Source organism: Ochrobactrum sp. CGA5 (assembly GCF_006345815.1).
Lineage (GTDB): Bacteria > Pseudomonadota > Alphaproteobacteria > Rhizobiales > Rhizobiaceae > Brucella.
Window position 1 is genome coordinate 1 of sequence record NZ_VCIG01000001.1, and the last position, 56,393, is coordinate 56,393.

Consider the following 56,393-nt stretch of genomic DNA (forward strand, 5'->3'; position numbering starts at 1 on the left):
TTACCCAATGCCTACTTCACCAAGCTCGGGCTGATCTCGTTCCTGAAGGAACATCGACGCCTACACTACGCTTCATGAACCGCCGTATACGGAACCGTACGTACGGTGGTGTGGGGGGAGGGCCTAAAATGCCCTCCTACCCGATCACTCCTCCGAAAAGCTATCCGGCTTTTCGGAAGGTGCTGTATCAAACGTCTAGATTGGCAACGCTCAGCGCGTTCTCCTGAATGAACTCGCGGCGGGGTTCCACCTCGTCGCCCATAAGGCGAGTGAAGAGTGAATCGGCGTCGGTTGCATCCGTCACTCTGACTTGCAGCAGAGAACGCACGTTCGGATCAAGCGTGGTTTCCCAAAGCTGCTCGGCGTTCATCTCGCCCAAGCCTTTGTAGCGTTGCAAGGTCAGACCCTTGCGGCCTGTAGCGAAGATCGCATCAAGCAGCGCCATCGGACCGGACAGGGTTTCAATCTTGTCCTTGCGGCGTAGCAAGGGCGGTTCGGAAAAGACTTCCGACAGGCGCGAAGCAACGCGGTCGATCTGGCGGGCATCCGCGGAACCGAGCAATGCCATGTCGAGGATGGCGGCGTCTTTTACGCCGCGCACCATGCGCTCGAAACGATAGCCACCGTCTTCCGTCACATGGGCTTCCCAGCCGCGCTCGGTTTCTTCCGAGATCATGTCGAGTCGCTTTGCAACAATATCGGCAGAACGCTGCGCGGTTGCATTGTCTTTTGAGGCATCCGGGTTGAGCAGCCCGGCAATAGCCGCCTGTTCCACCACGCGCCGGTCATAGCGTGTGTGAAGACCGGCCAGAAGCTGGCGCATGGTGCGCGCGTCTTCCACCACGGAGCGAAGATCGGGCCCGGCGCGAACTTCGCCACTTGCCATTTCCAGCGTGGCTTCCTCAAGGCCAGTTTCAATAAGGAAGTCCTCGAAAGCGGCTTCATTCTTGATGTATTGCGAGGACTTGCCACGCGACACCTTATAGAGCGGCGGCTGCGCGATATAGATATGGCCGCGCTCAATTAGTTCCGGCATCTGGCGGAAGAAGAAGGTCAACAGCAATGTGCGGATATGCGCGCCGTCGACGTCAGCATCGGTCATGATGATGATCTTGTGATAGCGCAGCTTGTCAGGGTTGAAACCGTGCGTTTCATCCTTGCCGATCGATGTGCCTAGGGCCGTGATCAATGTGCCGACCTGATCGGACGAGATCATGCGATCGAAGCGGACGCGTTCCACATTCAAAATCTTGCCGCGCAGCGGCAGGATAGCCTGGTTCTGGCGCGAACGTCCGCTCTTGGCGGAGCCACCTGCCGAGTCACCCTCGACAATGAAGATTTCGGACTTTGCCGGATCGCGCTCCTGACAGTCGGCAAGCTTGCCGGGCAGGGACGTCACGCTCAGATTGCTCTTGCGGGTGATGTCGCGGGCCTTGCGGGCAGCTTCACGGGCAGCGGCGGCTTGAATGACCTTTTCAACCACGACCTTGCCGCCAGCCGGATGTTCTTCAAGCCACGTCGAAAGCGCTTCGTTGACGAGACTTTCCACAACCGGGCGAACTTCCGAGGAAACCAGCTTATCCTTGGTTTGCGACGAGAACTTCGGGTCGGGAACCTTGACCGAAAGAACGGCGGTCAGGCCTTCGCGGCAATCATCGCCGGTCAGGGTTACCTTTTCCTTCTTGGTCATGCCTGACGCGTCAGCATAACCCGTAACCTGACGGGTCAGCGCACCGCGGAAACCGGCCAGGTGCGTGCCGCCATCACGCTGCGGGATGTTGTTGGTGAAGCACAGCACCTTCTCGTGGTAGGAATCGTTCCACCACATGGCGACTTCAACTGTCATGCCGTCCTTTTCACTGCGGATATAGATCGGCTCATCCAGAAGCGATTTCTTGCTCTGGTCGATGTATTTCACAAATTCAACAAGCCCGCCGTCATAGTGCAGTTCATGCTCAACCACATCCGCATGGCGACGGTCTGAAAGCTTGATGCGCACGCCGGAATTAAGGAAGGCGAGTTCGCGAAGGCGGCGTTCCAATGTGTCGAAATCGAATTCAACCATGGAGAAGGTTTCAGGCGAAGGGAGGAAGCTGACTTCCGTTCCGGTTTCGCTGCCCGCATCGCCCGTCACCACAAGTGGAGCATCGGCAACGCCGTGAGTGAAGCTCATCTCGTGGATCTTACCGGCGCGGCGAATCTTCAGTTTCAGCCAGATCGACAGAGCATTCACAACCGACACGCCGACGCCGTGCAGACCGCCCGAGACCTTGTAGGAATTCTGGTCGAACTTACCACCGGCGTGGAGCTGGGTCATGATGACCTCGGCTGCCGAAACGCCTTCTTCCTTATGGATATCGGTCGGGATGCCGCGACCGTTGTCGGTCACGGTGCAGGACCCATCCGGGTTTAGAGTGACGGTCACAAGCGTGGCATGTCCTGCCAGCGCTTCGTCGATTGCATTGTCCACGACCTCGTAGACCATATGATGTAGGCCAGAGCCATCATCCGTGTCACCGATATACATGCCGGGACGCTTGCGAACAGCATCCAGACCTTTCAGAACACGAATGGAATCCGCGCCATATTCGGCGGGGGCTTCGGAATTCATCTCGGGCATCTCGCTCATGAAAATCTTTCGAAAAAGGCGCTGCGAATGCAGCTTCAAAGATATGTCGAATCACGCGACAAACATGGCTTTAATATAGGTGCTAAAGGCTTTTTTTCCAAATTCTGGCCGTAAATTTGCCGGGGATTCCGCCATTCGGTCCTCACAAACACGGTCGCTGCGGCAAGTGACTTCTGGAACGGCCACAATTACCCCCTATATCCAGTTTGACGGGGGCGTTCTTGACCTGTTTTATGACGAAAGGAACGCTTGATGGAATTTGCGAACGTCATGAGCGAAAGACCGGCCCTATTCGTGCCTCCTGCCCCGCGACCGCGCGAAAAGCCGGTAGGCCGTTTCGAGATGATGCGTGTCGTCTATAAGAACCCCCTCGAGCTTTGGGGTGAGCCTTCTTATAACGAGCGGTGGATTTCCGTAAGCTGGTTCGGCATGAAAACCATCATTGCCAACGATCCGGGGCTGATCCGTCATGTGCTGGTCGACAATGCAGCCAATTATCCGATGTCCGCCATTCGCCAGCGTGTCCTGCGCCCCCTGTTGCGCGATGGTCTGCTGACGGCTGAAGGACAAGTTTGGAAGCGATCGCGAAAAGCCATGGCGCCAGTGTTCACGCCGCGCCATATCGGCGGCTTTGCCGAGGCCATGCGTGACCGGTCGCTTCGGTTCGCCGAGCGGTACAAGATCTCCGGGATGATCACCGATGTCGCCCATGACATGACGCTCCTGACCTACGATATTCTCGCCGAAACCTTGTTTTCGGGCGAGATCGCAGGCGACCCCAATGATTTCGCCCACCAGATCGACAGGCTGTTCGAAACCATGGGCCGAGTCGATCCCTTCGATCTCCTGGGGTTGCCCGACTGGCTGCCGCGCTTCACGCGCCTGCGCGGACAGCAATCGCTGGGCTTTTTCCGTGAGCTGGTCTCAAACACTATCGCGTTGCGGAAGATGCGCATGGAAAAGGGCGAAGATGTGCCGAGCGACTTCCTCACCTTACTGTTGCGGGCTGAAGGACCAGATGGACTGAGCCGCTCCGAGATTGAGGACAACATCATCACCTTCATTGGTGCTGGTCACGAGACGACCGCCCGCGCGCTTGGCTGGACGCTCTATCTGCTCGCCAAGGCTCCAGGCGAGCGCGAACGTATCGAAACGGAAATTGACGGTTTTTTCGAAAAAGGCGGACGTAATCAGCCGCCGCAGGAATGGTTGGCCTCGCTGCCTTTTACGCGCGCAGCCTTCGAAGAAGCAATGCGGCTATATCCGCCAGCGCCGTCGATCAACCGCGAGGCGGCGTCCGATGACCAGTACGACGATCTAACGATTCCCAAGGGCGCGACCGTGCTGGTCATGCCATGGGTTATTCATCGCCACAGGCTCTACTGGGACCAGCCGGACGCCTTCATGCCGGAACGTTTCTGGCCCGAAAACCGCGACAGGCTCGACCGCTTTCAGTATCTGCCCTTCGGTGCAGGCCCGCGCGTCTGCATCGGCGCGAGCTTTGCCTTGCAGGAGGCGGTGATTGCACTTGCCATCCTGCTCGACGGCCGTCGTTTCGACGTGCTCGAAACGACAAGGCCGTGGCCGGTGCAAAAGCTCACCACCCAGCCGCAAGGCGGCCTGCCGATGAAGGTAATGAGGCGCTGACTAGCTCTTGAGGCGTTCAGCGTGCCATTTCAAATGGTCATCCATGAAGGTCGAGATGAAAAAATAGGAGTGGTCATAGCCTTCACGCATATTGAGCGTGAGGGGAATGTCTGCCTTCTTGCATGCCTCTTCCAGAAGCCATGGACGCAAGCCTTCATCGAGAAAGCCATCTGCGTCGCCTTGGTCGACCAGAAATTCCGGGAACCGGTAACCGTCCTCGATCAAAAGCGTGGCGTCATAGGCGCGCCATGCCCGTTCTTCTGGTCCGAGATATTTTTCTAGCGCGGGTCTGGACCAGCCTGCTGTCGAAGGCTGGACGATGGGTGCGAAGGCCGAGGCTGACTTGAATCGATCTGGATTTTTGAGCGCAATGGTCAGGGCACCATGTCCGCCCATGGAATGGCCGGTGATTGCCTGTCGTGACATATCGAGCGGAAATTCGCGCGCTGCCAGCTCAGTAAGCTCCTGCGTGATGTAGCTGTACATTCGGTAGTTTTGGGCGAAAGGCTCTTGTGTTGCATCAACGTAAAAACCGGCACCTTTGCCGAATTGCCAGTTGTCCGGCTCATCTGGAATGTCATCTCCGCGAGGACTCGTATCAGGGCAAATAACGGCAATTCCCAAATTTGCTGCCATTTGCCGATATTCGCCTTTGTCCATCACATTTTGATGTGTGCAGGTGAGGCCTGACAGATACCATAATACGGGCACCGGACCTTTGTTGGACTGGGGTGGCAGGAATACAGCAAAGGTCATGTCACACTGGTTCGTCTCGCTTTTGTGGCGATAGACACCTTGCGTGCCATCAAAGCACTTTGCCATTGATATGGTTTCCATGGAAAAATTCCCAGTTTTGTTCAGCTTCCGAGCGCCACCGCAACATTGACGGAAGCGGCGACCAGCACGGTATTGAAGAAGAAGGAGACGATGCTGTGCAGCAGCGTAATCTTGCGCATGGCAGGCGTCGTCACACTCGCGTCGGAGGTTTGCGCGGTCATGCCGATGACATAGGCAAAATAGGCAAAATCCCAACCGGAAGGTTCAGGAGTGCCGGGAAACTCAAAGCCACCGCGATGGCGGCTGGTATGGCTGCTGTCGGCGCCTGCGGGTTCTTCGGGTTGCCAGTAGACATGCGCATAGTGCAGCGCGGTCATCATATGAATGGTGAACCAACCAAGCGGCACCGATGCCAGCGTCATCACCAGTGACAAGGCATCGGCCTGTGGTTGTCGGTTGATGATGATGAACAGTGACGCCACCGCCACCAGAACAGTCGCGAAAGTCACAAGGAAGATAATCCAAACCGGCTCGTCGGCACTGGCAGCATGCTTCTTCAAATGCGCAGCCTTGAGCTTAGGCAGAGCAAAAAGTGTCAGCACGAGATAGAGGACAAAGAAGCAATTTGCCCCGATGACGGAGGCAAGGTCCCTGTCAACAAACCAAGCGGTGATGAAACCGATCGCGCCGCCGATCGCTGCCAGATAGAAAGACATGTTGCGGTGCAGCAGAAACATCAGGCAATTGTTTCCCTTGGTTCCAGCCGCATATCGATATGCGGAATACCATCTTCGAGATACTCGTCAGAAATCGCCACGAAGCCGAACGAGCCATAGAATTTCTCTAAATGGCTCTGTCCGCCAAGTTCGATCGCAATGCCCGGAAAGCGGGCATGAGCAAAGTCGATCGCCTCTTTCATCAGGCGCTGGCCAAGTTTGTAGCCACGATAATCCGATGCCACGACCACGCGTCCGATCTTTACGGGCTTCCCGCCCTGTTCGGGCGGTAAAACTCGCAGACTGGCCGCGAGTTCCGCGCCATCGAGAATGCGCAGGTGAAATGCGTCCAGGTCTTTGCCGTCGATTTCCGGGTAAGGGCATTTCTGCTCAACGACAAAGACATCCACGCGCAGCTTCAGCATCGAATAAAGCGCGCGCGGGGCCAGATTGTCGATTTGGTCCCATTGGGAAACGAAACGCTTTTCAGTCATCAGTAGACAATCACCGAACGTATCGACTTGCCTTCATGCATGAGGTCGAAGGCAGTGTTGATTTCCTCAAGCGGCATGGTGTGGGTGATAAGATCGTCGATGTTGATCTTGCCTTCCATGTACCAGTCAACGATCTTCGGCACGTCCGTGCGGCCGCGCGCGCCGCCGAAGGCTGTTCCTTTCCAGACACGTCCCGTGACAAGCTGGAATGGGCGCGTGGCGATTTCCTTGCCTGCTTCCGCCACGCCGATGATGATCGATTCACCCCAGCCGCGATGGCAGCATTCCAGCGCCTGGCGCATGACATCGGTGTTGCCGGTGGCATCGAACGAATAGTCCGCGCCGCCGTCGGTCAGGTCCTGAATGGCCTGTACCACTTTGTCATTTCCAACCTCGCGTGGATTGATGAAGTCAGTCATGCCGAACTTCTTCGCCATCTCGACCTTGGCCGGGTTGATATCCACGCCGATGATCTTGTCGGCGCCGACCATACGCGCACCCTGAATGACATTGAGGCCGATGCCGCCGAGCCCGAACACAACAACATTGGAACCTGGACGAACCTTTGCCGTGTAGATCACTGCACCGATGCCGGTCGTTACACCGCAGCCGATATAGCAGATCTTGTCGAAAGGCGCATCTTCACGCACCTTGGCGACGGCGATTTCAGGCAGAACGGTAAAGTTCGAGAAAGTCGAGCAGCCCATATAGTGGAACACTTCGCCACCATCGCAGGAGAAGCGCGTGGTCTTGTCCGGCATGAGACCCTGGCCCTGTGTGGCGCGGATCGAAGTGCAGAGGTTCGAGCGTTGGGACAAGCAGGTTTTGCACTGGCGGCATTCCGGCGTGTAGAGCGGAATGACATGGTCGCCGGGCTTGACCGAGGTCACGCCTGCGCCCACTTCGCGCACGATGCCCGCGCCTTCATGGCCGAGGATTGCCGGGAACTTGCCCTCGGAATCGAGACCCGAAAGGGTGTAGGCATCGGTATGACAAACGCCGGTCGCCATGATTTCGACCAGCACTTCGCCAGCTCGTGGACCGCCAATCTCGACTGTTTCGATGGTGAGCGGCTTTTTCGCCTCCCACGCAACGGCTGCGCGTGACTTCATGACGATGTCTCTCCCTTTCAGTTTATCTTAGAGCAACTCACTCATTTGAGGTAGGTGCGTAGAATTCGCATGATTTCGTCGATTTCCGCATCGGACTCAGCTTTGGCTTCCTGCCCGAATGTCTCGCGGAAATGACTTTCCAGTACTTCCGCCATCAATCCGTTCGCCGCACCGCGTAGTGCCGCGATCTGCTGCAACAATGCCGCGCACTCCGTGCCAGCTTCCACCGCACGTTCCAAGGCTTCCGCCTGCCCACGAATGCGGCGCAGGCGCGTCAAGGCACGCTTTTTGTCTTCCGGTGAATGCGGCATGGGAACTCCCTATTTCGGCGAAACCTATATACCCCTAGGGAGTATGTCAATTGTCGTGCGCCAGCCGAAGATGCAGAAGCGGATAGGGGCGTCCCTGGTCGTCGGTTTCGGATCGTCCGGTTTCGACAAATCCCATATGCCGGTAAAAGCCGACGCCCTGCAGGTTCTGTTCATTCACGTCGACTGTCAGTGGACTGCCGAGTGTCCTTGCATGCGCTATCATCTGCTTGCCGACGCCTTTGCCGCGCTGGTCGGGTGCAACGAACAGGCTATCGATATGACGCTCGCTCATTCCCATGAAGCCGAGTGGTTTGCCAGCGCCTTCAATAAGCCAGACTTCGACGTTCGGCAGATATTGCTCGGCCACCAGCTTTTCGATTTCCAGAAAATCATCTCGGCTTAGGAAATCATGTGTGGCGAGAACGCTGGCGCGCCAGATTTCGGTCAAAGCGGGCGCATCGGCCTTGTTGGATTTTCGAATATGGATCATGTGCGTTTCCTGTGTGATAAGCACGAAAGCGAAAGCCTTATCTGACGGACATTATTTTGACGAGCCTGCCCGATCTTCCTGTGACACAGATTCTGCCTCAGTTGGATGAGGCTTTGGCACGCCATGCGAGTGCGGTTCTTGTTGCGCCGCCTGGTGCAGGCAAGACGACACTGGTGCCTGTTCACATGCTGAACGCCACGTGGCGCAAGGACGGCATGATCGTGCTGCTTGAGCCGCGTCGTCTGGCAGCACGCGCTGCCGCCCGCCGTATGGCACAGCTTCTGGGCGAGGAACCCGGAGATACGGTTGGCTATCGTATGCGTCTTGAGAGCAAGGTGACCGGTAAAACCAAAATCCTCGTCGTCACCGAGGGTGTCTTTGCGCGCATGATCCTCGACGATCCTGACCTGAAGGGCGTCGCCGCCGTTTTGTTCGATGAGTTCCACGAACGCAGCCTCGATGCGGATTTCGGATTGGCGCTGGCGCTGGATGTGCAGGCAGCATTTCGCGATGACCTGAAAATCCTCGTGATGTCGGCAACGCTTGATGGCGCTCGTGTGGCGTCGCTTCTTGGCGATGCACCTGTGATCGAGAGCGAGGGGCGCGCTTTTCCCGTTGATATCCGTTATCGCGACCGCAAGGCGGATGAACGAATCGAAGACGTGATGGTGCGGGCGATCCGTGATGCGCTGGTGGATGAAACAGACAGTATTCTGGCTTTTCTGCCGGGACAGGGCGAAATCGAGCGCACGGCAGGTCTTCTGGAAAAATTTCTGCCTGCCAATATCATTCTGGCTCCGCTTTTTGGCGCAATGGAAGGCCGCGATCAGGATGCCGCAATCAAACCTGCACCGGCAGGCTACCGCAAGGTCGTTCTGGCGACATCGATTGCCGAAACCTCCATTACGATTGATGGCGTACGCGTGGTGATCGATAGCGGGCTTGCACGTCAGCCGAAATATGAACCGGCCACCGGGCTGACCCGTCTTGAAACCGTGCGCACTTCCCGCGCAAGCGCCGATCAGCGTGCAGGTCGTGCCGGACGAACCGAGCCCGGTGTCGCGATCCGTCTCTGGCATCAGGGGCAGACGGCGTCGCTTCCTGCTTTCTCGCCACCGGAAATTCTGGAGGCCGACCTGTCCGGACTTGTGCTCGATGCGGCTGCGTGGGGTGTGACTGATCCGGCAACGCTCAGTTTTCTCGATGTTCCGCCCAAGCCTGCGCTGAAGGAAGCAAAAGCCCTTCTGCTACGGCTTGGCGCACTGGATGAAGCGGGACGATTGACGCCCGACGGCGAAGCCATGCGCTCTTTAGCTCTGCCAGCACGTCTGGCGCATATGGTGGCAGAAGCGGGTAGACGCGGTGAGGCGCAAAAGGCAGCTGAACTCGCTGTTCTGCTGACCGAACGTGGCCTTGGCGGCAATGAAACCGACCTTGATACCCGCATGTCGCGGTTCCGCAATGACCGATCGGATCGTGCACAGCGTGCAAAAGGGCTGGCACGGCGGCTTGCAGCAAATGTCCCGAACAAGGGCGAAGCGGCTGGCTCAAGCGTAGGTCGTATGCTCATTGATGCTTATCCTGATCGCATAGCCAGGGCGCGCGGGCAGACAGGACAATTTCTGCTCGCCAATGGTCGCGGCGGCGAAGTCGATCCCGCCATAAGCCTTAGTCGGGCGGCTTGGCTGGTGGTTGCAGATATGTCGGGCAAAGCAGGGCGAGCGCGTGTTCTTTCCGCTGCCGAAGTTTCAGAAGCCGAAATCCGCACCGCCCTTGGCGACCGTATCGAAAGCGGCAGACAGGTTGTCTATGATCTGGAAAAGAACGCCTTGCGGGCTCGTGAGGCTGTGCGCATTGGCACAATAGTCCTTTCTGAAAAGCCGCTCACCGCTCCTTCGGGAACGGTCGCCGACGAAGGTGTGATTGCCGCTGTGCGCGAACATGGCCTCAATATCCTGCCTTGGGGCAAGGAGGCCGATATTCTGCGCCGCCGCCTTGGTTGGCTGCATCGCGGCCTCGGCGATCCGTGGCCTGCAATGGATGATGACCATCTCGTCGAAAAACTGGGCGACTGGCTGCTGCCTTTCCTGACGGGCGAAGCGCAACTTGACCGCATTCCGGCACACGTATTGAAGAACGGCCTGATGAGTCTCGTCCCCTTTGATCTCCAGCGCAGTGTCGACCAGCTCGCGCCGACGCATTTCGAAGTGCCGACCGGATCGAATATTCCAATCCGCTATGATTCCGAGGAGCCGGTGATAGCAGTCCGTGTGCAAGAACTGTTTGGTCTTGGTGTGCATCCGGCCATTGCCAACGGCAAGGTGCCGCTCTTGCTGGAGCTTCTTTCCCCAGCGCATCGCCCGATTCAGATCACCCGCGATCTCCCGGGCTTCTGGAAGGGGTCGTGGGTCGACGTGCGTTCCGACATGCGCGGGCGTTATCCGAAACATGTCTGGCCGGAAGATCCGGCCAATGCCGTTCCCACACGCCGCGCCAAACCACGCGGAACCTGAGATGGTCGGTTCTGGCAGCCTGCGACCGGATAACGCAGTTTCGCTTGCTTTGTGGTCCGGGCTTGCCTCATAAGAGGTCCTGATGAGGGACCACATGCACGCAGAATTCGAGAATCGGGCTTCCAATCTTTCACGCCGGCCGCGCCTGACCACATTGATACGGGTGCGCTGGCTGGCCATTGCAGGGCAGACGGCCGCAGTCATGTTTGTGGCACTTTATCTGCAATTTCCTTTTGCCGTGGGCATTTGCTTTGCACTGATTGCCTGTTCCGCCTGGCTCAATCTTTATCTGGCCTTTCACTTCCCGACCAACCACCGCCTGAACCCGATGGCTGCAAGCCTTGTCCTGGCGTTTGATGTACTGCAACTGGCCGGGCTTCTCTACCTCACAGGCGGGCTGCAAAATCCCTTCATTGTTTTGATGATCGTGCCGGTTATCATCTCGGCCACCTCGCTTTCTGCGCGTCATACGCTGGTGCTCGCCCTGCTGGTGGTTGCCTGTACTTCGGTGCTGACTATCAGGCACGAGCCGTTACCTTGGTATCCGGGGGAAACCCTCAACCTGCCGTTCCTGTTTGTGATAGGCATCTGGTGCGCCATTATTTCGGCGCTCGGTTTTACCGGCGTTTACGCATACCGTATCGCCGAGGAAGCGCGCCAATTAGGCGATGCACTGAGCGCTGCCGAGCTTATTCTCCAGCGCGAACAACATCTGTCGGCGCTGGATGGACTGGCGGCCGCAGCAGCACATGAACTGGGTACGCCTTTGGCAACGATTGCGCTGGTGGTAAAGGAAATGCAGCGCGCCCGCACCACTGATCCGGGCCTTGCCGAAGACATCGCCTTACTGCATTCCCAGACCCAGCGTTGCCGGGAAATTCTCCAGCGGCTGACCAGCCTTTCCTCGGAAGGCGAGGAGCATATGTCGCGCCTACCGCTCTCTTCGCTCATAGAAGAGGTGATAGCGCCGCACCGCAATTTTGGTATCGCTATAGATGTGCAAAAAAAGGAAGGTCCGAAGCCGGAACCTGTCACTCGACGCAATCCGGGCCTGCTGTACGGCCTTGGTAACCTAGTGGAGAACGCAGTCGATTTTGCGCGCGGTACAGTCCATGTGATCTGGGGCTGGACTGACGTCAATGTTAGCGTAACCATTCAGGATGACGGCGAAGGGTTCAAGCCGGAAGTTCTCGACCGTATCGGTGAGCCTTATATGACGAGCCGTGACAGTACACGGAATGGCGGCGGCCTCGGGCTTGGGCTGTTTATCGCCAAAACCCTGCTGGAACGCTCGGGTGCGCAAATCACATTTCGCAACCGCAACAATCCAGGGCAGGGTGCAGAGGTAAAAGTCGTTTGGCCGCGGTCCGCATTTATATCCGGCTGAGGAAGGATGCCGCATGACTATCCCGCTTGAAATTCAGAGGGCGACGGAGGAGTTCGACAAGTTTCTCCACATGGCTCGGGACGAGGCGGGGCTCGCCACACGCAATCAGGCATATACGATGGTGGAGGCTGTGCTGCTGACCTTCCGTCGCCGATTGGACGTAGATCAAGCGATTCGTTTCGCCGCGATATTGCCGCCAGTTCTTCGCGCGATTTTTGTAGCCAACTGGGATATTCACGAAGCGAAACGGCCATTCCAGAACCGACAGGTTTTGACTCGCGAAGTGCAGTCTTTACGCAAGGATCATAATTTTGCACCGGATTCAGCCATTCACGACGTTGCAAAGGCGCTGCGCGCGCATATCGCTCAAATGGAGCTGGATGATTTTCTGACTGGGCTTTCCGACGAGGCACGGGAATATTGGTCCATCTGAAGCAGACGTGAGGGCAAACCCACGATTTCCTATCAATTCCTTTTGGTTGCAACTCAAAATACTCTGAAAATACAATAGTTTGCATTGTTCCAGCGCAAGAGTGAATGCTGAAATTGCTTCAATAATTCAATGGCTATTTGACTTTTTGACGCAGGGATATCAATAAGGAAAGAAAAATACAGGCAGGAAGCACCCGATGGACGACTTGAAGCAGGAAGACACCGAAGCCATAGGCAACGATCCGACCCTCCTTCTGGTTGATGACGACAAGCCCTTCTTGCAGCGCCTTGCCCGCGCGATGGAGAGCCGGGGGTTTCAGGTGACGACTGCGGAATCGGTTGAAGAAGGTATCGCCGCTGCCAAGGCCGCTGCACCGGCATATGCGGTCGTGGACATGCGGCTCGGCGACGGCAACGGCCTTGATATTATTGAGGCTATTCGTTCCCGCCGTGCCGACACGCGCGCCATTGTCCTCACCGGATACGGTAATATCGCAACTGCTGTGAACGCTGTTAAGCTTGGCGCTATCGATTATCTGTCGAAGCCTGCTGATGCGGACGAAGTTTTCGCAGCGTTGACTCGCCGCCCAGGCGAGAAGGTTGCACCGCCGGAGAATCCGATGTCTGCCGACAGGGTTCGCTGGGAACATATCCAACGCGTCTACGAAATGTGTGAGCGCAACGTATCGGAGACCGCACGTCGTCTCAACATGCATCGCCGTACATTGCAGCGCATACTGGCGAAGCGCGCTCCGCGTTAAGGCGATTTGTCAGATCAGTCTATGTCGGCTTCGGGCACATCGAAACCGGCAAGTTCGGCGATTGTCAGTCGGGCTGCGCCTGCCCGTGCAAAGCGCAACATAAGCGCTTTTCGTGTTGCACCAGACAACTTGTGTTCCGGCGCATCTCGCAGAATCTCCGCTCCATATCCATCAGAGAGAATGAAGCCGCATTCTTGAGGAAATATATCGCGCGGTACCGCCGGATGGGTAGCGAAGAACAGCCGGTCGCAATAAGAGCGGTATTCGGGCCATTTGTGGTCGGCCTTCCAGTCCTCAATCGATGATTTTATCTCCACAATCCAGATATCACCCTTGCGGCTGACCGCGATCAAGTCGGCGCGCCTGCCTGATGCCAGCGGCAATTCGGGCAATGTGGCAAGCCCCATTTCCAGAAAAAGACGCTGCACACCACGCCGCACCAGCATAGCATTCTCGGACTGTCGACCATCGGAGAGAGGGTGGGTCTGGTTGGGAATCACGATTGGCATGGGTGTAGTTTGTGCACGGATTCAGATCGACACAATCGAAAACCAGGGCACCTGGCACGAAAGCTGTGGCAGCAGGGCGAAACATGGCCACAAAATGTCTTATTTAAGGAATTTTCAATTTACGGTTAACGCCTGGTTAACAATACTACCGCATCTTCGACAAGAATGAGCGATTCGCTTCACTCTCCGGCCTATTGTGGTCCTATTGACGGAATGAACCAATCTGGGGGAATGCATGAATTCTCGCGTCCTAAAGTTGACGACGGCTCTTTTTCTGGCAGGTGCATTGGCAGGCTGCTCGACCGTAGGCGGCACCTTTTACACCGCCTCTTATTCTTCGGTTACTGACGCTGGTTATGTCGTCCCGGCCATACCAAGCGAAAAGATACCGGCTCAATATCGCCGCCAGATCGTCAAATACTCGACGGATCAAAAGCCCGGCACCATCGTTGTCGATACACGGGAAAAGTTCCTTTATCTCGTCATGCCGGAAGGCAAAGCTATGCGATATGGCATTGGTGTCGGTCGCGAAGGATTTGAATGGTCCGGCACGGCGCGTGTCGCAATGAAACGGGAATGGCCGACCTGGACACCGCCTTCCGCTATGATCAAGCGCCAGCCGGAACTGGCAAAATACCGCAATGGTATGGACCCCGGCCTGCGCAATCCGCTCGGTGCGCGCGCGCTCTATCTCTATAACAAGAGTGGCGACACCGGCTATCGTCTGCATGGTACACCGGAATGGTGGTCCATCGGCAAGGCAATGTCTTCCGGTTGCATCCGCCTTATGAACCAGGACATTATGGATCTTTATGATCGCACCGAACAGGGCGCCAAGGTCATCGTGAAGCAATAAGACGTGATGACAACAGCTATGAAAAAGGCCGCTTCAAGCGGCCTTTTCCTTAATCTCAACCAGATCAGATCTGTTCGACCTGCTGCACTTCCGGCACAAAATGACGCAGAAGGTTCTGAATGCCATGCTTCAGCGTTGCCGTCGATGACGGGCAGCCGGAGCAAGCGCCTTTCATGTTCAGGAATACGGTGCCGTTTTCGAAACCACGGAATGTGATATCACCGCCATCCTGCGCAACTGCCGGGCGCACGCGGGTTTCAATTAGTTCCTTAATCATCTCCACCGTTTCAGCATCGGCTTCATCGAAGAATTCTTCTTCGCCATGTGCGGCAGCGGCGTCAACATTGCTGTTGCCAGCCATGGCAGGGGCACCCGACATGAAATGTTCCATGATCGTGCCAAGAATAGCTGGCTTCAAATGTTGCCACTCGCCATCGTCTTTGGTGACGGTGATGAAATCGTAGCCGAAGAAAACACCCGTCACGCCCGGAACCGAAAAGAGCTTGGCGGCAAGCTGCGACGTATCGCCAGCGGTGGACGGGTCGCGGAAATCGGCGGTACCTTCCGGCATAACGACCTTGCCGGGAAGAAACTTCAGGGTCGCCGGGTTGGGCGTGGTTTCAGTCTGGATGAACATGCCAGTTGTCCCGCTTTCAGATTTTGGAACGATTTTCGTAAGCGCAGATACTAATGGATGCAAGTGCCGTCTCAATGCTGCGCGTATCAGTTGTCATCAATATAGGATGATTAGGTCACCGCATCAATGTCATCGTCGTTCATGCCTGCCGGAATGACTGTAACGGGGATTGGGAACTGGGAGCGACTGGCAAGTGATTGTACGAGAGGACCAGGGCCTTCCTTGCCGGCACCGGCAGCCAGCACCAGAATGGCGATGTCCTGATCTTCCTCGATAAGGCTAATCAGTTCAGCAGCAGTTTCGCCTTCGCGGATGCTAATTTCCGGTTCTATTCCCTGGTCGGCACGCACGGTTGCGGCGAATTTTTCCAGCGCCGCGCGAGCACGATCCTGGGCTTCGGAGCGCATGATTTCGCCAACGCCCAGAATTTGCTGGAAATCGGAGTCATCAATCACGAAAAGCAGGATGAGAGAGCCGCCCGTATTATTTGCTCGGCGCGCGGCATAGGCAACGGCACGCCCGCATTCGGGTGTTTCGTCTATGACGGCAAGAAACTTTCGGCGGTGTCCGGCTTCCCGGCTAAGTCGTTTTGATACCATGGCCGCAATTTGCCATCGGGATTGACTGTCTGCAAGCTGACATTTGGTAGGTGTTTGAAGATCGGACGACGATTTTCATACGAAGAGGGGCAGGCAGCAAAACGCCGCCCTCTTTGATAATTGAAAGTTTAGTTCTGCAGCCAGCCAACAATGTCGCGAACATGACGCATAGTCTGTTCCGCAATCACGCCCGCCCGTTCGCCGCCGTCGCGCAGGACACTGTCGATATGGGAAGGATCGGCAACCAGACGGCGCATCTCATGAGTGATCGGCGAAAGCTTTGCCACGGCGAGATCGGCGAGCGATGCCTTGAATTCGGAGAACTGGCGTCCGCCGAATTCCTTCAGCACGTCTTCCTTCGACTGAGAGGAAAGCGCTGCATAGATGCCAACCAGATTATCCGCTTCCGGACGACCGGTGAGACCGTCGAGCTCGGTAGGCAGACCGTCAGAGTCGGTCTTGGCCTTGCGGATTTTCTTGGTGATGGTCTCTTCGTCATCGATCAGATTGATACGCGACAGATCGGATGGATCGGATTTCGACATTTTCTTGGTGCCGTCGCGCAGCGACATGATGCGCATGGCAGGGCCGGAAATCATGGGTTCCGTCATCGGGAAGAAGCCGGAAACCTGCTCGTCACCAACCTGCATATCCACGCCCACACCGAGCGAAGCGATGCGATCCGAATAGTCGTTGTTGAATTTCTGCGCGATGTCGCGGGTTAATTCCAGATGCTGTTTCTGGTCCTCACCCACCGGCACTGCGGTTGCACGGTAAAGCAGGATGTCCGCGGCCATCAGGCTTGGATAGGCGAAAAGTCCGAGCGAAGCATTTTCCCGGTCCTTGCCTGCCTTGTCCTTGAACTGTGTCATGCGGCTCATCCAGCCGATGCGCGCGATACAGTTGAACACCCATGCCAGCTCTGCGTGCTGCATGACGCGGCTCTGGTTGAAGACGATGCTCCTCTTCGGGTCGATGCCTGCGGCAAGGAAAGCTGCGGTGACTTCGCGTGTCGATTGCATCAGCTCAGCCGGGTCGGGCGAAATGGTCAGCGCGTGCATATCCACGACGCAATAGATGCATTCCTGCGTCTCCTGGACCTCGACCCACCGCTTGATTGCCCCCAGATAATTGCCGAGGTGAAGGTTTCCGGTCGGTTGGACGCCGGAGAAAACAAGCGGTTTGAACGTGCTCATGGCTTTATCCTGAATGAGCATTTCCAGCGAAAGTGGATACCGGTTTCGCGTTCGGAAATGCGTGACGAAAATTGCCCCGCCGGTGGAGAGCGGGGATTTTGAATGCTGGTCTTTTCGCAGAGACGCAGTCGCCTTTCAAGCTTGAATTACTGCTCGCTTTCAGGAGCTTTCTTTGCTGCGCCGCGCTTGATGTTGCGGCGGATCATTCCTGTATTGGCACCGCCAAGACCGAAAGCCAAACCGAAATAAACCACCATTGCGGCAACGACGATTGCGGTGACGGTTCCCGCCCGCACAACAAGCGGCGCGGCGGAGGAAAGTTCATAGGCAAAGTAGCCGATGGCATAATGGATGCCGAAAGCCATGATCGCGGCGGCGACGAGGAGGCGCGGAATGCGGGTTAGCAGTGGAATATCCTGTCCCCAATGGCCGCGCTTCACCAGTGTTGCAAACAGCAGGATGGTATTGACCCAGCCCGCGATGATTTCCGCCGTGGCTATGCCGGTCGGGCCGAAATGCGGGAAAAGCGTGATCGCAAGCGAAACGTTCACCGCCACCGAAATGGCGGCGAAAATCATCGGCGTGCGTGTATCCTCGCGGGCGAAGAAACCGGGGATGAACGCTTTGATCAAGACGAAAGCGGGCAGACCCAGGCCATATATGGCCAGAATGTTGGAGACGACGAGCGTGGAATCCGGGCTGAACTTGCCGCGTTCGAACAGGAGCCGGACTATGGGTTCAGACATGACGAGCAGTGCAGCAGCGGCTGGCAGCGTCAGAAACAATGTGAACTCGACCGAGCGGTTCTGGAGGTTCGACGCTTCCTTCATATGACCGCCGCGCAGCGCACGTGACAGTTCGGGCAGAAGCACGGTGGCGACTGCGATCCCGACCACACCGAGCGGAAGCTGATAGATGCGGTCCGCATAGACGAGCGATGACACAGCGCCTTCCATGCCCGATGCGATATTGGTGTTGATGAGCAGATTGATCTGCGTGATGCCGCCGGTGATGGCGGCAGGTAGTGCCAGCACCAGGAGTCTTTTGACATTCGATGTCAGGCGGGGACGGCGAAAGCCGATCTTGATGCCTGCATTGCGCACGGCGATCCAAACGATAGCAAGTTGGACAAGACCAGCAGCCATCACCCCCCAAGAAAGGCTATAGCCGACTGAAAGCGCATCATAGCCACGCCACCAGGCAACAGCCAGAACGCCGATCAGAATGATGTTGAGGAAGACCGGCGCAATAGCTGCCGCGAAGTAGCGGTGCAGCGAATTGAGCATCCCGCCCATCATCGCCGCCAGCGACATACAGGCGAGATAGGGGAACATGATGACGGCGAGACGTACGGTATTATCGAATTTCACCGGATCGTCGGTGAAGCCCGGTGCGATGACAGTTCGCACGATGAAGGGCATGGAAAGTTCCATCGCGATCGTCAGGAAGAGAAGCACGGTGAAGAGAACGCCGAACACTTCTTCGGAAAAACGGCGCGCGCCGTCGATGCCGTTATTCTCGATTTCCTTGGCGAAAAGCGGAACGAAGGCCGAATTGAATGCGCCTTCGGCAAACAGTCGCCGAAAGGTGTTCGGGAAACGGAAGGCAGCATTAAAGGCGTCGGCTACCGGGCCGGTGCCCAGCGCCGCCGCCATGAACATCTCGCGGGTGAAGCCGAAAATGCGGCTCATCAGCGTACCGGACGCAACCGTGGCGAACTTTTTGACCAAACTCATTTACTAAAAAACCTATGCTGCGGCCTGCGACGAGCGACCGTTTGTCTTGCTGCCATTTTCCCCGCTGAGAACACCAAGCAGCTTGCGCCTGATATTGCCCTGACGGGTGGCGTTTGAAATCTTATGGCCCACAAGGTCAGTCACATAAAAACTGTCGATCACCTTCTCGCCGAAGGTGGTGATATGAGCTGATGCAATATCCAGCGAAAGGTCGGAAATAAGTCCGGTCAGTTCTGAAAGCAAACCGGGCCGGTCCAGACCTTCCACTTCGACGACGGTAAATTTGTTGGAGAGTGTGTTGTTGATCTCGACGCGCGGTTCCACTTTGAAGGCTTTGGCGGCCTTCTTTGGCTTGGTACGCTTGGCCAGCACATCGGGTAGATGGGCCTTGCCGGACAAAACATCCTCAATGACCTTGCCGACACGTTCGGCGCGGCGACGTTCGTCGTCGTCAGTGTCGAACTCGCGGCTGATGAGAATGGTATCAAGTGCACGCCCGTCGCCAGTAGTGAAAATCTGCGCGTCGACAATGTTGGCGCCTGCCGCCGCGCAGGCACCAGTGATGATCGATAAAAGGCGCGGATGGTCAGGCGCAAGCACCGTGATTTCCGTAACCGCCTCGAAAGTATGCGGTTTCGCCATGGTGGCCAGCGCTCGCTCATTCCGGTCGGCGTCGCGAATAAAATGGGCATGCCTGACCTGATCTTCCAGACTGACTGTCAGGAAATAGTTGGTGTAATGGAGCGCGAGATAGGCGTCGCGCTTATCCTGCGGCCAGTCGGAAAGGCGTTCCGCCAGTGCCTCGCGCGCCTGATGGTCGCGATCGGCGCGGGACAATTCTGAAAACCCACCGGTCAGAACCAGTTCGGTTTCGTAGAAGAGCGTGCGCAGAAGCTGGCCCTTCCAGCCATTCCATACGCCGGGACCAACCGCCTTGATGTCGCAGACGGTCAGGATCAGAAGGAGCTTCAACCGCTCCATGGTCTGCACCGTGTCCGCGAAGTCGACGATGGTCTTGCGATCATTGAGATCACGCGACTGTGCCACCATGCTCATTGTCAGGTGTTCACGCACAAGCCACTCGACTGTCTCCGTTTCGGTAGGGGTAAGACCCAGCCGTGGCCCCAGCCTGCGGGCAATGCGCGCACCGGCTACGGAGTGATCCTCCGGGCGCCCCTTGGCGATGTCGTGCAAAAGCAGCGCCACATAAAGCAGGCTGCGGTCGCGTTTCACTGTCGTGATAAGGTGGTTTGAAAGCGGGTGCTCGCTTTCCAGTTCGCCATGCTCTATTTCCGACAGAACGGCGATGCAGCGCAAGAGATGCTCGTCCACCGTATAGTGGTGATACATGTTGAACTGCATCATGGCGACGATCTTGCCGAAGTCCGGAATGAATTTTCCGAGCACACCGGATTCGTTCATGCGGCGCAGAATGAGTTCGGGGTTGCGTGGCGAAGTCAGGATTTCGAGGAAAAGCTTGTTGGCTTCGGGATTTTCACGCAGATCGGAATTGATGAGTTTCAGCGAGCGGGTGAGGCTCTGCATCGCTTCGGGGTGAAATTCCAGCCCGTGCTTGTCAGCCAGATGGAAGAGGCGAATGATATTAATCGGATCCTCTTTGAAAACCTCCGGTCGTGCGATGTTGATACGGTGATTTTCCGAAACAAAATCGCCATCGGCAGAAAGCTTGCGCTTGCGTCGCGAGAACGTAAGGAAGATGCGATTGAAGCCCGGAACATGTTTTGCCTGCTGTTCCTCAAGCGCCGCGCTGATGATGCGGGTAAGGTCGCCCACATCCTTTGCAACGAGGAAGTAATGCTTCATGAACCGTTCGACATAGTTCTGGCCGGGATGCGCCGTATAACCAAGGCGTTGTGCGATTTCCGGCTGGATGTCGAAGGAAAGGCGTTCTTCTGCCTTCAACGTCGCGAAGTGCATATGGCAACGCACCGCCCAGAGAAAATCTTCTGCCTTGTTGAACAGCTTCAGCTCGCCGCGTGACAGAACACCGAGCTTGACCAGCTCTTCCTTTGTTTTGACGCGGTAAAAATATTTGGTGATCCAGAACAGCGTATGCAGGTCACGCTGGCCGCCCTTGCCTTCCTTGACATTGGGCTCCACCAGATAGCGGGTTTCGCCTGCCTTGCGGTGACGCTGGTCGCGCTCGGCGAGCTTGGCCTGAATGAATTCCGGGCCGGTATCCTTGACGATTTCCTCGTCGAAGCGGGTGACAAGCGTTTTGAATAGCTCGCGATTGCCAGTGAGAAACCGCGCATCGAGAATTGCCGTGCGGATCGTCATGTCTTCGCGCGAAAGCCGGATACACTCTTCGATATTGCGTGTAGAATGCCCGACTTTCAGGCCCATATCCCACAGCATGTAGAGCATATATTCTACGACTTGCTCGCCCCAGGGGGTCTGCTTGTAAGGCAGGAGAAACAGAAGATCGATGTCCGATCCTGGCGCCAGTCCGCCGCGCCCATAACCGCCTACGGCGACGATGGCCATGTTCTCGGCCTTCGACGGATTGATCATCGGATAGGCTTTCGTGGTGGCGAACTCGAACAGCGCCTCGATCAGCGTGTCCATAAGAAAGGACAGGCGTTTGGCGCAAAGCGTGCCGCCGCCATCCTTCATCAGCATACTTTCCGCATTGGCGCGCCCGCGTATCAAAGCGTCCTTCAAAGCCTGAAGCACCACTTTTCGCACGGTCGGACTGGTGTAGTTTTCGTCCGTGGAATCCGCCAGTTCGTGAAGCTTGCGGCTTAGCGTCTCGGGATTGACGATCTCTTCCAGCTTAAGGTCGTGTGCGCTCATGCGGCATGTAGATCCGGTTTGCGGAGAAAAGGATATGGACGATGGCTATCCTATAGCCGCTTTTATGGATGATGAATATCCAAAAGCAAAGGCCGGGGAAAACCCGGCCTTTGTATTACTCTTCTCTGACTTTTCAGTTCGTTGCATTATAGGCGGTAATTGCCGCCATGTTGACGATGTCGGAATCCTTGGCGCCGATGGTGACGATCTGGGCTGGTTTGTCGAGGCCGACGAGCAACGGGCCGATGATCGTTGCGCCACCCAGCTCCTGCAGCATGTCGGCGGCAATCGAGGCCGAGTGATTGTCGGGCGTGACGATCACATTGGCCGGGCCCGAGAGGCGGATGAACGGATATTGCTCCATCAACTTCGGGTTCAGTGCCACATCGGCGCTCATCTCGCCGTCAAACTCGAAATCGACATGGCGTGTGGAAAGGATGCGAACGGCCTCCTGAATGCGTGCTGACCGCTCGCCGCCCATATGGCCGAAAGTCGAGAAGGCGGTCAGTGCGACACGCGGCACATAACCCATGCGGCGTGCCATGCCCGCAGCCTCAACCGCGATATCCGCCAGTTCGGCTGCGGATGGCATTTCATGAACGGCGGTATCGGCGATGAACACCGTGCGTCCGCGGCAAAGCGCGATGGAAACACCAACCATGCGATGGCCCGGCTTGGAATCGATCACACGACGCACGTCGTCCAGACCCGTGGCGTAATTGCGGGTCACGCCTGTGACCATGCCGTCGGCATCGCCAAGCGCTACCATGCAGGCCGCGAAATGATTGCGGTCATTGTTAATGAGGCGATGGCAATCGCGCGTCAGATAGCCCTTGCGCTGGAGTTTCTCGTAGAGATAGTCGGCATAGGCGGCATTACGGCTCGACAGGCGTGCATTGATGATTTCGATGCCGGGACGGTCGAGGTCGAGACCGGCAGCCTTCGCCGTATCCTTTACCCGTTCCTCGCGGCCAACCAGAATTGCGGTGCCGAGCCCCTGATTGACGTAGGAAACGGCAGCGCGCATTACCTGTTCTTCTTCGCCTTCGGCAAAGACGATACGCTTCGGCTGGCGGCGGACACGCTCATAGATGCCGCGCAGGGTCGAGGCAATCGGATCGCGACGGGCTGACAGTTCGCGCTTGTAGCCTTCGATGTCGGCGATGGCGCGTCCGGCAACGCCCGTTTCCATTGCTGCCTTGGCCACGGCAGCAGAGACCGATGCCAGAAGGCGTGGATCGAAAGGCACTGGAATGATGTAGTTCTGGCCAAAACGCGGACGGCTGCCCTGATAGGCGGCGACCACATCGTCTGGCACGTCTTCGCGGGCAAGCTCGGCCAGGGCGTTGACAGCTGCGATTTTCATCACATCGTTAATCGTGGTCGCGCGAACATCGAGTGCACCGCGGAAGATGTAGGGGAAACCAAGTACATTATTGACCTGGTTCGGATAATCCGAGCGACCGGTTGCAACAATAGCATCATCGCGGATGCGCGCCACTTCTTCAGGCGTTACTTCGGGATCGGGATTGGCCATGGCGAAGATGATGGGGTTCGGTGCCATGGAACGAACCATCTCTTCCGTGAAGGCACCTTTGGCCGAAAGGCCGAACACAACATCCGCGCCGTTCATGGCATCTGCGAGGGACCGTTTGTCGGTCTTCACTGCGTGGGCGGACTTCCACTGGTTCATGCCTTCTTCGCGGCCCTGATAGACGACGCCCTTGGTGTCGCAGAGGATGACGTTATCCGAGGCAAAACCCATAGCCTTGATGAGTTCGATGCAGGCAATGCCCGCTGAGCCTGCGCCATTGCAGACGAGCTTGGTGGTCTTCATGTCACGGCCGGTCAGATGCAATGCATTGATAAGGCCGGCAGCGGCAATGATCGCCGTTCCATGCTGATCGTCATGGAAGACCGGAATGTCCATCAGTTCGCGGAGACGCTGCTCGATGATAAAGCAGTCGGGTGCTTTGATATCTTCCAGATTGATACCGCCAAACGATGGTCCGAGATAGCGTACCGCATTGATGAAAGCGTCAATGTCAGTCGTATCGATCTCAAGATCGATGGAGTCGACATCTGCAAAGCGCTTGAACAGCACCGCCTTGCCTTCCATCACCGGCTTGGAGGCGAGCGCGCCCAGATTGCCGAGTCCCAGAATGGCGGTGCCGTTCGAGATGACCGCGACCAGATTACCCTTGGCAGTATAGTCATAGGCGCGGGCAGCGTCTTCGGCGATGGCCTTCACCGGAACGGCGACGCCCGGCGAATAGGCGAGCGACAGATCGCGCTGGGTGGTCATAGGCTTGGTGGGGTTGATCTCCAGCTTGCCGGGACGACCCTGCGCGTGAAAGTCTAGCGCTTCCTTCTCACTGGCTGTGGGTGCGCGTTCTGATGTGTTGCCCTTCGGCGTCGAGGCTGGCATGTTCCCTCCGGTTTCATCTGCGGGAGAACCTCGATAGCGCCAGTCACGCATCGTGTAAACAGCGCTTAAGGGAATAGATATTCATCCAAAAACGATGGAATACGAAATTTTATGACTTTGGCGTTGTTTGCCAGGCAATAAATGAAGGTTTACCGATGGAAGCGAAGGCGAGCGAGAATATGTTGGAAGCGGAAGAAGAGACCGCCGAGGCAGCGCCCGTTCGCCTGACGCCCATGATGGAACAATACATCGAGATCAAAGCGGCGAATGTCGATTCGCTGCTCTTCTACCGTATGGGCGATTTTTACGAATTGTTCTTTGATGACGCAGTGGAAGCCTCTGCGGCGCTGGGCATCACGCTCACCAAGCGCGGCAAGCATCTGGGTGAGGATATTCCCATGTGCGGCGTGCCAGTCCATGCTGCCGACGATTATTTGCAGAAGCTGATCGCCAAGGGATATCGTGTCGCGGTCTGTGAACAGGTGGAAGATCCGGCAGAGGCAAAGAAGCGCGGTTCCAAATCTGTGGTGAAGCGTGATGTGATCCGTCTCGTCACGCCGGGCACGCTGACCGAAGAAAAGCTGCTGGACCCATCCGAAGCCAATTTCCTGATGGCGATGGGGCGCACGCGCGGCGACGGTGCGCTGGCGCTTGCCTGGATCGATATTTCGACCGGAACCTTCCGCGTGGCGGAAACCGCGCCGGACCGGCTTTTCGCTGATGTGATGCGGGTAGACCCACGCGAACTGGTCGTGGCCGACAGTGCTTTCCATGATGAGCAACTACGCCCGGTTTTTGATCTGGTTGGCAAGGTAGTAACGACGCAACCGGCGACCCTCTTCGATAGCGCCGCCGCTGAGGCGCGCATCCAGCGCTATTTCAACGTTGCGACTTTGGATGGTTTCGGCCAGTTCAGCCGCTCTGAACTTTCAGCCATTTCCGGGGTGATCGCCTATATCGAAAAGACGCAGATTTCCGAGCGTCCGCCCTTGATGCGTCCTGAACGCGAACATGAGGGCGGCACGCTTTTCATCGATCCGGCCACACGCGCCAGTCTGGAGCTTGCCCGCACCATGTCGGGCAATCGCGATGGCAGTTTGCTGAAGGCTGTTGATCGCACGGTGACGAATGGCGGTGCACGGCTTCTTGCTGAGCGCCTGACCGCGCCGCTGACCAGTCCAAAGGAAATTGCGCTACGGCTTGATTCCGTTTCCTGGTTCCTGAGCGAGCAGTCGCTCTGCGAAGCGATGCGCGCGGAATTGAAAGGCGTACCGGACATGCCGCGCGGACTCTCGCGCCTTGCCGTTGGGCGCGGCGGCCCACGTGATCTGGGTAGCCTCGCCCGAGGTTTCGAGGCTGCGCATGTCATTGCGGGTCTGCTGGAAAATGCATTGCTGCCAGACGAACTGGCGCAGGCCCGTGATGCCGTCAGCGCCATGCCCGCCATCTTTACCGCTCACCTCGACCGGGCCTTGGCCGATGAATTGCCGCTTCTCAAGCGCGACGGCGGTTTTGTTCGCGCGGGCTATAATTCCGAACTTGATGAAATGCGGGCCTTGCGTGACCAGTCACGCCGGGTGATCGCCGGTTTGCAGGCCAATTATATTGAAGAGACCGGTATCAAATCGCTGAAGATCAAGCATAACAACGTGCTTGGTTATTTCATCGAGGTGACGGCCAATAATGCCGGGGCGATGACGGATACGGATGAAGCCAAGGGTCGGTTCATCCATCGCCAGACCATGGCCAATGCCATGCGCTTCACCACGACCGAACTGGCGGAACTTGAAAGCAAGATCGCCAATGCCGCCGACCGCGCATTGTCCATCGAGCTTGCCGTGTTCGAGGAACTGACGGCGGAAGCAGTTTCTCATGCCGACAGTATTCGTGCCGCTGCATCGGCGCTTGCGGTTTTCGACGTCTCGGCAGCGCTTGCCGTGCTGGCGGAGGAGCAGGGCTACTGCCGCCCGCAGGTCGACGACAGCCTGTCCTTCAACATTGTTGCGGGGCGTCATCCGGTCGTCGAGCAGGCCCTGCGACGTCAGGCAGCCAATCCGTTTGTCGCCAATGATTGCGATCTCTCGCCGCAGACGGATGGCGGGAATGGCGCTATCTGGCTACTGACGGGGCCGAACATGGGCGGCAAATCGACCTTCCTGCGCCAGAATGCTCTGATTGCAATCATGGCACAGATGGGGTCCTTCGTGCCCGCTGGTTCTGCGAAGATAGGTGTCGTGGACCGGCTGTTCAGCCGCGTCGGCGCTTCGGACGATCTCGCCCGTGGGCGCTCGACTTTTATGGTTGAGATGGTGGAAACGGCTGCGATTCTTAATCAGGCGAGCGAGCGCTCGCTGGTGATTCTTGACGAGATCGGGCGTGGTACAGCCACTTTCGACGGACTGTCCATTGCCTGGGCAGCGGTCGAATATCTCCATGAGAAGAACCGTTGCCGGGCTTTGTTTGCTACACATTTCCACGAAATGACGGCACTTTCGGAAAAGCTTGAGCGGCTTTCCAATGTCACCATGCGCGTCAAGGAATGGGACAATGATGTCGTCTTCCTGCATGAAGTGGCAAAGGGAGCGGCCGATCGTTCCTATGGTGTGCAGGTGGCGCGTCTGGCCGGGTTGCCGGAAGCAGTGGTCAATCGCGCGCGCGATGTTCTGCACCAACTGGAGGCGGGTGAAACCTCAGGCAAGGCGGACAAGCTGATCGATGACTTGCCGCTGTTCTCAGCCGTCTTGCAGCAGGAAAAGCCAAAGCTGCAGGTTCAGATGAAAGACAGCGAACTGGCGAAGGCTATCACTGCTATCAGTCCTGACGAATTGACGCCGCGAGAAGCGCTTGACCTGATCTATAGGTTGAAGGAATTGGCCGGAAAGGCGTGATCGTAGTTTCTGGACCCTCGTCCATCGAGGCTTCGCCCTCAGGGGATGGCGTTGGCTGATCTTGCGCACGTTACCCGCAGCGATTTCCCCTCATCCTGAGAAGGCCGAAGAGCTATGTCAGGATGAGGGGAAAAGAGCTGGTTATACAAACCTGTTTGCTTCAGCACCGTAATAGGTGATGTAGCGGCTGGAAATGCGCTCAATGGGCAGAATGATGAAAACATCGGTCGTGCCGAATGCTTCGTCGATCACTGCGCCGTCCCCGATCATTGCGCCAAGGCGCAGGTATCCCTTCACCAAAGGCGGCATTGAGAATAGTGCAACCTTGTTGTTGATCGCCTCCTTAGGCATCAGATCCATGGCCTGATAACGATGGGGCAGGGCACGAACGTCCCAGTCGTCAGTGGCGCGGCAGTTGTGATGGAGGAACGACAGGCCGAGCGCATGAGCTGCGGGCACAGCACCGTGAAATGAAGCGCAGCCGAACATCACGTCGATGGAATGGCGACGACAATAGGCCCAGGCGCCTTGCCAAAGAAGCTCGACAGTGCGCTTGGAGCGGTATTCCGACTTCACGCAGGAGCGTCCCAGTTCAAGCAGACGGAGATCGGGGCGCGAAAGGGCCAGACGCTGCACATCAAATTCGTCGGCAGAATAGAAGCCGAGCGCCCGTTCAGCCTGATCGCTGCGCATCAGACGATAGGTGCCAACAATCTGCTGGTGCTCTGGCACGGGCAGGGCGGTGTCGTAAACAAGCAGATGATCGCAAATAGCGTCGAAGCGGTCGGCGTCGCGAAGCTCTACAGCTTCGATGTTTTCCCGGCGTGCGCCCATTTCATCGAAGAAGACGCGGAAACGCAATTCCTGCGCGGCCTCTATAGCTTCGCGCGAGTTTGCAAGCCGTACTTCCAGCGATCCGATACGCCCCAGAACAATGGGGTCGCCGTTGGACGCGAACAGCGCCTGTTGTGCTTCTAAGCCTGACATGACCGTATCATCAATGATTTGCTGGTCCATTCCAAGCAGTACTGTCATGATGATGGCTCCTGATTTGTCTAGTCACGTATTCCTGAACGGCTTTCCCACTGATATTTCAGCAAGAACTGACCAATTCCAATCCTCGTTCAGTCGATTGCGCGGACAGGGTGTCCAGTTCGACCGAAGCAGTACAGATTCAGTGCTACGCGACGATGACAGAAGCATGTCACCAATGTGTCAATTCGGATGACTGGACCTTATCCCCTTCAAAAAGCTCTTAATTTAAGAGGTCAAGTTATGCGAAAGGTAGAAACTGTTCAACCCGGCGGGTTAGCGGGCAGCCCGTTCGCGCCGCCAGCCAAGGAATTCCTCTAGAATTATAAGGCCCGCACCGATTGTTATGAACGTGTCGGCGAGGTTGAAAACCGCGAATGACCAGGTCGGCAGGTGGAACAGAATATAATCCACGACGTAACCGTGCATTATGCGGTCGATAAGATTGCCGATGGCGCCGCCGACAACCAGCGCAAACCCGTAGCGCGCAAAGATTCGGTCCGGCGCGTTGGTCCACCACAGATAGAGCACGAACAAAATGACTGCAGCGGTGATTGCAACCAGTCCCCAGTCGTGCAGCCATGCCAGCATGGAAAAAGCGATGCCTTCATTGTGCGTGCGAAACAAAGCCAGGAACGGCAGCAAGTCGATCTGCTGGCCGTAGCCCATCCGTGTTTCCACCAGATGCTTGACACCCTGATCGATCAACACCGTAAGAACGACAACGAGAAGTGAGGACCAGATCGCGTGCCGCTTCATCCGTGTGTCCTTTCATCAAGCATCAATGCGTCGCGACGAATTTCGTAGAGCATGACACCGGTGGCAATTGCGAGATTGAGAGAATCCGCACGACCGGCCTGCGGAATACGGGCGAGCTTGTCGCAAGTTTCGGCGAGACTGTCCGGTAACCCTTGCTGTTCGTTGCCCATCATCAGCATGACCGGTTTGTTGGCATAGGGGATGGTGCGATAGTCAACGGCACCCTTCAGATGAGTGCCGACGACGAGACCGGAAAAGCCTTTGCGCCAATTGAGGAAATCGGCTTCCGTCGCTTTGTAGAGCGGCATGGAAAAGACAGAGCCCATCGTGGCACGCACGGTTTCCAACGAATAGGGATCGGTGGTGTCGCCGATCAGAATAACGCCCTTGGCACCGACCGCATCGGCGGTACGGATGACGGTGCCCAGATTACCGGGGTCGCGTACACGGTCCAACGCAATATAAACGTCGTTGTTCTTCGGCTTGAGGCTCGCAAGCGGGCGATACTGCTGTTCGAAAACGCCGACAACCATTTGCGGATTGTCGCGGCGGGTTATCGCGGAAATGACCTTCTCGGTTACTTCAAGCACCAGGCCGCCTTTGGCGAAGGTGCGGGCTGCAACCTGCTCAACCATTTTGTTACCCTTGCCGGACTTGGCGAAGACAAGCGTCTTGATACGCCAGTCCTGTTCCAGTGCGTCGATGACCAACTTCAACCCTTCGGCGAGAAAGACCCCCTGCTGGTCACGGAATTTTTTCAGAGCCAGCGAGCGGAGATCTTTCACAATAGGGTTGGTCAGGCTGGTGACCTCCTTCACCTGACCTACCTTGGAATATTCGGCGCGAGAGCCGCCTTTGGAAAAATCGTCGTCACGGCTCATTTTGCTACCCAACGGCTGAACATGGATGTGGAAAGCGCGCGCCCTGCTGCCCGTTCGCGCAGAATAAGTTCACCTGATTCGACCGTGCCGCCAAGGCCCGTGAAACGGTCACGCATCAATTCGTGAATGGCAAAGAACGATGCGCGGATCGAATAGGCGGTCAGGATGACAGCCAGCGGCTTCGGCGTCAGTATCGACCGGCATGTATCAACCATGGCGGGCAAATGCTCGAACAATTGCCAGACTTCACCGCTCGGGCCGCGCCCGTAGGCGGGCGGATCGAGCAGAATAATGTCATAGAAGCTGCCGCGGCGCTCCTCGCGTTGCACGAATTTCATCGCATCTTCGCAAATCCAGCGGATTGGCTTATCGGAAAGCCCGGCCATTTCCTGATTTTCACGCGCCCAGACAATGGCTTTCTTGGATGCATCCACATGGGTCACTTCGGCGCCCGCACGCGCTGCCACCAGCGAAGCAAGACCCGTATAGCCAAAGAGATTGAGCACCTTCACACCGCGTCCAGACTTTACCCCTTCGCGGATAAGCCTGTCCATGAATGACCAGTGCGCGGCCTGTTCGGGGAACACGCCGACATGGCGAAATGAGGTGAACCGGCCATGAAAGGAAATACCGTCGTGCTGCATCGGCCATGTTTCACCGAGCGGCACTTTCGGGAATGCCCAGCGTCCCATGCCTTCTTCGTCGGTGTTGCCTGTGAAGACGGCGTCGGCCTCATCCCATTCTTTCTTTGGCAGGCTAGGCAACCAGATTGCCTGACCTTCGGGGCGCACAATCCGATAGGGGCCATATTGCTCAAGCTTTAACCCGTTTCCGCTATCGAGCAGCGCATAATCGGGCGACGGTTCCGTTTCGAGAATAAGCGGTAATCTTTCTCCCGGACGCGCACCGGCATAAGGCTTGATTTCGCGAAGCGGGGCAACGGGCTTGTCGTCTACAGGCTTGGGAGCGGCCTTGGCGAATTGGGGGCGCGGCTTCTTGAAAGAAGAGCCTTTATTATCAAATTTACCTTCAGGACGCGGCGCATCATGTCTTGCGCGCTCGAAACCACGTTCCTGTTTGCCGGCCGACGGCTTTTTGCCTTTTCCCTTTGGCGCTTTCACCCGAAACTCCAATCATCATGATTGAGGTCTAGGTAGGATAAACAAGGCCTGTGTGAAAGGGAAAAACGACGCTCAATCGCGCTCCAAGTATGAAAACCCGGAAGTTTTACCTCCGGGTTCGAGATTAGTGGGCGTTTCAGGAGTTCACGACCGATATATTGCGCTTCTCGGCAGCTGTGCTGCGTTCAAGCAGGCGGGCGGCTTCCTGTTTATACATGCGCTCCTTGCGGCGGTGCTTGCCTTGTGTGAGCCACGTCACCAGGGAACCGATGACAACACCGAGAAGAAGGGCTCCAAACAGCCACAGGAAAAGTGGCGCATCATAGGTCAAAGCAGGGTTACCCGGATTGAACGGATCGATCGTGAATTGGACCGATGCGCGATTGGCAACCGACAGTGCAATCAGAACCACTGCGAGTGGAGCGAGAATGATGATCGCGATGATGCGTTTTGCCGCCATGGTGTTATCAGACTGCGCCGTTGAGACGGTCGCGCAGTTCCTTGCCGGTTTTGAAGAAGGGAACCCACTTTTCTTCCACCTCCACCGTTTCGCCGGTGCGCGGATTGCGGCCGCTGCGGGCAGGACGGTTTTTCACCGAAAAGGCACCAAAGCCGCGCAATTCAACGCGATTGCCTTCGGCAAGGGCGTTTGTGATCTCGTCGAATACCGCCCCCACGATGTTTTCGACATCGCGCTGAAAGAGATGCGGATTACGGCTGGCGATAATCTGAACGAGTTCCGATTTGATCACGGCTTTAAACCCCTGTTCTTCTGCTTGTTTGATCTGGTATCTACCGGATATTGTGTAGGTTTGCCCGGCTGGCGTCAATTCGCCTGAGGCGTACCGTCAACGTGCCAAACCGAGAGAAGCCCGTCAAGAAAGATGCGTTCCTTGGCGATTTGCTTCAACATGCCATCGGCCTCCTGTGGTATGCCGAGGAGGCGCGCGCCAGCGTGAATGATAAGATCGCGCACCGAGAAACCCGTTTCGCTGCTGACAGGCTTCCACTCCAGGCGCGGCAAATCCTTGGAAAGCCCCTTGCTTGCAAGCCAGGCAACGGCTTCCTCTTCGCCGCCTAGTCCGTCGATCAATTTTTTATCCAGCGCCTGCCGCCCGGTAAAAACTGCGCCATTGGCAAGCGCCAACGCCTGTTCATGTGTGAGCGAACGGCGCTTTTCGACAATATCCACGAACCATGCGTAGGAATCCATGATCATGTTGCGGATCATGCCCTTGGCTTCTTCGCTGGCCGGACTGAAATAATTCGGTTCTGCCTTGAGCGGCGAGGATTTGATAGTTTCGACCTTGACGCCGATTGTATCAAGAAGCTTCGATACATCGGGATATTGAAACAGAACTCCGATTGAACCGACTATGGATGTCTGCCGCGCGACGATATGGTCGGACGCGCTGGCGATCATGTACCCAGCGGAGGCGGCCAGTGTTCCAACCTGTGTAACCACTGGCTTTTTTTCGGCGATCTTGCGCACGGCTTCAAAGATCGCTTCGCCACCCACCGTCGTTCCTCCGGGCGAATCAAGAACCAGAATCACGCCTTTGACGGCGTCGTCCTTGGCAATCTTGTCGAGGCGTTTCAGCAATTCTTCGTTCTCGAAGATGGTGCCTTCAATGCGCACCTTGGCAATATGCGGTTGATTGAAATTGGTGCCACTCATGGTCCATGACGCAAAGACGGCGATCAAGGCTGCTATCAGAAGCAGGAAAGCTCCGCGCCAGATTGTCAGTTTTCTGCGCAACTTCCGGCGTTCGATGATCGTTTCGGCGTCCTGAACCATTCCCGTCAATCCATTCGTTCAAATAGCGCGACTTGCGCCCGACCCGTCACCTTTTGCCTTGAATGATGGCATGCGGCAAGTCTCTTCAGAAAATCGGTCTGAATAGAGATAGTGTCTGGAATAAATATTGTAATGACGTCGAGTGCAATTCTCGTGCTTGTTGCCATGCCAGCTTTCGTGACAGCGTTACGTATGACTGTAATTTGACCCCATCTTGTGATATCAAAGATTTGATTAGCATTCCACCTAATGCGGTGGGGTGAAAATTGGGCTGAATTATCAAAGCTATAAACCGTTTCTGCTACCTGTTTGGGAGGCGGGTGCGGTGTTTTGTGCGGTGTAAAGCTATTGAGCGACCGGTTATTTCACCCCAAATAAACCCTATTGAAATGAAAAAGCGTGATACGCGCGCTGACTACTGAATTCTATCAAAGCCGTTGAGGAATAAAACGCAACATGACCGTCGACTCCACACATAGCCATGCGCCGCAGGATGCGACTGCTTCGGTTCGCGGCGCGAGTGGCGTGCGTTTCGGTGCGTCAGAGAAGGCCGAAACGTTGTTTCATGCTGCCCAGCGTCATTCGGTTCGTGTCCGCGTTTTGAAGACCGCGCTTCCGGTCGCGGCGATCATCGTAGCGGCCGTCTTCTCCTGGTATACATTCCTTGCGACGCCGAACACACCCATAAAGGTTGAAGTCAACAATGGTGGCGAAAGCGGCAAGCTTGTCATGACAAGCCCGCATCTGAATGGATACACCAAGGACAATCGCCCCTATTCGATGACTGCTTCCAAGGCGACGCAGGATGCAAAGAACAGTGGCACGATTGCGCTTGAAGGCATTTCCGCTGAATTGCCGGTTGGTGAGAGCGGGACTGCCAAGGTCGAGGCAACGTCGGGCGTTTACGATAATGCCAACGGACGTTTGCAACTTGATAAGGACTTTATTGTTACGACAGATGACGGTTTGCGTGCGGTGCTGCGTTCTGCGGACGTAAATCTCAAGAGCGGGCAGATCACGACCGACAAGCCTGTCGATATCCGCAGCGGTGGCACGCATATTCTGGCCGACAGCATGCAGGTCAAGGACAACGGCAAAGTTCTGATTTTCGAGAACAAGGTCCGAATGACTGTTGACGGCAGCGTTGTTTCGCCCAACAAGACTCCCTGAGAAGGGTGTCTGATTTGAGATAGAGACGTGTTCGGACTGGTTTGTATCCGTGCGGACGCTGGGGTGCATTTTCACATAGAAATGTGCTCGAAAACAAATTGTTAGAGCGTGTTTCTGATAGAGTCGGAGTGCTACAGGCTCTAAACCGCTTTTTTGATCGCATTTTGCGACGCCTAATGTTCCCATTTGGCGGCAAAGTGCTTAATGTTGCGTCTGACCGCATGTCGATCCAAGGATGGTCGAATGCTTCGGGGAGCTGAAGATATATGAAACGCGAGACGGGCAAGATGAACAAGGGTAAGATGGCCCGCACTTTGCGGATGGGATTTGCAGTTCTGGTGCTCGGCGTCGTCGCGGCTCCGGCAGTCTCTTCGGCACAGGAAGGCGCAGCCGTGAACGGTTTGAAGCTTTCCAACAGCAAGGCGCCTGTCAAGATCGACGCTGATAAGCTGGAAATGCGCGACAAGGAAGGTATTGCCATCTTCACCGGCAATGTTGCCGTTTCGCAAGGCGATGCCTTGCTGAAAGCGGGTCAGATGACTGTTTATTATAACAAAGCCAAAAAAGACGGGGAGGCTCAGGCCCCGGAACCGGCAAGTGCTGGCGTTGGCGGCATTGATTCGTCGAGCATTGATCACATCGACATTACCGGAAAAGTTTATCTCAAGTCCGGTACCCAGGTCGCAACGGGCGATACCGGTCGCTATGATGCGAAAAACCAGGTGATGGTCCTTCAGGGGCAGAAAGTGGTCTTGACCGATGGTGACAACGTCGTGACCGGTTGCAAGCTGACGGCGCATCTGGATACAGGTCGTGCCAATGTCGAAAGCTGCAAAGGCCAGACCAAGGGGCGCGTATCGATCATCATGGCTCCGAAAGATCAACAGCAGGGCGGTGCTGCGCCCAAGCAGAACTGACCGGAGCGGCCGTGGGATTGTTCTGGAACAAGAAGGCCGACGGGCCACAAGACGCATCGCCAAATGTCAATGCACCATCCGATGTTGTGGGCGCGATGCCTGGTCAGCCGGGTAGATCGGCGCGGCTCAAGGGTACGCTTGTGGCACGCGGTCTCTGCAAGAGCTATCGCGGCCGACAGGTTGTCAACGGCGTGTCATTTGGTGTGCGTGCGGGCGAGGCTGTCGGTATTCTTGGGCCGAACGGCGCAGGCAAGACCACTTGCTTCTATATGGTTACGGGGCTGGTCCCTGCTGATGCCGGTTCTATCGAGATCGACGGTTTCGATGTCACGTCGATGCCGATGTACCGTCGTTCCCGACTGGGCATCGGTTATCTGCCACAGGAAGCCTCGATTTTCCGAGGCCTTTCGGTGGAAAACAACATCAAGGCTGTGCTGGAAGTGGTGGAGAAAGATCGCTCCAAACGCGCTTCCGAACTGGACGCACTGTTGGAAGAATTCCACATCGCTCATCTGCGCAAGGCACCGGCAATTTCACTGTCGGGTGGTGAACGCCGTCGTCTCGAAATCGCACGTGCGCTCGCATCACGCCCGAACTTCATGTTGCTCGACGAACCTTTTGCGGGCGTTGATCCGATCGCTGTTTCCGATATTCAGCAGCTCGTTCGTCATCTGACCAGCCGTGGCATCGGCGTTCTGATTACCGATCATAATGTGCGTGAAACGCTCGGCCTTATTGATCGTGCCTACATCATTCACGCCGGTCAGGTGCTGACGCATGGCCGCCCTGCCGAAATCGTTGCTAACCCAGACGTGCGCCGACTCTATCTCGGCGACCAGTTTACGCTCTGATATAGTCAGAACATTTTGCGATCGTCGGGCCTCCTCTGGTAATGCGTCATTCTGACCAGCCGTTGGTTCGGGCCCGTTTTGTTCTGTGCAATGTTGCATAAACTGTAGCTGAACCGCGACTATTTCCCCTTTTGTCTCAAAAACGCACATTCTGAATTGACAAGCAAGGTTCATACCAGTTTTCATTCAAGCCTGCTTTCAGCTTAAAATGGCTGCGAGCGGACGGCTTATTCCTTTGTAGGCTCAGGTTTGATGCCGAGAGGGGGCGTCCGAAAGCAAGAGGTTTGCTGTCAAGCGTAGCGTGCGTGTTCTCATGTGCTCCGCAGTTGCTGACAGGGTTTAACTGGGGGAGAATACGCATCGCAATGGCTCTGTCGCCCAAGCTCGATTTCCGTCAATCTCAATCGCTGGTGATGACACCGCAGTTGATGCAGTCAATCAAACTGCTACAGATGACGCATATGGAGCTGGAGCAATTTCTCGATGTTGAAGTCGAGAAAAATCCGCTGCTGGATCGAATTGAGGCAGCGAATGATGATTTTTCGGGCGCTGATTCCGGGCAGGTTAATATCGAGACTGACGGAGAAGGTGCAGTATCGGAAGACTTGCCGGACGATGACTGGTTCAAAACAGGCGCTTCGGATGACGCTGAAAATCTCTCGTCGACCTTCGACAGTTCGCTTGAGAACATCTTTCCAGATGATCCGGGTCGCGTCGATGAGATCGGCCCAGATCTCGCCGCACAATGGAAATCCCCTGCTGGCGACGGATATATTTCAGGCGGCAGTTATGACATTGATCAAGTTGCAGCCAGCCGAGTTTCGCTGAGCGAACATGTGGCGGAGCAGATTGCGCTGACGTTTCCCAGAACGGCGGACAGGTTCATTGCGACAGCGCTGGCGGACGCGCTGGACGAGAGTGGTTATCTGCGTATTGATATTATCGGCTTGGCCCAGAATCTGGGTGTGGAAACAGTTGAGATCGAGCGCGTCCTGAGATTGATGCAAGACTTTGATCCGCCAGGCCTTTTTGCTCGCGATCTGCGGGAGTGTCTAGCGATACAGTTGCGTCTCAAGGATCGGTTAGATCCGGCCATGGAGGCGTTAATTGACAATCTCGATCTTCTGGCGCGGCGCGATTTCGCGACGCTCAAGAAGCTGTGCGGCGTCGATCAGGCTGATATTCTGGATATGCTGACCGAAATCCGCATGCTCGACCCAAAGCCGGGCGCCTCGTTCGAAATTTCCGTTGCCGATACCATCGTGCCAGATGTGCTGGTGACGCCATCGCGTGACAGTGGCTGGGCTATCGAACTCAACCCAGTCGCAATGCCACGTCTTATCGTCAACAATGAATATTATGCTGAGGTGAGCGCCTCGGTGAAGCCTGAGGAAAAGGCGTTTCTCTCGGATTGTATGCAAACTGCGAACTGGCTTGTACGCAGCCTTGATCAGCGTGCGCGTACAATCCTCAAAGTCGCACAGGAAATTGTCCGGCAGCAGGACGGCTTCTTGCGTCTGGGGGTGACCCATTTGAAGCCGCTCAATCTGCGTACTGTCGCTGATGCAGTCGGCATGCATGAATCGACCATCAGTCGCGTGACCGCTAACAAGTTCATGGCCACACCGCGTGGTGTGTTTGAACTGCGTTATTTTTTTACGGCTTCCATTGCCTCTTCCGAGGGCGGTGACGCTCATTCATCGGAGAGTGTACGTCATCGCATCCGTCAAATGATTGATGCTGAAAAGCCCGACGACGTGCTTTCCGATGATGCCATCGTGGATGCACTGAAGAAGGACGGCGTCGATATTGCGCGAAGAACGGTCGCAAAGTATCGGGAGTCAATGAATATTGCTTCATCGGTTCAGCGGAGGCGTGAAAAGAAGGCAAGATTGTCGGCTTCCTGATCACGTAACCAGTCAGGCTCCAGGATTACGCCGGGTGGGCCGCATTAAATCACCGATTGTATATTCAAGGCGCCACTCTTGCATTTGGATACAGAGGAATGCTCTAAAATCCCGTATCTGTGGCGCGGCTCTTTCAGAAAAATTGGATTTCGATTTGTGAAAAGAACGTCATTGCACAACGGCTAACTGGTAGAAGGACCAATTGACAAGCGCCAGTTCACCCAATAGAAGCCCGGCTCGCGCTGCGGCCGATGTTGGGACTCCTTTGTTTTCAGGGTTTCCGGATAAGTCGTCAGCTTGAATTGGCGAGATCGCAGCAGAAGCGCCTGTGTCTATTCGTTTCTGCGATCAAAAGTGCGCCAAGGCAGAATGGAAGCATGTCTCATCGAAATCGAACCGGTTTCGGGATAGTGACATGGGTTGGACCTCCCGGCGAATGCGTTTTGCAGGCATGGTCTGATAATATCGCTGTAGTTTCTGGAAGAAATTGCGGTTGTTCATATGTTTGAAGGAAGGGCAATGTGACGTTCGGGGCAACGGTCTAGCTACTGAGGCGTTACCTAAAAAAGACGATGTGCTGCAACCATCCTGTAAAGGGGCTGTTGATTGAGGCAGTCACGACTTCGAAGGCTTTTCGGAAGGTGTTTCGACACCTTGCCGGAAGGTGTGCTTGAGAAGCGTGCATGCACAGTGAATTCAGTTGGAAAACGCACAGGATGAAAAGCATCTTTGATGCGGGTTCGCTTTGCGCTTCGCTCGCCTTATGGTTAGACTGAATCTTGTGGTGTAACGCAAATGAGGTGTGCCAAATGACTCTGCGTGTATCTGGAAAGCATATGGACGTCGGTGAAGCTTTCACGGCCCGGATCATTGATCGGGTTAACGAAGCTGTCGGCAAGTATTTTGATCATGGCTTTTCCGGGCAGGTTACGCTCACCAAGTCCGGGTCGCGTTTCAGTGCCGATTGCACTTTGCACCTCGACAGTGGTGCAACGCTGCAAAGCACTGGCGAGGCGCAAGATCCGCAACTGGCTTTTGACGCGGCCGCGGACAAGATCGAAACCCGCCTTCGCCGCTACAAGCGCCGTCTGAAATCGCGCCCGGCTACGCAGCCAGAAGCGATCTATGATGACGTTGCATATCGTGTTATGGCACCGCTGCCGGAGGAAGAGGAGGATCTTCCGGCTGATTACGCGCCGACAATTGTTGCGGAATCGTCTGTCGCCCTGCGCACCATGTCGGTGGCATCGGCGGTCGTGGAACTGGATTTGATAGAAAATCCAGTTCTGGTGTTCCGCAATGCAGGCAATGATGAAGTTAACATCGTCTACCGTCGCGCGGACGGCAATATCGGCTGGGTTGATCCATCAATGGTCACCCGCCAGGCCGCGCCGCGCGCCTGACGGCAAACCTGAAGCGCACGCAGCGGATCGCGACTAGGCGGCCGCGTGCGCTTCCCCAAACCGGGCCGCAAAGGCCTGATTGAAGAAGGAACGGAGAGAATGGATCTTAGTGATCTGATTCAGCCCGGGGCGATTATCCCGGCGCTGAAAGCCAGCTCCAAAAAACAGCTTTTGCAGATTTTGTCTGAGAAGGCTGCGGAACTGACCGGTCTCCCTGAGCGTGAAGTTTTCGAAACAATTCTCCAGCGTGAGCGCCTCGGTTCTACCGGGGTCGGTAATGGTGTTGCCATTCCGCACGGCAAGCTGGCGAACATTAACAAAATAGCCGGAATCTTCGCTCGTCTGGAAACCCCGGTCGATTTTGAGGCGCTGGACGATCAACCTGTCGATCTTGTTTTTCTGCTTCTCGCGCCGGAAAATGCCGGCGCGGATCATCTGAAGGCTCTATCGCGTATCGCCCGCATGCTGCGCGACGCCGATACTGTTGCCAAATTGCGCGGCACACATGACGCGCAGGCACTTTATTCCTTTCTGACCGCTCAGCCAGCTTCCAACGCCGCCTGAGTTCAAATAGTTTCTCGTAAAAAAACCGCCGTTCGGGCCGAACGGCGGTTTTTTGTTTGCTCGCAGAAACAATCTGCAAGGCAGAACATACTCTGCCTCAAGACGGCTCGCGGTATGACGTGCGTCACAATCTTCCGCACTCATTTCGTGTGAGAGCGCGGCTCATGATATGGCCGGCATCGCGTCGAACCTCAGTGCAGCATCACCGTGCGCAATTCATGGTCTTGTGCACCTTGCAGCGCGGTGGCGCGAACGTCGGAGAGCACGATTGGCTCACCGCTGGCGCCGAAGAGCGCCCAGAGTTCAAGGCCCGGCTCGATCGGTGGGAGGGCAGGGAAGCTGCGGGCAAGTTCATCTGAACGGATCTTGCGCACGTAGGCAACTTCACCTTCGCCGAGATGGGCGAATTCGTTTTCGGTGAATATATGTCTGTTCATGGTCTTAGCCTCCATTTCGTCGGCATGTCATTTGCGACCATGCCGCATCAGAGCTTCACATTCTCAATATAGCGCTATTGTGCTGAACAAAAACTGAACAAGTTCAGTCTTTCACCGCTATGTTGATTCGTTTAACCAGCCGTTCGGGTTCAGGGCGGTCCAGATCGATGGCCAAAAGACCGTTTTTCAGATCACAACCGAGAACCCGCATACCGTCTGCCAGAACGAAAACGCGCTGAAACTGTCGGGCAGCTATGCCTCGATGTAGAAACTCGCGTTCAGTATCGTCGGTCTGGCGTCCGCGGATGACGAGCTGATTGTCTTCCGTCATGACTTCGAGGTCTTCACTGGCAAAGCCAGCCACCGCCAAAGTGATGCGCAGACGTTCAGAACCTGTCTCGCCGCGCAGGCGTTCAATATTATAGGGCGGATAACCGTCGCCGGATTTTGCGATCCGTTCCAGCGTTTTTTCCATCGTATCGAATCCGAGCAGCAGGGGGCTCGAAAACGGTGTCATTCGTGTCATTGCATCAGTCCTTGATGAGAAGCGACCGTTATGAAGAGAACCCTTAAGGCGTATCTCTTCGCTAACTGATATGGCTTGTGAAAAGCCCGACTTCAAGGGCCAATCCGGATTCCTTCGTTGCAAGGTAAAACGCAGGGGAGGTTCAAGATACCCGGCAATATTCGGGTGCTGTTATCGGCGTGCTTCGGAAAGCGCTGCACCAAAAGCGGTTGCGAAACTTTCGCGATCATCAGGGGAGAGGAAGTTTCCGATCACGACACGCACTTCACGGCTTTCGACGCTCATGCCCGTGATTCCGATATCCGGCTTCCGTGCGACCTTGAAGCGTGTCCAGAACGGATTGAAGCGATGCGTAGTTATCGTGCCAGACGCCGCATATTTGCGAATATGCAGGGCTGAGCGGGACACGGAGATCTCCTCGCGCGCGCGTGCAGCCCGATAGTTCCAGCGGAAAGCCAGATAGATCAGCAAAACATCGAGCCCGAAAAACCCGAAGATAGGCCAAGCACCGATAGACCAGAAAAGAATGCCTACGAATATCCAGCAGCCGATCAAGGCAGACATCAGGATGGTAAAGCCCGTACGCCCCAGCGAGCGATAGGGGGTCAGCAGGGCTTCAAAGATGGGTTTGTCGAACCGGTCAGGTTCAGCGCCGTCTGGATGATGCATCGCATTCAGGTCATCTGGCTGCTATCGGCGACCTTAATGGGGCTGCGTCAAGCTGCTGATTGTTTTATCGATAGGGAAACCATTATAGAGGCGGAATGGAAAAGGCCAAAATCAAATCGCCTGTGAACGCTTCTCCTGCCGCCCGCCCTCAGCGTCGGGTGCGTGGCACGCTTTATACGCCGGACGAAATTCATGAGATATTTCGCCGCTTCTCGATTCAGCGGCCGGAGCCGAAGGGCGAGCTTGAGCATGTGAACGCTTTCACGCTTCTTGTTGCTGTGGTTTTGTCGGCGCAGGCCACCGATGCCGGGGTCAACAAGGCGACGCGCGGGCTCTTTGCAATCGCCGATACGCCGCAGAAAATGCTGGCGCTGGGCGAAGAGAAAGTCGGTGGCTACATCCGCACCATCGGTCTTTGGCGGAACAAGGCAAAGAACGTCATTCTTCTGTCGGAAGCGTTGATCCGTGATCACGGCGGAGAAGTACCGGGAGACCGGGACGAACTGGTGAAGCTGCCGGGTGTTGGCCGCAAGACGGCCAATGTGGTGTTGAATATGGCTTTTGGCCAGCCGACCATGGCGGTGGATACACATATCTTGCGCATCGGCAATCGGATTGGTCTTGCGCCCGGAAAAACGCCGGAGGCGGTAGAAGCCATTCTGGTGAGGGTCATTCCCAAGGAATTTATGCTCCATGCGCATCACTGGCTGATCCTGCATGGGCGTTATGTGTGCAAGGCACGCAAGCCGGAATGCGAGAAATGCGTAATTGCAGATATCTGCAAGTATCCGGCGAAAAGCTGCGACGTGCCTGCGCCGCTTATCCCCTTGCCGCCACAGGCGTGAGTAGGGCCTCGCGCTGCGAGATGGCTTTGTGCAGATGGACCATCATTGTTGCCGCAAAAAGCGGGGTCAGAAGATTGACGATGGGGATTGCCATGAAGCCTGCAATCAGCAATCCGGCCAGAAAGACCGTCACGCCATAATGCGACCTCAGGGCCTTGGCTTCAGCTTCGGAACGATAACGCATGGCCGCAAACTCGAAGAATTCCCGTCCAAGTAGATAGGCATTGATGACGAAAAAGGCGATTAGGTTGACGCCTGGTATAAACAGCATGAGCAAGGCGACGATGTTGCCGAGAATGACAATACCGAGAAATTTCAGAGAAACGACGACAGAGCGGGCAATCGGCAAGGACATGCCGGGAGGATCGTTCGGATAGTCCTCGCGCTCGACCACTTCGGCTACATCATCGAGAAACAGGCCCGCCACGAGTGCGGTGACAGGTGCAATCATCAATGCGAGCACAAGTGCCAGACCAAGGCCTGCAACGATAGCGGCGACGATACCAAGCCAGCCTGCCCATTCCGGCATGCCGGGTAGTATTTGCTCCATCCACGGCCAGGCAAAAGTAAAAAAGATTTGACGGACTGCTGCCCAAAGGCCAATCAGCAGCAACAGCGTCAAACCAAGGGTCTTCCAGAAAACTGCACGTAATTCCGGGGTAGTGAGGCGTTTCAGTGCTTTCAAGGCAGCATCTAAGATCATTGTCGATCCAATTCCGACTGTGGACGAAGACGGAAATAGGTATGCCTTCACCCTCGCGCAAGCTGCGCTACCCACAATGCGGGAGGCTAGCAGGGTAGCCAAAGGGGTTTCAAACAGCTAAACCGGCACCCACATGACTGCCGCATATCCGGCTTAACGCGTGTCGAGGAAAAGTGCATAGCGACTTTTCCGATGACGATCTGCCTTTGCCGGGTGGGAGACTAATCACAGGGGAGCTTCTCGCGCTCATGGCTACATTTGACGTTCTTTGCATTGGCAATGCCATTGTCGATATTCTTTCGCGCACCGATAACTCTTTCCTGGAAACGAATGGTATCGTCAAAGGTGCGATGAACCTTATCGATGCGGAGCGTGCGGAACTGCTCTACAGCCGGATTGCAGGCCCGGCGACGGAAATGTCCGGCGGCAGTGCCGGAAATACCGCAGCAGGCGTAGCAAGCCTCGGCGGACGCTCCGCCTATTTCGGCAAGGTGGCGACAGATCATTTGGGCCGCGTTTTCGCGCATGATATCCGCGCGCAGGGCGTTGCCTTCGATACCCGTCCGCTGGAAAAAGGATCGCCAACCGCCCGTTCCATGATTTTCGTAACGCCCGATGGCGAGCGCTCGATGAATACTTATCTCGGCGCCTGCGTGGAACTCGGACCGGAAGACGTGGAGACCTCCAAGGTGTCCGACGCGAAGGTGACCTATTTCGAAGGTTATCTTTGGGACCCGCCGCGCGCGAAGGAAGCTATCATCATGGCGTCGAAGATTGCGCACGAGAAGAAACGCCAGATGGCAATGACCCTCTCTGATCCGTTTTGCGTCGATCGGTATCGCGAGGAGTTTTTGGAGCTCATGCGTTCACGCACGGTAGACATCGTCTTTGCCAACGAGGATGAAGCCAAGTCGCTATACAAGACGCAGTCCCTTGAGACGGCAATAGCCTCCATGCGCATGGACTGCGCGCTTTCGATCGTCACCCGTTCCGAAAAAGGGGCGATCGTTGTCACGCCCGACCAGACCCTGACTGTTCCAGCTATCGAAATCGACACACTGGTTGACACGACCGGAGCAGGCGATCTCTACGCAGCCGGTTTCCTGTATGGTTATACGAATGAGCGTTCGCTTGAAGATTGCGCCCGTCTCGGTTCGTTGGCGGCCGGTCTTATCATCCAGCAGATGGGGCCGCGTCCGCAGCTCAGCCTGCAGGCTGCTGCAAACCAGGCTGGTTTAGTCTAGTAGTTATTCCGGCCTGATGATCCGGTCGCGCTGAAGTTCTTCTTCCGTGCGTCCGGGGCGGCTTTTATAGACGGGCAATGTCCAGCCGAAATAAAGTGCGCCACCACGAATGAGAAACGCAGTTGAAGCGGCTGCGATTGCACATATAGCGGGCTCGATCTGCAGCCAGGCGAGCAGTACATAAAGGCACGCGCCGACAAGCGACGCCGTGACGTAGACTTCGCGGCGCATCAGCACAGAAGGCTCTCCTGCCACCATATCGCGTAATATGCCGCCCAGAGTGGCTGTGGAAATGCCGGTTACAATAGCGACGGATGGTCCGAAACCAAGTGCCAGGCCCTTGGCTGCGCCTAACACGGTATAGGCGGCCATGCCTACGGCATCGAGCCAGAGCAGGGCACGGTAGCGGGATTCGACCATATGCGCCGTGAAATAGACGAGGATCGCCGCCAGTGTGCCGGCAAGCAGATAGGTGGGCTCGATCACCCAGAAAACCGGCGCACCAAGCACGAGATCCCGGAACGTTCCGCCACCAATACCAGTGATATTGGCGAGGAACAGAAAACCGATAATGTCGAGCTGACGTCGCGAAGCTGCAAGAGCGCCAGTCGCAGCGAAAACGAAAACGCCTGCAAAATTCAGAAACTCAGGAATCGTCACGCTGCAGGTCTCCTCCACACATCCAGTGACAATTTTTCACCGGTGCGCTCCAATAGCAATACGCACATTATTGCATGCCTAGCAGTAGATATGAAAAGAGCGGCAGACAAAGCCGCCGCTCCAATCTTCGCCGGTTAATACTGAAATCAGGCGTTGCCTTCGGAAGCGGCATCGCCATTGTCAGCCGTTGCCTTTGGGCCCCCCTTGGACACGCCGACCATTGCCGGACGCAGAACGCGGTCGCCGATGGCATAACCATCCTGCACAACCTGCACGACGGTGTTGTTCGGCAAGTCCTGATTCGGCACTTCGAACATAGCCTGATGGAAATTAGGATCGAACTTCTGGCCTTCCGGTTCCAGCTTCTTGACACCGTGGCGTTCCAAAGCCTGCAGCATGGCGCGCTCGGTCATTTCGACACCGTCTGCGAGCGACTTCAGGCTTGCATCGGTCGCCAGGGCTTCGGCAGGGATAGCCTCAAGTGCGCGGCGCAGATTGTCCGAAACCGACAGCATGTCGCGTGCAAAGTTCGTTATGGCATAGGTGCGCGCGTCCTGCACATCGCGCTGGGTCCGCTTGCGCAGGTTTTCCATTTCGGCTGCGGCACGCAGCAGCTGATCCTTCAGCTCGCCATTGTCTGCTTCAAGCATTGCGATCCGGTTTGCGGTTTCATCTACCGCCGTCTCAGCTTCATCTTCGGCAGCTTCCGCACGAGCCTCAGCCTTGCGTGCCTTCAGAAAATCGTCGGCAGCTCTGTTCAGTGCCTCGCGATCCCGGGGATTGTTGATGTCGCGCTGCTCAAGATCGGGGTTCTGGGATTTGTTTTTCTCGTCAGCCATAATGCTACTTCCGTCTTGAATATCTTCTGGGGCGGATATCGAGTTTCATGCCAATAAAATCAAGGTCTATTTTCAGGGACTTGGTTTGTGCCGGCAGATCTAACAGTTATCGCAGGAGCCGGGAAACGATCTGGGCGGTGTAGTCCACCATGGGAACGATCCGCGCATAATTGAGCCTTGTGGGCCCAATGACTCCCAGAGCACCAATAACCCTTTGCTCGCTGTCGCGATAGGGGGCGACCACCAGCGATGAACCGGAAAGGGAGAAAAGCTTGTTCTCCGAACCAATGAAGATACGGACGCCCGAACCGGCCTCGGCGAGATCGAGAAGCTGGATCATGCCGTCCTTTGTTTCAAGGTCATCGAAGAGGTGACGCAGGCGTTCGATATCTTCCTGCGCATGGATATTTTCCAGAAGATTGGCACGACCGCGAACAATCAGCCGTGCCGGCTGATCCGTTCCTGCACCGCTCCAGACCGCCAGTCCCTGCGCGACCAGATCCTGCGAGAGCTGATCGAGCTCCTGCCGCGTTTCTTCTGTCAGCTTTTTAAGTTCAGCCTTGGCTTCGGAAAGCGTATGGCCGTGAATATGCGCGTTGAGAAAATTCGATGCCTCAATCAATTGCGAATTGCTGATACCAACAGGGAGATTGACGACACGGTTTTCGACGTCGCCACTCTGCATGACCAGAACGGCAAGCGCCCGGGTCGGTTCGAGACGGACGAATTCAATATGCTTGAGTGCGCCTTCTGCCTTGGTGGCCAGCACGAGGCCCGCACCACGCGACAGGCCCGAAAGGACTTGGCTTGCCTCGGTCAGAACGCTTTCGACCGAATTGTTCATTCCCGCAGACCGAACCTGCGCCTCAATGGAGGAGCGTTCCTCCGGCGGCAGGTCGCCTATTTCCAGAAATGCATCAACGAAGAAGCGTAGCCCGATCTGCGTCGGCAGGCGTCCGGCTGAAATATGCGGAGCATAGATGAGACCCAGATGCTCAAGGTCGCTCATCACATTGCGGATAGTCGCTGGCGAAAGCGTATGCGGCAGCAGGCGCGATAGGTTGCGCGAGCCAAGCGGGTCGCCATCGTTCAGATAGCTCTCCACGATCAACCGGAAAATATCGCGCGAACGCTGATCGAGCGAATTCAATAACTGGTGTTCCGGCGGTTTCATCATATTATGGCAGCGAACCCTATGAATAGCATACGATAAATATAAGGTCGCAGGTCAAGGCGTCAAAGCCTTTAACGTTGCCCTGACAGACCTCTCAACACCTCTGTCGGTTTTTCGGGCAGAATGGCTTTCTATTTACGTCCGGGAAGCCTAAAAAGCCGCACCGGAAAAATGAATTGAGGAATTTTCTATGCGTCCATCCAAGCGTTCTGCTGACGAAATGCGTGCTGTTTCTTTCGAGCGCGGCATCTCCAAACATGCCGAAGGCTCCTGTCTCGTCAAGTTTGGCGATACGCACGTGTTGTGCACGGCAAGCCTTGAGGAAAAAGTGCCCGGCTGGATGCGCAATACGGGCAAGGGCTGGGTCACGGCGGAATACGGCATGCTGCCACGTTCCACCGGCGATCGCATGCGCCGTGAGGCCGCTGCCGGAAAACAGGGCGGACGCACGCAGGAGATCCAGCGTCTGATCGGACGCTCCCTGCGCGCCGTGGTGGATATGCAGGCGCTTGGCGAAGTACAGATCACTGTGGACTGCGATGTCATCCAGGCCGATGGCGGAACGCGCACGGCCGCGATCACCGGCGGATGGGTGGCGCTTCATGAATGCCTGCGCTGGATGGAAGCGCGCCAGATGGTGCGGGTCGAAAAGGTCTTGAAAGACCATATTGCGGCGATTTCCTGCGGCATATATGAGGGCGAACCGGTGCTCGATCTGGACTATGCGGAAGATTCCGTTGCCGAGACCGACAGCAACTTCGTGATGACGGGCAAGGGCGGAATCGTCGAAATCCAGGGAACGGCCGAAGGTGCGCCATTCTCGGAAGAAGAGTTTGGCAGCCTGATGAAGCTCGCTCGTGGCGGCATTGATCGCCTTGTGTCCTTGCAGAAGATGGCTGTAGCCTGATAGGAACGAGGTCTGCTCCAGATGGCGAGGAGACCTCTTCCATGCGCGCATCCCGCATCCTTGAAACCGCGCTCTATGTCCGTGATGTCGCCGAGGCGGTCAAGTTCTATCGCGACATATTGGGACTCGTTGCGGTCGGGAAAGTCAGCGAACGCAACGCATTTTTCCGGTGCGGCGACGGCATATTGCTTCTCTTCAAGGCCGAAGAGACATTGAAGCCTTCTTTGCCGGGACACTTGCCCGTACCGCCGCACGGCACAGGCGGTCCAGGCCATGTATGTTTTGCAGCGAGCCGCGAGGAAATGGAGAGCTGGCGTAACCATCTGGCAAAACATGCCATAGCAATTGAGGCAGAGTTTGATTGGCCCAATGGCGCACATTCGATCTATTTCCGTGATCCGTCCGGCAATTCTCTGGAGATTGCCGAACCCAAACTGTGGAACTAAAGATGAGAAAACTGGAACAGGGCAAGCTGATCGTCGCTTCGCACAATGCGGGTAAACTGAAGGAGTTCGACGGTCTGATTGGCCCGTTTGGCTTCGAGATCAGTTCGGTTGCCGCTCTTGGCCTGCCAGAGCCGGATGAAACCGGTACGACCTTCGAGGAAAACGCCTATATCAAGGCATTTGCGGCCGCCGAAGCAACGGGATCGCCCGCGCTTTCGGACGATTCGGGCATGATGGTCGATGCGCTTGACGGTGATCCGGGTGTCTACACGGCGAACTGGGCGGAGACGGAAGACGGTAGGCGCGATTTCGACATGGCGATGCAGAAAGTCGAGAATCTGCTGCAAGAAAAAGGCGCCGTTGCACCACAGCAGCGCAAGGCGCGTTTCGTATCCGTCATCTGCCTTGCCTGGCCGGATGGGGAGGCGGAATATTTCCGTGGCGAAGTCGAGGGCGCGATTGTTTGGCCACCGCGTGGCAATACAGGTTTCGGTTTCGACCCGATTTTCCTGCCCGATGGCTATGAAAAGACTTTTGGCGAAATGACTGCCGATGAGAAGCATGGCTGGAAACCGGGTGACGCTTCGGCCTTGTCGCACCGTGCGCGAGCCTTCAAGCTTTTTGCCGAAAAGGCGCTTAATGTAGAGCCGGCACCCGCGAAATGAACAAGCTGTTTCCCCCTTTGCAGGCCATAGATTCTGCGCGCGCCAATGCTGCCGGGGCGATCCCGATCGCGCGTGCAAACGGGGAAAATGCGTTTGGCGTTTACCTGCATTGGCCATTCTGTCTGGCAAAATGCCCCTATTGCGATTTCAACAGTCATGTTCGTCACAAGCCGGTCGATCAGGCGCGTTTTTCTGAAGCCTTTCTTCGCGAGATGGAAAGGCTGCGCGAGCGCACCGGCCCACGCACGATCACCAGCATATTCCTGGGCGGAGGCACGCCATCATTGATGCAGCCTGAAACGGTTGGAGCGCTTCTCGATGGGATCGCATCCAACTGGTCGGTGGCACCGGACATTGAGGTAACGCTCGAAGCTAACCCGACCAGTGTGGAGGCTGATCGTTTTCGCGGCTATCGCGCTGCAGGCGTCAATCGTGTGTCGCTCGGCATTCAGGCGCTGAACGACTCCGATTTGCGTCGTCTTGGCCGCATGCACTCGGTGGAGGAAGCCAAGGCGGCAATCCGGCTTGCACGCGAGATTTTTCCGCGTCTTTCCTTCGATCTGATCTATGCGCGCCCGAACCAGACCATCGGGGCCTGGCGGGAGGAACTGAAGGAAGCCATTGGGCTGGCCGCCGATCACCTCTCGCTCTATCAGTTGACCATTGAGGAAGGCACGCAGTTCTATAATCTCTGGAAGGCTGGCAAACTCACCACGCCCGAGCCGGATCACGCGGCAGCGCTTTATGAGGAAACGCAAAGGGTGACAGCCGAGCACGGTCTCCCGGCCTATGAGATTTCCAACCATGCGGTGCCGGGGCGCGAGTCACAGCACAATCTCGTTTACTGGCGCTACGGGCAGTATGTCGGCATCGGTCCCGGTGCGCATGGACGGTTCGTGGAAAATGATATTCGTACTGTTACCATGACCGAAAAACATCCTGAAACCTGGCTGGATAAGGTCGAACGCAACGGCCATGGCATTATTGAAGAAGAATATCTCGATGGCGATCAGGAAGGCGACGAGTTTCTGATGATGGGCTTGCGTTTACGCGAAGGCATTGATCTTGCCCGGTATGAGCGTCTTTCTGGCCACGCGGTTGACCAAAAGCGACTTGCGAAACTCATTGCGGAAGGCATGATCGAGCCGATGAGCGGCAGCTTCATTCGCGCAACGCCGGACGGCGCGCTGGTGCTGGATGCGCTGGTCGCCGATCTGGCTGCATAAAGGACGCATGATGACGGAAGAAACAAGCGAGGGGCGACGGGAATATGTGGTCGGTGGCACGACGATGCGCGCCCGGCCGCTTGAGCCCGCTCTCTACATCGTCTCGACCCCTATTGGAAACCTCGGCGATATGACCCTGCGGGGTATCGAAACGCTGGCTTCCGTCGATATTCTGGCCTGCGAAGATACACGCGTGACCCGTGTTCTGCTCGACCGTTACGGTATAGCGCGCCGTCCCATCAGCTATCACGAGCACAATGCGGCCGAAGCCGGTGAAAAGCTGATTGCGGCACTGGCTGCGGGCAAAAGTGTTGCGCTGGTGTCCGATGCAGGCACGCCGCTCGTATCCGATCCGGGCTTTCGTCTGGTCGGCGAAGCACGTGAGGCGGGTATTCGTGTTGTTCCTATTCCGGGAGCTTCCGCTGTTCTGGCCGCGCTTGCCGCTTCGGGCCTGCCGACCGACGCCTTCATGTTCTGCGGCTTTCTGCCGTCCAAGCACGGGCAGAAGCAGGCGAAGCTTGAAAGCCTCAAGGGCATCGACGCAACGCTGGTGTTTTATGAATCGCCGAATCGGACGGCGGCGACGTTGGCGGAAATGGCTGAAGTGTTCGGGGCCGATCGTCTGGGCGCGCTCTGCCGCGAATTGACCAAGGCCTATGAAACCATCCGCACCGCCACACTCGGAGAGCTTGCAACGGAGTTTGACGGCGAGGATCGTATTCGCGGTGAAGTGGTTTTGCTGGTGGGGCCGCCGACGGGCAATGCCATTCCGCAAAGCGAGGAAGACATCGACAAGCTGCTTCTGTCGCTTGCCGCCGAATTGCCACCATCCAAGGCTGCAGGTGAGGCGGCGCGCATGACCGGCGGTCAGAAATCGGTTCTCTACCAGCGTCTCATGCAACTGAAATCGGAGCAGCGATGACCGATCTCCGCGAGAAAAAGCGAACGGCTTTCTTTCGCGGACACAGCGCCGAACGCTTTGCTTCCGCGCTACTTCTTATGAAAGGCTTTCGGATTATCGCGCGGCGCTATCGCACAAAGCTCGGTGAAATCGATCTGATAGCCCGGCGGGGCAATCTGGTGCTCATCGTGGAGGTCAAGGCACGGAGCAGCTTAGAAGCAGGACAACTCGCCGTCACACCACAAGCCATGCGCCGTATTGAAGCCGCAGCCGATCTGTGGCTGCAACGTCAGCCTGACCATGCCCGTCTGTCGCTGCGTTTCGATCTGATCGTCGTGCTGCCGCGACGGTGGCCAAAACATCTGCCGGCATTTTTCACGGCTGGCAGTTACCCATAAGTCTATGTAAATCCTATAAAAATTGTAGGGTATATTTACCCTGCTTCCGGGAATGAAAATCCTGCAATTGCCTGATTTGAGAAAAAGTGATGCGCGGCGTCATTTTCGCACGCAAGCCCGTTTCTTATAAAATTGCGCCGCTCAAAGGATAATGGCGCCATCTTAAAAGGATGGTGCTCATGTCTTTTTCGCAAAAGCGTCTGTTGGCTGACTTTCCTGCCTTCTTCCGGGTGTCGGAAGAGGTGGTTGTCGTCGTGGGCGGCGGCGAGGAAGCACTCAACAAGGCGCGCCTTGTGGGGCAAACATCCGCGCGCCTTCGCATTGTTGCCGAAGAAGCCGAACCTCATCTGGCCGAGTTCATCGCAAGCTACGGTGCGGAACATGTCGTGGCACCTTTCGCGCCGGAACATGTTGCAGGGGCGAAGCTTGTTTTCGTAGCGACTGGCGATGAAGAGCAGGACCGCGCCATCGCTGCTGTGGCCAAGGCTGAGAAGGTTCCTGTCAATGTCGTCGACCGCCCGGCGCTCTGCGATTTTCTGACACCCGCCATCGTCAACCGTGCGCCGCTGACGATTGCCATCGGTTCAGAGGGAGCGGCGCCCGTTCTGGCGCAAATGGTTCGCGCGCGTATCGATGCCGCTTTTTCGCCGCGTCTTGGCGAGCTTGCGCATTTTGCCGAAAGCTGGCGTCCGCTGGTCGAACGTGCTCTGCCCAAAGGGTTGGCGCGGCGCAGTTTCTGGCGCGGCTTTTTTTCGGGCCGTATCGCCCGCGCCATTGAAAATGGCGACCGCGCGGAAGCCTATAAGGCCGCGAGTGACCTGATTGTACAACGGGATAAGGCCACTGGATATGTCTGGCTGGTTGGTGCTGGTCCGGGTGCCGAAGACCTGCTGACCCTTCGTGCTCACCGCGCTTTGATGGAAGCCGATGTGATCGTGCATGATGCCTTGGTGCCGGAAGACGTGATTGCCATGGGCCGCCGTGACGCGGAGCGTCTTGCCGTCGGCAAGCGCAAGGGCTGCCATTCAAAAAGCCAGGAAGACATCAATCGCCTCTTGGTTGCGCTGGGGCGGGAAGGCAAGCGCGTGGTGCGGCTCAAATCCGGCGATCCGCTGGTTTTCGGGCGCGCAGGCGAAGAAATGGCGGCGCTGCGTGCCGCCGGTATCGGTTTCGAAATCGTGCCCGGCATCACCTCGGCCTTTGCTGCCGCTGCCGATATGGAATTGCCGCTGACACTGCGCGGTGTCGCGTCGTCGCTGGTGTTCACTACCGGCCATGACATGACGGGTGATGTGCTGCCGGGCTGGGCGAAGCTCGCCGTCTCTGGCGCGACCATCGCAGTCTATATGGGATCGACGGTGGCGGCTTCCGTTGCCGCACGCCTGATTGGTGCGGGCCTGCACGAAGATACCGCCGTGGCGGTGGTGGAGAATGCGAGCCGGCAGGACAAGCGCCTGTTCCATGGCACACTGAAGGATTTGCCGGATCTGGAAAACCGCAAGGAGCTTTACGGTCCGGTCATGGTGATCATTGGCGATGCCGTCGCCGGTGCCGCAATCGACAAAGCCGAAGCGCTGGCCCTCAAGCCGGTTTCCGTTGCAGCCTGACCCCGCAGGATGCGCGGTCAACAAAAGTTTGGAGTTTGGAAATGGTCGTAAAAGTTCTCACTGCAAACCGGCTGATCGACGGGCAGGCTGTGTGGCTCGGTGCCGATGGCTCCTGGCAGGAAACCATCGACGGCGCGCTGGTCGCCCGTCATGCAGAGGCCGTCGAGGCGCTTGAAGACGCGGGAAAGATTGCCTCGAAAGCCAATCTGGTCGTCGATGTGAATGTGATCGATGTCGAGGAACGCGAGGAGGGGCTGTACCCGATCCGTTTGCGCGAACGCATCCGCCTTTCCGGCCCGACCATTGTGACGTTCGGCGATTTGCCGGTCGAAAAGCCTGAATTGAAGCGCGCCTCGTAATATCTGTTGACGCATTTCCGGACGCAAAACCGGTTCCCACTTTTGCTGGAAATGCTCTGAAACCGGATTTAGACTATGTACCGTTATGATGAATTTGACCGCGATTTTGTTGCGGCCCGCGTTGCCCAGTTCAAGGATCAGGTCGAGCGCCGCCTGAGTGGAGAGCTGACTGAGGACCAGTTCAAGCCGCTGCGTCTGATGAACGGCCTTTATCTGCAATTGCACGCCTATATGCTGCGCGTGGCGATCCCTTACGGCACGCTGTCTAGCCGGCAATTGCGAAAGCTCGGCCACATTGCGCGCGTCTATGATCGCGGCTTTGGCCATTTCACCACGCGCCAGAACATCCAGTATAACTGGCCCGCTTTGAAGGACGTGCCGCGCATTCTGGAAGAACTGGCGGAAGTCGAGATGCACGCCATCCAGACCTCCGGCAATTGCATTCGCAATGTGACCGCCGATCATTTCGCGGGCGCTGCTGCCGACGAAGTAGCCGACCCGCGTCCTTTCGCCGAAATTCTGCGCCAGTGGTCTTCGCTGCATCCAGAGTTTTCCTATCTGCCGCGCAAGTTCAAGATTGCCATTGTCGGCTCGGATCATGACCGCGCCGCCATTCAGGTGCATGACATCGGCCTGCAATTGAAGAAGAACGAGGCGGGCGATTTCGGGCTGGCCGTTTATATTGGCGGCGGTCAGGGCCGCACACCGATGGTGGCGAAGAAAATCCGCGACTTCCTGCCGATCGCGGACATGCTGACCTATGTGACGGCAATCGTGCGCGTCTATAATCTGCATGGCCGTCGTGACAACAAGTATAAGGCGCGCATAAAAATTCTGGTTCACGAAACCGGTGTCGAGGAACTGACCCGCGAGATCGATTCCGAGTGGGAAGAAATCCGTCATGGCGAACTGAAATTGCCACAGCGCGATATCGACGCCATCGAAAGCTATTTCCGTATGCCCAACCTGCCACAACGACCGGAAGGCTGGGAAGTGCTGGCCGTCACTCAGAAGGCCGATGCGGATTTTGCAAGCTGGGTGGCACGCAATGTCACGCCACACAAGAACCCGGACTATGCGGTCGTCACCATTTCGCTGAAGCCCATCGGCGGTATTCCTGGCGACGCAAGTGCCGAGCAGATGGAACTGGTGGCGGATATTGCCGAGACCTATTCCTTCGATGAAATCCGCGTCAGCCATGAGCAGAATCTGGTTCTGCCGCATGTGGCCAAGGCGGATCTCGCAGCCGTTTACGATCTGCTGCAGTCAGACGGTCTGGTGACGCCGAATGCCGGTCTCATCACCGACATCATCGCTTGCCCCGGTCTTGACTATTGCGCCCTTGCCAATGCGCGCTCCATTCCGGTGGCGCAGCGCATTTCCGAACGTTTCGGTGACCAGAAGCGCCAGCTTGAAATCGGCGATCTCAAGATCAAGATTTCCGGCTGCATCAATGCCTGTGGCCATCATCATGTCGGCCATATCGGTATTCTGGGCGTCGAGAAGAAGGGTGAGGAACTCTATCAGATCACGCTTGGCGGTTCGGCGGATGAGCATTCGACTATCGGTGAAATCACTGGTCGCGGCTTTTCGTCGGAAGAAGTGGTGGATGCCATCGAAACGGTGGTCGATACCTATCTCGCCCTGCGCGAAGGCCCGGAGGAAAACTTCCTTGCCGCCTATCGCCGCGTCGGCATGGAACCGTTCAAACGCGCGCTTTATGGAGAAATAAGCCGTGCAGCTTGATGCTGAGGAAAGTGCTGCCGCTGAAGCACGACTGTTAGAGGCAAGCCACGGCGCATCTTCCCCGCAGGAAGTGATCGCGCTTGCCACGCATGACCTCTATGGGGGGCAGATCGCGGTTGTGTCTTCCTTCGGGGCGGAATCGGCTGTGCTTTTGCATATGATCTCGGAAGTCGATCCGGCGACACCGGTACTGTTTCTCGATACGGGCAAGCATTTCCGGGCAACGCTTGACTATCGTCATGATTTGGTGGACCGGCTGGGGTTGACCAATGTGCAGGATATCCTGCCGCTGGAGGATAGTCTCAAGACGGAAGACCCGTTCGGCGCGCTGTCGATGACCGACAAGGACCGCTGCTGCTTCATCCGCAAGGTCGAGCCGATGGCGCGCGCTGTCGCGCCCTATCGCGCATGGATGACCGGCCGCAAGCAGTTTCAGGCATCGACGCGCGAAAGCTTGCCGGTGTTTGAATCCGTGGGCCCGCGCATACGTATCAATCCGTTGGCGCGTTTGCAGGCAGCCGACCTCAATGCCTATGCCGAAAAGCACGATCTGCCGCCGCATCCCCTGACTGCACAGGGCTATCGTTCCATCGGCTGCATGCCTTGCACGCGGCCCGTGAGCGATGGCGAAGACCAGCGTGCGGGACGCTGGGCGGGATCGGAAAAGACAGAATGCGGCATCCATCTGACTGGCCTTGCCGACAGCCTTAAGACATTGGGAGCCATCGAGCGGAAATGAGTGATATCAACGAAACCAAACTCTGGTCTGCCGATGGTTTTCGCGAAGATGATTATGTCTTTGCCGACGATCTTGAAGCGGCGGGCGACGCCCCGGCGATCATCATTCCGCTCGCCGTCTGGCTCGGACTGGATGAGGAACGCCGTCGCGCCTCCAATCGGCGGATTGGCGTTTCGGTTGCCCCCGGAGAAGCGATTGAGCCGCTTCTGGAGGACTTGGGCAGCTTACCGCTGATCGCCTTGCAGTTTCCCGCGTTCAATGACGGACGCTCATACTCCAAGGCCGAGATTCTGCGCCGCGAAGGCTTTGCGGGTGAATTGCGCGCCGTTGGCGATGTACTGATCGATCAGGCCGCCCTGATGCTGCGCACCGGGTTTGACAGTCTTCAGGTTACCAACAAGGTTGCCCAGAACCGTCTCGGTGAAAATCGTCTCGTCGATACGCCCGGCTATTATCAGCCAGGGCGCGGTTCGATACCGGAAGAGGGCGGGTTCGCCTGGCGGCGCGTCAAGGCAAGTTAAGCACATCGGTTAAGTTTGCCATTTTTTTACGCGCCTTGATGCGCTAGACACGCCTCACCAATTTCAGGGAGTCGCGGCGTGATACGGCATATTGTTTTCTTCAGCGTCAAGCAAGGTCAGGATATCGAGACCGTCAAAAGGGGATTGGAGCAACTCGGCACCATTCCCCATGCCGATCTTTTTGAAGTTTTGCCGAATTCCAAGGTCGATCCAATGTGCGACCGTATCGATCTGGTCGTTTATGCCGAATTCAAGGATGAGGAGGCACTTTTTGCCTTCAAGAAACATCCCACTTATGATGCAACGACACAACTGGTGCGTCCGATGCGCGAATTGCGCTTTTCAGCCGATGTGGTGACAGACAGGCGCTGATTAGAAGTCAGCCTGGGGTCTTTCCTGTAATGGCAGGCCGCCGAAAAGATCAGGCTCGCTGGAGGTTCTTG

General features: G+C 56.5%; 56 protein-coding genes (1 of these 56 running past the window's edge). 27 read left to right on the plus strand and 29 right to left on the minus strand.

The genetic code is table 11. The annotated features are described in order from the left end of the window. Positions 1-187: 187 nt before the first annotated feature. Complete coding sequence (gyrB, locus tag FJQ48_RS00005) at positions 188-2,629, minus strand: DNA topoisomerase (ATP-hydrolyzing) subunit B (RefSeq protein WP_139973176.1); 2,442 nt, start codon at positions 2,627-2,629, stop codon at positions 188-190. 252 nt (positions 2,630-2,881) lie between these two features. Here gyrB and FJQ48_RS00010 point away from each other — a divergent pair, with 252 nt between their 5' ends. Further along, positions 2,882-4,276: a cytochrome P450 gene (locus FJQ48_RS00010; RefSeq protein WP_139973177.1), complete on the plus strand. Its 1,395-nt coding sequence runs from the start codon at positions 2,882-2,884 to the stop codon at positions 4,274-4,276. On the opposite strand, the gene fghA is transcribed toward FJQ48_RS00010, so the two are convergent. Genes fghA through FJQ48_RS00040 form a run of 6 tightly spaced genes read right to left on the minus strand, consistent with a single transcriptional unit; the run spans position 4,277 to position 8,176 of the window. Beyond that, entirely contained in the window at positions 4,277-5,113 is an 837-nt protein-coding gene (fghA, locus tag FJQ48_RS00015; protein ID WP_139973178.1) for an S-formylglutathione hydrolase, read from the minus strand. Between the two features lie 20 nt (positions 5,114-5,133). Next, a complete protein-coding gene (locus tag FJQ48_RS00020; RefSeq protein ID WP_139973179.1) occupies positions 5,134-5,790 on the minus strand; it encodes a DUF1345 domain-containing protein in 657 nt (218 codons plus the stop codon). After that, complete coding sequence (locus FJQ48_RS00025; protein WP_139973180.1) at positions 5,790-6,263, minus strand: GNAT family N-acetyltransferase; 474 nt, start codon at positions 6,261-6,263, stop codon at positions 5,790-5,792. The genes FJQ48_RS00020 and FJQ48_RS00025 overlap by 1 nt, the downstream gene beginning before the upstream one ends. Then, entirely contained in the window at positions 6,263-7,375 is a 1,113-nt protein-coding gene (locus FJQ48_RS00030) for an S-(hydroxymethyl)glutathione dehydrogenase/class III alcohol dehydrogenase (RefSeq protein WP_139973181.1), read from the minus strand. Before FJQ48_RS00030 ends, FJQ48_RS00025 begins: the two co-directional genes overlap by 1 nt. A 41-nt stretch (positions 7,376-7,416) precedes the next feature. Further along, positions 7,417-7,686: a metal/formaldehyde-sensitive transcriptional repressor gene (locus tag FJQ48_RS00035; RefSeq protein WP_139973182.1), complete on the minus strand. Its 270-nt coding sequence runs from the start codon at positions 7,684-7,686 to the stop codon at positions 7,417-7,419. Positions 7,687-7,732: 46 nt separating this feature from the next. Further along, positions 7,733-8,176 carry an acetyltransferase gene (locus tag FJQ48_RS00040; RefSeq protein WP_139973183.1) on the minus strand — a complete coding sequence of 148 codons (444 nt, stop codon included), beginning with the start codon at positions 8,174-8,176 and terminating at the stop codon, positions 7,733-7,735. Between the two features lie 56 nt (positions 8,177-8,232). Here FJQ48_RS00040 and hrpB point away from each other — a divergent pair, with 56 nt between their 5' ends. The 4 genes from hrpB (at position 8,233) to regA (ending at position 13,269) form a co-directional block, all read left to right on the plus strand. After that, positions 8,233-10,689 carry an ATP-dependent helicase HrpB gene (gene hrpB, locus FJQ48_RS00045; RefSeq protein WP_139973184.1) on the plus strand — a complete coding sequence of 819 codons (2,457 nt, stop codon included), beginning with the start codon at positions 8,233-8,235 and terminating at the stop codon, positions 10,687-10,689. Between the two features lie 94 nt (positions 10,690-10,783). After that, positions 10,784-12,076 carry an ActS/PrrB/RegB family redox-sensitive histidine kinase gene (locus tag FJQ48_RS00050; RefSeq protein WP_139973185.1) on the plus strand — a complete coding sequence of 431 codons (1,293 nt, stop codon included), beginning with the start codon at positions 10,784-10,786 and terminating at the stop codon, positions 12,074-12,076. A gap of 13 nt (positions 12,077-12,089) precedes the next feature. Continuing rightward, a complete protein-coding gene (locus tag FJQ48_RS00055) occupies positions 12,090-12,509 on the plus strand; it encodes a DUF2267 domain-containing protein (protein WP_139973186.1) in 420 nt (139 codons plus the stop codon). A 196-nt stretch (positions 12,510-12,705) separates the two neighbouring features. Next, positions 12,706-13,269, plus strand: a complete 564-nt coding sequence (regA, locus tag FJQ48_RS00065; RefSeq protein ID WP_006465866.1) for a global response regulator transcription factor RegA — start codon at positions 12,706-12,708, stop codon at positions 13,267-13,269. A gap of 14 nt (positions 13,270-13,283) precedes the next feature. Here the strand turns inward: regA and FJQ48_RS00070 are convergent, their stop codons facing one another. After that, positions 13,284-13,778, minus strand: coding sequence for an MmcB family DNA repair protein (locus FJQ48_RS00070; protein ID WP_139973187.1), 495 nt, complete (start codon positions 13,776-13,778; stop codon positions 13,284-13,286). A 235-nt stretch (positions 13,779-14,013) separates the two neighbouring features. Between FJQ48_RS00070 and FJQ48_RS00075 the strand changes: the two genes are divergently transcribed. Then, positions 14,014-14,634 (plus strand): L,D-transpeptidase, encoded by a 621-nt coding sequence (locus tag FJQ48_RS00075; RefSeq protein WP_139973188.1) that lies wholly within the window; start codon positions 14,014-14,016, stop codon positions 14,632-14,634. Between the two features lie 64 nt (positions 14,635-14,698). On the opposite strand, the gene FJQ48_RS00080 is transcribed toward FJQ48_RS00075, so the two are convergent. The 6 genes from FJQ48_RS00080 to FJQ48_RS00105 all read right to left on the minus strand — a co-directional run bounded on the left by FJQ48_RS00080 (position 14,699) and on the right by FJQ48_RS00105 (position 24,047). Further along, on the minus strand, positions 14,699-15,271 hold the full coding sequence (locus tag FJQ48_RS00080) for a NifU family protein (RefSeq protein ID WP_139973189.1): 573 nt from the start codon (positions 15,269-15,271) through the stop codon (positions 14,699-14,701). Between the two features lie 110 nt (positions 15,272-15,381). Beyond that, complete coding sequence (locus FJQ48_RS00085) at positions 15,382-15,870, minus strand: universal stress protein (protein WP_139973190.1); 489 nt, start codon at positions 15,868-15,870, stop codon at positions 15,382-15,384. Between the two features lie 128 nt (positions 15,871-15,998). Then, complete coding sequence (gene trpS / locus FJQ48_RS00090; protein WP_139973191.1) at positions 15,999-17,066, minus strand: tryptophan--tRNA ligase; 1,068 nt, start codon at positions 17,064-17,066, stop codon at positions 15,999-16,001. A gap of 146 nt (positions 17,067-17,212) precedes the next feature. Beyond that, positions 17,213-18,802, minus strand: coding sequence for a murein biosynthesis integral membrane protein MurJ (gene murJ / locus FJQ48_RS00095; RefSeq protein WP_139973192.1), 1,590 nt, complete (start codon positions 18,800-18,802; stop codon positions 17,213-17,215). Positions 18,803-18,814: 12 nt separating this feature from the next. Next, positions 18,815-21,619: a [protein-PII] uridylyltransferase gene (locus FJQ48_RS00100; RefSeq protein WP_139973193.1), complete on the minus strand. Its 2,805-nt coding sequence runs from the start codon at positions 21,617-21,619 to the stop codon at positions 18,815-18,817. A gap of 133 nt (positions 21,620-21,752) precedes the next feature. Continuing rightward, positions 21,753-24,047, minus strand: a complete 2,295-nt coding sequence (locus FJQ48_RS00105) for an NADP-dependent malic enzyme (RefSeq protein ID WP_139973194.1) — start codon at positions 24,045-24,047, stop codon at positions 21,753-21,755. Positions 24,048-24,202: 155 nt separating this feature from the next. Between FJQ48_RS00105 and mutS the strand changes: the two genes are divergently transcribed. After that, positions 24,203-26,935, plus strand: coding sequence for a DNA mismatch repair protein MutS (gene mutS, locus FJQ48_RS00110; protein ID WP_139973195.1), 2,733 nt, complete (start codon positions 24,203-24,205; stop codon positions 26,933-26,935). A gap of 141 nt (positions 26,936-27,076) precedes the next feature. Here the strand turns inward: mutS and FJQ48_RS00115 are convergent, their stop codons facing one another. The 7 genes from FJQ48_RS00115 to sppA form a co-directional block, all read right to left on the minus strand. After that, positions 27,077-27,970, minus strand: a complete 894-nt coding sequence (locus FJQ48_RS00115) for a GNAT family N-acetyltransferase (protein ID WP_180350078.1) — start codon at positions 27,968-27,970, stop codon at positions 27,077-27,079. Positions 27,971-28,243: 273 nt separating this feature from the next. Then, positions 28,244-28,726, minus strand: a complete 483-nt coding sequence (gene lspA / locus FJQ48_RS00120; RefSeq protein WP_139973196.1) for a signal peptidase II — start codon at positions 28,724-28,726, stop codon at positions 28,244-28,246. After that, positions 28,723-29,607 carry an RNA methyltransferase gene (locus FJQ48_RS00125; RefSeq protein WP_139973197.1) on the minus strand — a complete coding sequence of 295 codons (885 nt, stop codon included), beginning with the start codon at positions 29,605-29,607 and terminating at the stop codon, positions 28,723-28,725. The genes lspA and FJQ48_RS00125 overlap by 4 nt, the downstream gene beginning before the upstream one ends. Next, a complete protein-coding gene (locus FJQ48_RS00130) occupies positions 29,604-30,728 on the minus strand; it encodes a class I SAM-dependent methyltransferase (RefSeq protein WP_139973198.1) in 1,125 nt (374 codons plus the stop codon). Before FJQ48_RS00130 ends, FJQ48_RS00125 begins: the two co-directional genes overlap by 4 nt. Before the next feature lie 136 nt (positions 30,729-30,864). Beyond that, positions 30,865-31,188: a LapA family protein gene (locus FJQ48_RS00135; protein WP_139973199.1), complete on the minus strand. Its 324-nt coding sequence runs from the start codon at positions 31,186-31,188 to the stop codon at positions 30,865-30,867. A 7-nt stretch (positions 31,189-31,195) separates the two neighbouring features. After that, positions 31,196-31,480 (minus strand): integration host factor subunit beta, encoded by a 285-nt coding sequence (locus tag FJQ48_RS00140; protein ID WP_139973200.1) that lies wholly within the window; start codon positions 31,478-31,480, stop codon positions 31,196-31,198. A 74-nt stretch (positions 31,481-31,554) separates the two neighbouring features. Beyond that, the gene (gene sppA, locus FJQ48_RS00145; protein WP_139973201.1) at positions 31,555-32,526 is read right to left on the minus strand and encodes a signal peptide peptidase SppA; all 972 of its coding nucleotides are present in this window, start codon (positions 32,524-32,526) and stop codon (positions 31,555-31,557) included. A 456-nt stretch (positions 32,527-32,982) separates the two neighbouring features. Between sppA and lptC the strand changes: the two genes are divergently transcribed. The 6 genes from lptC (at position 32,983) to ptsN (ending at position 39,338) form a co-directional block, all read left to right on the plus strand. Continuing rightward, complete coding sequence (lptC, locus tag FJQ48_RS00150; RefSeq protein ID WP_139973202.1) at positions 32,983-33,696, plus strand: LPS export ABC transporter periplasmic protein LptC; 714 nt, start codon at positions 32,983-32,985, stop codon at positions 33,694-33,696. Between the two features lie 266 nt (positions 33,697-33,962). After that, the gene (locus FJQ48_RS00155) at positions 33,963-34,613 is read left to right on the plus strand and encodes an LptA/OstA family protein (RefSeq protein ID WP_139973203.1); all 651 of its coding nucleotides are present in this window, start codon (positions 33,963-33,965) and stop codon (positions 34,611-34,613) included. An 11-nt stretch (positions 34,614-34,624) separates the two neighbouring features. Further along, a complete protein-coding gene (lptB, locus tag FJQ48_RS00160; protein WP_139973204.1) occupies positions 34,625-35,464 on the plus strand; it encodes an LPS export ABC transporter ATP-binding protein in 840 nt (279 codons plus the stop codon). Positions 35,465-35,829: 365 nt separating this feature from the next. Then, a complete protein-coding gene (gene rpoN / locus FJQ48_RS00165; protein WP_139973205.1) occupies positions 35,830-37,371 on the plus strand; it encodes an RNA polymerase factor sigma-54 in 1,542 nt (513 codons plus the stop codon). 809 nt (positions 37,372-38,180) lie between these two features. Then, positions 38,181-38,774, plus strand: coding sequence for a ribosome-associated translation inhibitor RaiA (gene raiA, locus FJQ48_RS00170; RefSeq protein ID WP_139973206.1), 594 nt, complete (start codon positions 38,181-38,183; stop codon positions 38,772-38,774). A gap of 99 nt (positions 38,775-38,873) precedes the next feature. Continuing rightward, the gene (gene ptsN / locus FJQ48_RS00175; RefSeq protein ID WP_006465889.1) at positions 38,874-39,338 is read left to right on the plus strand and encodes a PTS IIA-like nitrogen regulatory protein PtsN; all 465 of its coding nucleotides are present in this window, start codon (positions 38,874-38,876) and stop codon (positions 39,336-39,338) included. Positions 39,339-39,529: 191 nt separating this feature from the next. Here ptsN and FJQ48_RS00180 read toward each other — a convergent pair whose 3' ends face one another. The 3 genes from FJQ48_RS00180 to FJQ48_RS00190 form a co-directional block, all read right to left on the minus strand. Beyond that, the gene (locus tag FJQ48_RS00180; protein ID WP_139973207.1) at positions 39,530-39,775 is read right to left on the minus strand and encodes a DUF1150 family protein; all 246 of its coding nucleotides are present in this window, start codon (positions 39,773-39,775) and stop codon (positions 39,530-39,532) included. A gap of 103 nt (positions 39,776-39,878) precedes the next feature. Further along, positions 39,879-40,301 carry an Hsp20 family protein gene (locus tag FJQ48_RS00185; RefSeq protein ID WP_105540905.1) on the minus strand — a complete coding sequence of 141 codons (423 nt, stop codon included), beginning with the start codon at positions 40,299-40,301 and terminating at the stop codon, positions 39,879-39,881. A 171-nt stretch (positions 40,302-40,472) separates the two neighbouring features. Continuing rightward, the gene (locus FJQ48_RS00190) at positions 40,473-40,970 is read right to left on the minus strand and encodes a DUF2244 domain-containing protein (RefSeq protein ID WP_139973208.1); all 498 of its coding nucleotides are present in this window, start codon (positions 40,968-40,970) and stop codon (positions 40,473-40,475) included. 95 nt (positions 40,971-41,065) lie between these two features. On the opposite strand from FJQ48_RS00190, the gene nth reads away from it, so the two are divergent. Then, positions 41,066-41,815 (plus strand): endonuclease III, encoded by a 750-nt coding sequence (gene nth / locus FJQ48_RS00195; protein ID WP_139973209.1) that lies wholly within the window; start codon positions 41,066-41,068, stop codon positions 41,813-41,815. On the opposite strand, the gene FJQ48_RS00200 is transcribed toward nth, so the two are convergent. Continuing rightward, on the minus strand, positions 41,790-42,518 hold the full coding sequence (locus FJQ48_RS00200) for a sulfate transporter family protein (RefSeq protein WP_139973210.1): 729 nt from the start codon (positions 42,516-42,518) through the stop codon (positions 41,790-41,792). The two genes, nth and FJQ48_RS00200, sit on opposite strands and share 26 nt — an antisense overlap. A gap of 248 nt (positions 42,519-42,766) precedes the next feature. On the opposite strand from FJQ48_RS00200, the gene FJQ48_RS00205 reads away from it, so the two are divergent. After that, a complete protein-coding gene (locus FJQ48_RS00205) occupies positions 42,767-43,762 on the plus strand; it encodes an adenosine kinase (RefSeq protein ID WP_139973211.1) in 996 nt (331 codons plus the stop codon). Between the two features lie 3 nt (positions 43,763-43,765). Here the strand turns inward: FJQ48_RS00205 and FJQ48_RS00210 are convergent, their stop codons facing one another. The 3 genes from FJQ48_RS00210 to hrcA all read right to left on the minus strand — a co-directional run bounded on the left by FJQ48_RS00210 (position 43,766) and on the right by hrcA (position 46,438). Then, positions 43,766-44,422 (minus strand): trimeric intracellular cation channel family protein, encoded by a 657-nt coding sequence (locus FJQ48_RS00210; protein ID WP_139973212.1) that lies wholly within the window; start codon positions 44,420-44,422, stop codon positions 43,766-43,768. Positions 44,423-44,568: 146 nt separating this feature from the next. Further along, positions 44,569-45,261: a nucleotide exchange factor GrpE gene (gene grpE / locus FJQ48_RS00215; RefSeq protein WP_139973213.1), complete on the minus strand. Its 693-nt coding sequence runs from the start codon at positions 45,259-45,261 to the stop codon at positions 44,569-44,571. 106 nt (positions 45,262-45,367) lie between these two features. Next, positions 45,368-46,438, minus strand: coding sequence for a heat-inducible transcriptional repressor HrcA (gene hrcA, locus FJQ48_RS00220; RefSeq protein ID WP_139973214.1), 1,071 nt, complete (start codon positions 46,436-46,438; stop codon positions 45,368-45,370). A 187-nt stretch (positions 46,439-46,625) separates the two neighbouring features. Between hrcA and rph the strand changes: the two genes are divergently transcribed. The 12 genes from rph (at position 46,626) to FJQ48_RS00280 (ending at position 56,322) form a co-directional block, all read left to right on the plus strand. Beyond that, on the plus strand, positions 46,626-47,342 hold the full coding sequence (gene rph, locus FJQ48_RS00225; RefSeq protein ID WP_139973215.1) for a ribonuclease PH: 717 nt from the start codon (positions 46,626-46,628) through the stop codon (positions 47,340-47,342). Positions 47,343-47,383: 41 nt separating this feature from the next. After that, positions 47,384-47,788, plus strand: a complete 405-nt coding sequence (locus tag FJQ48_RS00230) for a VOC family protein (protein WP_139973216.1) — start codon at positions 47,384-47,386, stop codon at positions 47,786-47,788. A gap of 2 nt (positions 47,789-47,790) precedes the next feature. Further along, a complete protein-coding gene (rdgB, locus tag FJQ48_RS00235; protein WP_139973217.1) occupies positions 47,791-48,453 on the plus strand; it encodes an RdgB/HAM1 family non-canonical purine NTP pyrophosphatase in 663 nt (220 codons plus the stop codon). Beyond that, positions 48,450-49,679, plus strand: a complete 1,230-nt coding sequence (hemW, locus tag FJQ48_RS00240; protein ID WP_139973218.1) for a radical SAM family heme chaperone HemW — start codon at positions 48,450-48,452, stop codon at positions 49,677-49,679. Before rdgB ends, hemW begins: the two co-directional genes overlap by 4 nt. 10 nt (positions 49,680-49,689) lie before the next feature. After that, positions 49,690-50,601 carry a 16S rRNA (cytidine(1402)-2'-O)-methyltransferase gene (rsmI, locus tag FJQ48_RS00245; RefSeq protein ID WP_139973580.1) on the plus strand — a complete coding sequence of 304 codons (912 nt, stop codon included), beginning with the start codon at positions 49,690-49,692 and terminating at the stop codon, positions 50,599-50,601. Next, the gene (locus FJQ48_RS00250; RefSeq protein WP_139973219.1) at positions 50,598-50,978 is read left to right on the plus strand and encodes a YraN family protein; all 381 of its coding nucleotides are present in this window, start codon (positions 50,598-50,600) and stop codon (positions 50,976-50,978) included. The genes rsmI and FJQ48_RS00250 overlap by 4 nt, the downstream gene beginning before the upstream one ends. A gap of 170 nt (positions 50,979-51,148) precedes the next feature. Continuing rightward, a complete protein-coding gene (gene cysG, locus FJQ48_RS00255) occupies positions 51,149-52,585 on the plus strand; it encodes a siroheme synthase CysG (protein ID WP_139973220.1) in 1,437 nt (478 codons plus the stop codon). A gap of 41 nt (positions 52,586-52,626) precedes the next feature. Next, positions 52,627-52,944 carry a DUF2849 domain-containing protein gene (locus tag FJQ48_RS00260; protein WP_139973221.1) on the plus strand — a complete coding sequence of 106 codons (318 nt, stop codon included), beginning with the start codon at positions 52,627-52,629 and terminating at the stop codon, positions 52,942-52,944. Positions 52,945-53,019: 75 nt separating this feature from the next. Continuing rightward, positions 53,020-54,690, plus strand: a complete 1,671-nt coding sequence (locus FJQ48_RS00265) for a nitrite/sulfite reductase (RefSeq protein WP_139973222.1) — start codon at positions 53,020-53,022, stop codon at positions 54,688-54,690. Next, positions 54,680-55,429, plus strand: coding sequence for a phosphoadenylyl-sulfate reductase (locus tag FJQ48_RS00270; RefSeq protein ID WP_139973223.1), 750 nt, complete (start codon positions 54,680-54,682; stop codon positions 55,427-55,429). The genes FJQ48_RS00265 and FJQ48_RS00270 overlap by 11 nt, the downstream gene beginning before the upstream one ends. Continuing rightward, positions 55,426-55,950: a DUF934 domain-containing protein gene (locus FJQ48_RS00275; RefSeq protein ID WP_139973224.1), complete on the plus strand. Its 525-nt coding sequence runs from the start codon at positions 55,426-55,428 to the stop codon at positions 55,948-55,950. Before FJQ48_RS00270 ends, FJQ48_RS00275 begins: the two co-directional genes overlap by 4 nt. A gap of 78 nt (positions 55,951-56,028) precedes the next feature. Continuing rightward, positions 56,029-56,322 (plus strand): Dabb family protein, encoded by a 294-nt coding sequence (locus tag FJQ48_RS00280; RefSeq protein WP_139973225.1) that lies wholly within the window; start codon positions 56,029-56,031, stop codon positions 56,320-56,322. Here the strand turns inward: FJQ48_RS00280 and FJQ48_RS00285 are convergent, their stop codons facing one another. Continuing rightward, positions 56,323-56,393, minus strand: the 3' end of a protein-coding gene (locus FJQ48_RS00285) for a methylated-DNA--[protein]-cysteine S-methyltransferase (RefSeq protein ID WP_139973226.1). Its footprint extends 508 nt past the window's final position; only the last 71 of its 579 coding nucleotides appear in the window; its start codon lies beyond the right edge, outside the window; it ends in the stop codon at positions 56,323-56,325.

Coding starts and splice junctions, on each gene's coding strand:
- FJQ48_RS00115 (WP_180350078.1), bottom strand. CDS start 27,970: ATGACAGTACTGCTTGGAATGGACCAGCAAATCATTGATGATACGGTC.
- FJQ48_RS00205 (WP_139973211.1), top strand. CDS start 42,767: ATGGCTACATTTGACGTTCTTTGCATTGGCAATGCCATTGTCGATATT.
- FJQ48_RS00070 (WP_139973187.1), bottom strand. CDS start 13,778: ATGCCAATCGTGATTCCCAACCAGACCCACCCTCTCTCCGATGGTCGA.
- rdgB (WP_139973217.1), top strand. CDS start 47,791: ATGAGAAAACTGGAACAGGGCAAGCTGATCGTCGCTTCGCACAATGCG.
- rsmI (WP_139973580.1), top strand. CDS start 49,690: ATGACGGAAGAAACAAGCGAGGGGCGACGGGAATATGTGGTCGGTGGC.
- raiA (WP_139973206.1), top strand. CDS start 38,181: ATGACTCTGCGTGTATCTGGAAAGCATATGGACGTCGGTGAAGCTTTC.
- rpoN (WP_139973205.1), top strand. CDS start 35,830: ATGGCTCTGTCGCCCAAGCTCGATTTCCGTCAATCTCAATCGCTGGTG.
- FJQ48_RS00135 (WP_139973199.1), bottom strand. CDS start 31,188: ATGGCGGCAAAACGCATCATCGCGATCATCATTCTCGCTCCACTCGCA.
- FJQ48_RS00155 (WP_139973203.1), top strand. CDS start 33,963: ATGAAACGCGAGACGGGCAAGATGAACAAGGGTAAGATGGCCCGCACT.
- hrcA (WP_139973214.1), bottom strand. CDS start 46,438: ATGATGAAACCGCCGGAACACCAGTTATTGAATTCGCTCGATCAGCGT.
- FJQ48_RS00030 (WP_139973181.1), bottom strand. CDS start 7,375: ATGAAGTCACGCGCAGCCGTTGCGTGGGAGGCGAAAAAGCCGCTCACC.
- grpE (WP_139973213.1), bottom strand. CDS start 45,261: ATGGCTGACGAGAAAAACAAATCCCAGAACCCCGATCTTGAGCAGCGC.
- mutS (WP_139973195.1), top strand. CDS start 24,203: ATGGAAGCGAAGGCGAGCGAGAATATGTTGGAAGCGGAAGAAGAGACC.
- ptsN (WP_006465889.1), top strand. CDS start 38,874: ATGGATCTTAGTGATCTGATTCAGCCCGGGGCGATTATCCCGGCGCTG.
- lspA (WP_139973196.1), bottom strand. CDS start 28,726: ATGAAGCGGCACGCGATCTGGTCCTCACTTCTCGTTGTCGTTCTTACG.
- FJQ48_RS00265 (WP_139973222.1), top strand. CDS start 53,020: ATGTACCGTTATGATGAATTTGACCGCGATTTTGTTGCGGCCCGCGTT.
- FJQ48_RS00200 (WP_139973210.1), bottom strand. CDS start 42,518: ATGATCTTAGATGCTGCCTTGAAAGCACTGAAACGCCTCACTACCCCG.
- FJQ48_RS00055 (WP_139973186.1), top strand. CDS start 12,090: ATGACTATCCCGCTTGAAATTCAGAGGGCGACGGAGGAGTTCGACAAG.
- cysG (WP_139973220.1), top strand. CDS start 51,149: ATGGTGCTCATGTCTTTTTCGCAAAAGCGTCTGTTGGCTGACTTTCCT.
- FJQ48_RS00100 (WP_139973193.1), bottom strand. CDS start 21,619: ATGAGCGCACACGACCTTAAGCTGGAAGAGATCGTCAATCCCGAGACG.
- FJQ48_RS00040 (WP_139973183.1), bottom strand. CDS start 8,176: ATGATCCATATTCGAAAATCCAACAAGGCCGATGCGCCCGCTTTGACC.
- murJ (WP_139973192.1), bottom strand. CDS start 18,802: ATGAGTTTGGTCAAAAAGTTCGCCACGGTTGCGTCCGGTACGCTGATG.
- FJQ48_RS00050 (WP_139973185.1), top strand. CDS start 10,784: ATGCACGCAGAATTCGAGAATCGGGCTTCCAATCTTTCACGCCGGCCG.
- FJQ48_RS00020 (WP_139973179.1), bottom strand. CDS start 5,790: ATGTTTCTGCTGCACCGCAACATGTCTTTCTATCTGGCAGCGATCGGC.
- rph (WP_139973215.1), top strand. CDS start 46,626: ATGCGTCCATCCAAGCGTTCTGCTGACGAAATGCGTGCTGTTTCTTTC.
- sppA (WP_139973201.1), bottom strand. CDS start 32,526: ATGGTTCAGGACGCCGAAACGATCATCGAACGCCGGAAGTTGCGCAGA.
- nth (WP_139973209.1), top strand. CDS start 41,066: ATGGAAAAGGCCAAAATCAAATCGCCTGTGAACGCTTCTCCTGCCGCC.
- regA (WP_006465866.1), top strand. CDS start 12,706: ATGGACGACTTGAAGCAGGAAGACACCGAAGCCATAGGCAACGATCCG.
- FJQ48_RS00025 (WP_139973180.1), bottom strand. CDS start 6,263: ATGACTGAAAAGCGTTTCGTTTCCCAATGGGACCAAATCGACAATCTG.
- FJQ48_RS00105 (WP_139973194.1), bottom strand. CDS start 24,047: ATGCCAGCCTCGACGCCGAAGGGCAACACATCAGAACGCGCACCCACA.
- FJQ48_RS00250 (WP_139973219.1), top strand. CDS start 50,598: ATGACCGATCTCCGCGAGAAAAAGCGAACGGCTTTCTTTCGCGGACAC.
- gyrB (WP_139973176.1), bottom strand. CDS start 2,629: ATGAGCGAGATGCCCGAGATGAATTCCGAAGCCCCCGCCGAATATGGC.
- FJQ48_RS00010 (WP_139973177.1), top strand. CDS start 2,882: ATGGAATTTGCGAACGTCATGAGCGAAAGACCGGCCCTATTCGTGCCT.
- FJQ48_RS00125 (WP_139973197.1), bottom strand. CDS start 29,607: ATGAGCCGTGACGACGATTTTTCCAAAGGCGGCTCTCGCGCCGAATAT.
- FJQ48_RS00275 (WP_139973224.1), top strand. CDS start 55,426: ATGAGTGATATCAACGAAACCAAACTCTGGTCTGCCGATGGTTTTCGC.
- FJQ48_RS00075 (WP_139973188.1), top strand. CDS start 14,014: ATGAATTCTCGCGTCCTAAAGTTGACGACGGCTCTTTTTCTGGCAGGT.
- FJQ48_RS00185 (WP_105540905.1), bottom strand. CDS start 40,301: ATGACACGAATGACACCGTTTTCGAGCCCCCTGCTGCTCGGATTCGAT.
- FJQ48_RS00080 (WP_139973189.1), bottom strand. CDS start 15,271: ATGTTCATCCAGACTGAAACCACGCCCAACCCGGCGACCCTGAAGTTT.
- trpS (WP_139973191.1), bottom strand. CDS start 17,066: ATGAGCACGTTCAAACCGCTTGTTTTCTCCGGCGTCCAACCGACCGGA.
- FJQ48_RS00260 (WP_139973221.1), top strand. CDS start 52,627: ATGGTCGTAAAAGTTCTCACTGCAAACCGGCTGATCGACGGGCAGGCT.
- FJQ48_RS00230 (WP_139973216.1), top strand. CDS start 47,384: ATGCGCGCATCCCGCATCCTTGAAACCGCGCTCTATGTCCGTGATGTC.
- hemW (WP_139973218.1), top strand. CDS start 48,450: ATGAACAAGCTGTTTCCCCCTTTGCAGGCCATAGATTCTGCGCGCGCC.
- FJQ48_RS00085 (WP_139973190.1), bottom strand. CDS start 15,870: ATGGTATCAAAACGACTTAGCCGGGAAGCCGGACACCGCCGAAAGTTT.
- lptC (WP_139973202.1), top strand. CDS start 32,983: ATGACCGTCGACTCCACACATAGCCATGCGCCGCAGGATGCGACTGCT.
- FJQ48_RS00035 (WP_139973182.1), bottom strand. CDS start 7,686: ATGCCGCATTCACCGGAAGACAAAAAGCGTGCCTTGACGCGCCTGCGC.
- fghA (WP_139973178.1), bottom strand. CDS start 5,113: ATGGAAACCATATCAATGGCAAAGTGCTTTGATGGCACGCAAGGTGTC.
- FJQ48_RS00190 (WP_139973208.1), bottom strand. CDS start 40,970: ATGCATCATCCAGACGGCGCTGAACCTGACCGGTTCGACAAACCCATC.
- FJQ48_RS00180 (WP_139973207.1), bottom strand. CDS start 39,775: ATGAACAGACATATATTCACCGAAAACGAATTCGCCCATCTCGGCGAA.